Genomic DNA, 44,859 nt, shown 5'->3' with positions numbered 1-44,859 from the left:
ACGTTCCCACGCGTTACTCACCCGTCCGCCGCTGACACCCGAAGATGCCCGCTCGACTTGCATGTGTTAAGCCTGCCGCCAGCGTTCGCTCTGAGCCAGGATCAAACTCTCACGTTAAAGAGAATGATCTCAGCTGATCACGTATAAATCTCAGACGGAGCCTCACATCGAACGCAATCGCTTCACAGCGAAAGGTCCGGTGAGCTCAAAAGGAGATCCAACAGATCAGCGTCTCGTCTCTCACGATCCAGCAAAAGCCAGATCCGCAAGGACAACCGAGAACGCCGTCCGCGTCTCCCTTCCTCAATATCACAATGTCAAAGAGCCGAAGTCTCACACCCCGAGGCGGAGCCCTCACACCCTACGAGACCCACGAACCGTTCCACACCCGGCTTAAACCACCACCAGGCACGTCCCATTCGATTGTCCGGTAAGGCCGCCCGCCTCAGCGCTACCTCAGCAGCACCAGAGACAGACAAGTCAGCGTCCGGTTCGCTTCCGCGGCCGGCGCCGATGAACAGGGGTATACGCAGTCGGCTCAGGGTCGTCAACAGCGATTTACGCGAAAATGCCGAATCCCGCGCCGCAGCCTGTCGCAGCCCTCACGCGGGGAGGGCGAGGACCAGCCCGTCATGGGCCGGCACCACGTTCTCGGGCAGGCGCGCGGCGAGGGCGGCGTAGTCGAGATCGGTATGGAGGTTGGTGAGCACCGCCCTGCCCGGCTTCACCTGCGCGATCAGGTCCAACGCGTCGGAGACCGAGAAATGCGTCGGGTGCGGGGTGTCCCGCAGGGCATCGATGATGAGCAGGTCGAGCCCGTAGAGGCGCTCCAGGCTCCGGGGCGGGATCAGGCTCACGTCGGGCATGTAGGCGGCCTTGCCGAAGCGGAAGCCCAGCGCCGGCTCGTTGCCGTGCTCCACGGGGAGGGGTTCGGCCTCCACCGCGCCGCCCGGCCCCTCCACGGCCACCCTCCCCTCGTGGGCGAGGTCGCGGAGGTCGAGGATCGGAGGATAGTCGCTGTCCTCGGGCTGCACGAAGCAATAGCCGAACCGGGCGCCGAGCAGGCTGCTGGTGCGTGCATCGGCATAGACCGGAATGCGCGCGCGCATGCGGATCACCAGCGGGCGCAGGTCGTCGATCCCGTGGGTGTGGTCGGCGTGGGAATGGGTGAACAGCACGGCGTCGAGCCGGTCCGTCCCCGCGTCGAGGAGCTGCTCGCGCAGGTCGGGGGAGGTGTCCACGAGAACGCTGGTGCGGCCCCCCTCCCCTTCACGCTCCACGAGGATCGAGCAGCGGCGGCGGCGGTTGCGCGCCTCGTTCGGATCGCAGGCGCCCCAGCCGCTGCCGACGCGCGGCACGCCGCCGGACGAGCCGCAGCCAAGGATACGCAGGGTCAGCGTCGCCATCCGGATCTCCCTGGCCGGTCGTATCGCGGGAGGGCGGCGCCTGTCACGCCCGTCAGGCCTGCGCCCGGTCGAACAGACGGAAGAAATTGGCCGTGGTGAGCCGCGCCAGCTCCTCCTCCGGCAGGTCGAGGGTCGCGGCGAGCGAGCGCGCGGTGTGGGCGGTGTAGGCCGGCTCGTTGGTGCGCCCGCGATAGGGCTCCGGCGCCAGGAAGGGCGCGTCGGTCTCCACGAGGATCCGGTCGCGGGGGACCTTGCGGGCGATGTCGCGTAATTCGTGCGAGCGGCGGAAGGTCACGATTCCCGAGAAGGAGACGTACAGGCCGATCTCCACCCCCACCTCGGCGAGCCGGGCGCCGGAGGAGAAGCAGTGCAACACCGCCCGGAACGGTGCCTTGGCCATCTCCTGCGTCAGAACCTGCTCCATATGCGCGTCCGCGTCGCGGGCATGGATGACGAGGGGGAGGTCGCTCAGCCGCGACGCCTCGATATGGGCGCGCAGCACCCGCTCCTGCACCTCCGCCGGGGCGCCGTCGGGATAGTGGTAGTCGAGCCCCGCCTCGCCGATGCCGACGCAGCGCGGATGGTCGGCGAGCGCCGCGATGGTCTCCGGCGGCGTGTCGGGCTCCTCCCCTGCCCCATCGGGATGGGTGCCCACCGTGAACCATACCTCGAGGTGCGCTTCCGCGATGGCCCGGTAGGTCGCGACCTTCGCGACGCGGGTCGAGATGGTGAGCATCCCCCCGACGCCCGCATCCCGGGCGCGGGCGATCACACCGGCCAGGTCGCTGGCGAAATCGGGGAAGTCGAGATGGCAGTGGCTGTCGATGAGCATGGGCGTCGTCGCGAAGGGCGTTTCTTGTTTCCCCTCCCCCCTCTGCGGGGGAGGGTGGCACCCGCGTGAGCGGGTGACGGGAGAGGGGAACCCGGTTTCAGGACAGGGCGAGCGTGGGGTGAGGGGCGGTGCCTGATCCTGCACCGTCGCTCCCCTCTCCCGACCCCCTTCGGGGGCCACCCTCCCCCACAGAGGGGGGAGGGACATCACGCCGCGGCCCTCTCCCCGCAGGCGGGGAGAGGGGAATGAGTGTCACGCCGCCGGCGTTTCCGGCCGCTCGAAGCGGGGGAAGACCGGGCTCGGGGCGGGCAGGGGCGTGCCGGCCTTGAGGCGGCCGCCCTCCCCAAGCTGCGCGAAGGTCCGGGCGTCGGCCGGCACCGCCAGCAGGTCGAGGAGCTTGCCCGCCGAGTCCGGCACGAAGGGCTGCACGAGGATCGCGACGGAGCGGATCGTCTCCAGCGTGGTGTAGAGCACCGCGTTCATCCGCGCCGGGTCGCTCTTGCGCAGCTTCCACGGCTCCTGGCCCGCGAAGTAGCGGTTCGCCTCGGCTACCACTGCCCAGATCTCCGCGAGGATCGCGTGGAGCGCCAGGTCCTTCATCAGGCCGCGCGCCCTGTCGGCGAGCGCATCGGCCTGGGCCAGCATCGCGCGGTCGACCTCGGCCAGTTCGCCCGGCTCCGGCACGGCGGCGTCGCAGTTCTTGCCCACCATCGAGAGGGAGCGCTGGGCAAGGTTGCCGAGGTCGTTGGCGAGGTCGGCGTTGATGCGGTTGATGATCGCCGCGTGGTCGTAATTGCCGTCGCCGCCGAAGGGCGCCTCGCGCAGGCAGAAATAGCGCACGGCATCGACGCCGAAGGTCTCGGCGAGGTCGAACGGATCGACCACGTTGCCGAGCGACTTCGACATCTTCTCCCCCTTGCTCAGGAAGAAGCCGTGGCCGAACACGCGCTTGGGCAGGGGCAGCCCCGCCGCCATCAGGAAGGCGGGCCAGTAGACCGCGTGGAAGCGCACGATGTCCTTGCCGATGACGTGCAGGTCCATCGGCCAGAAACGGCTGTTCGGATTCGTCTCGTCGGGGAAGCCGGTGACGGTGAGGTAGTTCGTCAGGGCATCGACCCAGACATACATGACGTGGCCGGGATGCTCCGGCACCGGCACGCCCCAATCGAAGTTGGTGCGGCTGACCGAGAGGTCCTTCAGCCCGGCGCGGACGAAGCTCGCCACCTCGTTGCGCCGTGTGTCCGGCCCGATGAAGCTCGGCTGCTCCTCGTAGAGCGCCAGCAGCCTGTCCTGGTAGGCGGAGAGGCGGAAGAGGAAATTCTCCTCCTCCATCCAGACGACGGGCGTGTCGGTGGCGATCGAGCGGCGGGAGCCGTCCTCCATCAGCCGCGTCTCGGCCTCGTCGTAATAGGCCTCGTCGCGCACCGAGTACCAGCCGGCGTACTTGTCGAGGTAGATGTCGCCGTTGGCCTCCATCCGGCGCCAGATCGCCTGGGCGGCCTCGTAATGGGCGGGCTCGGTGGTGCGGATGAACCGGTCGTAGGAACAGCCCATCCGGTCGGCCATCTCGCGGAACTTCGCGGAGGTGCCGTCGACGTAGTCGCGCGGGGTGATCCCCGCCTTGATCGCCGCCTGCTGGATCTTGAGACCGTGCTCGTCGGTGCCGGTGGAGAACAGCACGTCGTAGCCGTCCAGCCGGTGGAAGCGGGCGATGGCGTCGGTGGCGATCACCTCGTAGGCGTGGCCGATATGCGGCGCGCCGTTCGGGTAGGAGATCGCCGTCGAGAGGCTGAAGGTCTTGCGGGGGGAAGGGCCGTCCGTCACGCTCGCGTCCGCTGATCGAGGGACCCGGGACGCCCCGCTCCGTCACCCCGCCCGGCTCAGGTCGGCGAAGAGCGACAGGACGACGGGCCGGCGGTCGAGGTTGTAGGAGGCGGCCTCCCGGGCGCTGCGGGCGAACTTCTCACACACCTCCACGAGCGCCGCAAGGCGCTGCACCGGCTCCCCCTGCCGCCGGTCGAGTTCGGCGGAGACGAAGCGCAGCACCGCGTCGCCGGCGGCGGCGAAGCGCTCCTCGCCGTCGCGGCCGGCGAGCGTCTCGGCGAGCTTGAGCACCCGGCCCCAATCGGGGTCGGCGGCGCGCGACAGCAGCGTCTCGACCTCCGCCACGAGGCCGGCGGTGACGGGATCGACGAGGCCGAGCGCCCGGCCGACCGAGCCCTCCGCGAGGCCGATGGCCCGCGCCAGGGTGGAGTCCTCCGGCTGGGCGAAGGGTGGGGGCAGGGCGCGGATCGCCCGTTCCACCTCCCCGTCCGCCAGGGGGCGCAGGATCATCGCCCGGCAGCGGGAGCGGATCGTCGGCAGGAGCCGGCCGGGCTGGTGGGCGAGGATCAGGAACAGGGCGCGCGGGGGCGGCTCCTCCAGCACCTTGAGCAGGGCGTTGGCGGCGTTGGCGTTCAGGTCCTCGGCGCTGTCCACCACGCAGATCCGCCACCCGGAATCGGTGGCGGTGGAGGCGAAGAGGTCCAGCGCCTTGCGCACCATGTCGACGGAGATCTTCGTCGGCAGGGTCTTGGCCCCGTGCGCCTTGTGCCGGCGCAGGGCCACGAGGTTCGGATGCGACAGGCCCGCCACCTGCCCGTGGATCGGGTGGTTGTCGGGGATCGCCAGGCCGGCCGGCCCGGTGCCCTGCGGATAGGCCAGGAGCCGCCGGGCCACCCGGTAGGCCAGGGTCGCCTTGCCGATGCCCTGGGGGCCGCCGATCAGCCACGCATGGTGCAGCCGCCCGGCGGCGATGCCCTCCGCGAAGGCGGCCTCGGCCGCGCCATGGCCGATCAGCGTCGCGGTCTCGCGGGGGCGGGGGATGCCCGCCCGATCGCCGATCTCCTCGTCCGCCGCCTCAGCCATGGGCACCCTCCCCGGCCAGGGCCGGCAGGCGCGCGGCGACGGTGGCGGCGATGGCGGCCTCGACGGCATCCGGGTCGGCGGTGGCGTCGATCACCGCGCAGCGCCCCGGTTCGTGAGCGGCGATGGCGAGGAAGGCGGCGCGCAGGCGCGCATGGAAGCTCAGGGCTTCCGCCTCGAACCGATCCGGCCCCTCCCCCCGCGCGGCGGCGCGGGCGAGGCCGATCTCCGGCGGCAGGTCGAGGATCAGGGTCAGGTCGGGCCGTGTGGGGCCGACGACGACCCGCTCCAGGGCGGTGAGCACGGACGGGTCGAGCCCGCCCGCCGCGCCCTGGTAGGCGCGGGTGGAATCGCTGAAGCGGTCGCAGATCACGGTCTCGCCACGGGCCAAAGCCGGGCGGATCAGCCGGTCGAGATGGTCGAGCCGGGCGGCGCTGAACAGCACGGCCTCCGCGAAGGGGCCGTAGGGCTTGGCCGCCCCGGCGAGCAGGGCCGCGCGGATCTCCTCGGCATAGGCCGAGCCGCCGGGCTCGCGCGTCACCACCACCGGCCGGCCGGTGCGGGCGCGCAGGGTCGCGGCGAGGCGGGCGACCTGGGTCGACTTGCCCGCCCCCTCCCCGCCCTCGAACGTGATGAAGAGGCCTCCCTTCGGGGGCTTCGGGTCCTGCATCGTCACGGGCGCGCGGTCACGAGGGGTTGGCGGCGGCCCGGTCCTCGGGCTTGGCGCCCGAGGCCTTGTCGAAGGCCTTGCGCATCAGCCCGGTGCCGAATTCCAGCGCCGCGTCCATGGCCCGCTGGCTGAGGGTGCCCTGCCCCACCGAGGCGCCGGCATAGAGCGGCAGGTCGAGGGCGACCGTATCGCCGCGCTGGACCCGCAGCACGCCGACCTGCTGGCCCTCGGTGACGGGGGCGACGAGGGGACCCTGGTAGATCACCTTGGCACTCACCTTGTCGCTGGCGCCGCGCGGCAGGAGCACCCGCACCGGCTTCTTCGCCACGAGGGGGACCGAGCCGGCATCGCCGCCATAGACCGAGGCCTCCGCCACGGTCTCGCCGGGGGCGAAGACCTGGCGGGGCTCGAACGCCCGGAAACCCCATTCCATCAGCTTGCGCGATTCCGAGGCCCGGTCCCGCGCGGTCTTGAGGCCGGAGACCACGAGGACGAGGCGCTGGCCGTTCTGCACCGCCGAGCCGGTCAGCGCGTAGCCCGATTCCTCCAGGAAGCCGGTCTTGAGCCCGTCCGCGCCGATGTCGAGGGTGAGGAGCGGGTTGCGGTTCTGCTGGCGGATCTTGTTCCAGGTGAACTCACGCTCGGAGAAGATCTTGTAGAGGTCCGGGTAGGTGTCGATCAGGTGGATGGCGAGCTTGGCCATGTCCCGGGCGGTCACCTTCTGGTCCGGCGCCGAGTAGCCGGTGGCGTTGCGGAAGGTGGAGTTCGTCAGGCCGATCTCCTTGGCCCGCTGGTTCATCAGCCCGGCGAAGGACTCCTCGGCGCCGGCCATGTTCTCGGCGATGGTGATCGCCGCGTCGTTGCCCGACTGGACGATCAGCCCGCGCAGCAGGTCCGACATCTTGATGCGGCTGTTCACCTGCGCGAACATCGAGGAGCCCCCGCCCCCCGCGCCGCCGCGCTTCCAGGCGTCCTCCGTCACCGTGAACTCGGTGTCCATGGAGAGGCGGCCGGATTTCAGCGCCTCGAACACGATGTCCGTGGTCATCAGCTTGGCCATGCTGGCCGGGGAGAAGCGCTCGTCGGCGGCCTTCTCGAACAGGACCGAGCCGGAATCGGCGTCGATGAGGATCGCGTGCGGCGCCGCCGTCTGAAAGGTCTGCGCCGATGCCGGCGCGGCGAGCGCCATCGCCATGGCGACGCCGGCACCCAGGAGAGACAGAACGGTCCTGCGCATCGCGGATCTCCGGCGGGTCGGCGTCACGCGTCGGAAACCGGCGGCGCGAAACAACTCAGGCGGCAACGAGCGTGACCATATCGCGTTTCCCCATCGGGATCGAACGCGAATTGCCGCAATGCGGCGCCCAGAGCCATGATTGAACAGGTCGGTTCAGCTCAGCCTCCCCCTCTCGACCCTCATCCTGAGGTGCGGCGAAGCCGCCTCGAAGGAGGGCTCCAGGGATCGCGGAGCCTTGTGGAGCCCTCCTTCGAGGCCCGCTGAGGCGGGCACCTCAGGATGAGGCCGAGGGTTGGCGCCGCCTCAGCGTGATCGGCGGCCGCCTTAATAGATGCCCGCGTAACGCGCGCCGTGTCCGGCGGCCTTGGCGGGGGGCTCGGACGCCTTCGCGACCTGCTTCACCACCGGCTTCGCGGCGCCCTTCACGGTCTCCTTGGCGGCCGGCGCCGCCTTGGCGCTGAGCTGGGCCATGGCGAGGCGGGCCGAGGCCGGCATCGCGGCGGGCGCGCCGCGTCCGGTCGGACGGTGGGGCTCGGGTGCCGCCGCGGCGAGGCGGGTCGGGGCCGGGGCGAGCTTGCCCGCGATCTTGGCCGAGGCATGGGCCGAGGGGTGGGCCGGGGGATGCAGGGCGGCCGGGTTGCCGCCGAAGACGGAGATGGCCGCCACCTTGACCGGGGCGAGCTTGACCGCCGCCGTCTGGACCGGCGCCGGCTTGAACTCCCGCGTGCGGCTGGCGGTGGGCTGAAGGGCGGCCGGCACGGAGACGGCGGCGCTCGCCAGCACGATCGGCGCACGGACGGGGCGGCGCGGAGCCTCCTCGGCCGCTTCCTCCCGCTCGGGGGCCGGCTTGTAGGCCAGCGGCGTCGCCCCCCGGCTGAACTTCTCCGTCTCCTCCACCGGGCCGAGATCGGCCACCATCACCGCCGAGCGCCCGCCGGCCGGCTGGCCATCCGTGCGCAGGGTGGCGAGGAGCTTGCGGTCGTCGGAGCCGGCAAGCGAGGCCTTGCCGACATATTCCACACGCACGTGGGCCGTGCCCTTGCGGTGGAAGCCCAGGGCCTCGGCCGTCTCCTCCGAGACGTCCATGACGCGCCCGGCATGGTAGGGGCCGCGATCATTCACCCGCACGATCATCGAGGAGTGGTTCTCAAGGTTCGTCACCCGGACGTAGCTCGGCAGCGGCAGGGTCGGGTGGGCGGCGGCGATGGAATGGCGGTCGAACACCTCGCCGTTGGCCGTCATCCGGCCGTGGAAGGCGGAGCCGTACCAGGAGGCGAGGCCCTCGCGGACGTAGCCGGTCGGGTTCTCGCGGGGGGCGTAGGTCTGGCCGGCGACCACGTAGGGCTTGCCGGTGTAGCGGCGCCCGCCGCCCTTGGGGATCGTGTCGCCCTCGTTATAGAGGCGCGGGCTCGCCTTCACCCCGTATTTCGGATCGACGCCGTTGCCGCTCGCGGCGAACTTGGTGGCGTTGTTCGAGGCGCAATTGGCTGTGGCGAGCGCCACGCCCGAGACGGCCAGGAACCGCAGGGCCAAACGCCCGGGTCGAAGGTGCGTCATGCGCGGGGACACCAACTCTACGCGTGGAAACCGGACGTCTCCCGGCATGCCGGGTCCACGAACAATTGTCGGCGTGACGTAAAGGAAGGCTGAACGGGTCGCTCAGACAGGCGACGATCCACCGCTCCGCTTGAGACGCCGCGCGAGAGTCACGGCGTAAAGGCTTCCGGCCATACGGTTTCTTAGCCGCAGCCGAAAGCGCTCCTCGCGCAGAGCGCGAGGATTGCGACTTATCTCCTTGCGATGAAGCGAGAATCAGCGCGGAGAATGATCCGTGAGCTGGGCGATGGAGCGTGAGCCGCGCTGCTTGAACAGCAGGTCGAGGGCTTCGAGCATCAGGCCGTGCATCTTCGTACGCTCGGCATGGGCGAGGTCGCGCAGCTGGTCGTAGACCGCCGGCTCCAGATAAACGGACATCTGGCGTGCGCGCTGCTTCAGCGTCCGGGTCTCGGGCGCCGGCTCCGGCCGGGCGGCGGGGGTGAGGGCGACGATCTCGGCGCTGCGCTGGACGGTGCGCGCCTGAGCGGGGCGCTCCGGCGGCGTCGCCGCCGCGACGATGGCCGCGAGGCTGAGCTTAGGCGGCTTGGACATGCTTGTCCGTCCGGGCGTTCTGGCTGCGGCGCTCGATCCAGGACCAGAGCTTGCGCACCTCGGCGGCGGCCTGGCCCTTCGGGTTCAGCTCGGTGACGCCGAGGCCGAGGCCGATCGCGTCCTGGTGGTCGGTGCGGGCGACGATGTTCACGTCCGGCAGGATGCCGAGAACGGCGAGGCCGTCGGCGGCGTCGCGCACCCGGTAGGAGCGGGGCGGGGTCTGGTTCAGGACGAAGGCGAACTTCTTCTCCAGCCGGTAGATCGCGGCGAGCGTCGGCTTGAAGGCGCGCAGGTCGGCGGGGGTCGGCCGGCAGGGGATGATGCACAGGTCGGCGGCGCGGATCGCCGACAGGGTGCCGGGGGAATCGACGCCGGGCGTATCGATGAAGACGAAGTCGTAGGCCGAGTCGCGCAGGCGCTCCATCACCGGCTCCAATTGAGCGGCGTCGATCTGCGCGACCTCCGGCCCCTCGACGGTGCGGTGGTCGAGCCAATCCGAGACGGTGGCCTGACGGTCCATTTCGAGGATGCAGACGGAATGGCCCGCCTCGCGGGCGGCGACGGCCAGGGAGATGCAGAGCGTGCTCTTGCCGCTCCCGCCCTTCTGGGTGACGAAGGTCAGCGCTTTCATCCGGGACGTCCTCCTGCCGAATGCGGGAACGACGCCAGGATGACACGGGAGCCGTGCAACCTGAGGTCGCCGATGGGCATCCTGTGCGATCCTGCGATCCAAGGATGTCAGGATCCCGAGTTGGCCTCGGCATGGTTAACGCTTCGTTAAGGCACCCTTTGCCCCGATCACCCCACGGTGTTGCGGAAAATTCGGTGGAAATCATACTTCAGGTTTAGAAATGGATGAGAATCCTTCAGGCGGTCTTTTCAGTGTCCGGTGAATGACGTAGCTTGTTTCCAGAGGGGCCGGAGGCACTGGGGCACTCTAACCTCAGGTTAAACAGCGGCCAGGACGATCACGATGGACTCACCGATCCCGCAATCCGTGCTCAAGGCGTCCGGCGTCGTGGGCACCTGGGTGCATGACCACTGGGCGGGCTGCCTGTCCCTGTCGGGCGCCTTCCCCGGCCTGCTCGGGCTCGATCCGGTGGCGGCGGCACAGGGCGTGCCGCTGGAAACCTTCCTCGACCGCACCCATCCGGACGACCGGACGCGGATCGAGAACTACCTCTACGCCGTCGGGGCGATGGGCGGGCCGGTGGAGGCCGAGTTCCGCACCCGCGACTCGCGGTCGGGCATCCGCACCCTGGTGATGCGCGGCCGGATCGAGCGCGACGCGAGCGGGTCCGTCGCGCAGGGCTGCGGCATCGCCATCGACCGCACGGAGGAGCAATCCGCCGGCCTGCTCCACATCGAGCAGGTGATGAACCGCATGGCGGAGCACGTCATCGCCCTGCGCGGCCTCGCCCAGACCCTGCAGCGCCCGGTGCTGATCGAGCGCGTCGAGCGCCTGATGATCGAGGTCGGGTTCGAGCTCGCCCGCCACCTGCCCGAGCCGGAGGACGAATCCCGTCACTGAGCCGGCCCGCAGGCGATTGAACTGCCGGGCGCCGTCACGCTACCGTCCCCGCCAACGACGGAGGGGACGATGGGCGACACGATCTACGACCGGGATCTCGACCGGGTCGCGGCCAATTACCAGCCGCTGACCCCCCTCCTCTATCTCGACCGGGCGGCGCGGGTCTTCCCCGATCATGTCGCGGTGGTCCATGGCGGGCTGCGCCGGACCTATGCCGAACTCTACGACCGCGCCCGCCGCCTCGCCTCGGCGCTGACCGCCAGGGGCATCGGCCGGGGCGACACGGTCGCCGTGCTCCTCGCCAACACGCCCGAGATGGTCGAATGCCACTATGGCGTGCCCATGACGGGGGCGGTGCTCAACACCCTCAACACCCGCCTCGACGCCGCCGCGATCCGCTTCTGCCTGGAGCATGGCGAGGCCAAGATCCTGATCACCGACCGGGAATTCTCCCGCATCGCCGGCCCGGCCCTGGCGGAGATGAAGGCGCGTCCCCTCGTCATCGACGTGGACGATCCCGAATACGACGGTCCCGGCGAGGCCCTGGGCGAACTCGGCTACGAGGCGCTCCTCGCCGGCGGGGACCCGGAGGCGGAATGGTCCCTCCCCTCGGACGAGTGGGACGCGATCTCGCTGAACTACACGTCCGGCACCACGGGCGACCCGAAGGGCGTGGTCTACCACCATCGCGGCGCGGCCCTGCTGGCGCTCGGCAACGTGGTGACGGGCGGGCTCGGGCAGCACCCGGTCTATCTCTGGACCCTGCCGATGTTCCACTGCAACGGCTGGTGCTTCCCCTGGACCCTCTCGGTAGTGGCCGGCACCCATGTCTGCCTGCGGCAGGTGCGGGCCGAGGCCATGTACCGTCTGATGGCCGAGCACGGCGTCACGCATCTCTGCGGCGCGCCGGTGGTGATGCAGCTCCTCATCAACGCCTCGGACGCGGAGCGGCGCCCCCTCCCGAACCGGGTGTCGTTCTTCACCGCCGCCGCCCCGCCGCCCGAGGCGGTGCTCGCCGGCATGTCCGAGGCGGGGTTCGACGTCACCCATCTCTACGGGCTGACGGAGAGCTACGGGCCGGCGGTGGTCAATGCGTGGCACGCGGATTGGGACGCCCTCTCCGCCGACCAGCGGGCGGCCAAGAAGGCACGGCAGGGCGTGCGCTATCCGGTGCTCGAAGCCCTCGACGTCCGCGACCCCGAAACGCTGGACTCCGTGCCCGCCGACGGCAAGACGATGGGCGAGGTGATGATGCGCGGCAACGTCGTGATGCGCGGCTACCTCAAGAACCCGAAGGCGACGGAGGCGGCCTTCAAGGGCGGCTGGTTCCGCACCGGCGACCTCGGGGTGAAGCACCCGGACGGCTACGTGCAGCTGAAGGACCGCTCGAAGGACATCATCATCTCCGGCGGCGAGAACATCTCCTCGATCGAGGTCGAGGACGCCCTGTTCAAGCACCCGGCGGTGGCGGGCGCCGCCGTCGTGGCCCGGCCTGACCCGAAATGGGGCGAGACCCCCTGCGCCTTCGTGGAACTGAAGCCGGGGGCCTCGGCCTCCGCCGACGACCTCATCCAATGGTGCCGGGGGCGGCTCGCCTCGTACAAGCTGCCGCGCCACGTGATCTTCGGCGAATTGCCCAAGACCTCCACTGGCAAGGTGCAGAAATTCATCCTGCGCACCCGCGCCCGCGAGGGGACGGAGGGCGCCTGACGCCTCAATCCCGGCGGGCGCGAATAGCCTTCACCCGCACCGGGACCCGGCGGGGCGCCAGGGACGCCTGAAGCGCGGCAAGGCCCATCGCGGCGAGTCCGGCGGCCAATCCGGAGACGAGGACGGCCTGGGCGAGTGTGGGATCCACGTGAGGTTCCTCCTGAACGTCTCGCCCAAGGTGGCGACGCTTGGCCGACTTCGCCAGCGTTCCCGGCATCGATCCTGGCATGCGCCCTGGGGATGCGGTGACGCAGGCGTGGAGGCGCCGCACGAATTGTCATGCTGATCGGGTAGCGAGTCCCGATGCGCGTTCGCCGGCCTGGGATATGGGAGGCGGGCCGGCGCGTTCCCGTGCGCTCGCGACGGTCGATGGGCGGACGGGACAGGGAAGCCGGGGGATCGGATGGATCGGTACGGGTGGGGTTTCGGCGCGATGACGGCGGCGCGGGTCGCGGGCCTCCTCCTCGCGGGATGCCTTGTCGCTCCCGTCGTCCACGCTCAGGGAACGGTGGCGCGTCCCGCCAACGAGCCCGCCGCCCCGGCGGCCAGCGACCCCATCACCCGGTCGAGCTACTTCTTCGTCGGCGGCCGCTACCAGAAGGTCGGTGAGAAGAACCTGATGGTCGGCCAGATGTTCGTGGAGGTGCGCACCCCCGCGAAGGTCACGCAGCCCTATCCGGTGGTGATGGTCCACGGCCTCGCCCAGACCGGACTGAACTTCATGACCACGCCGGACGGCCGTTCCGGCTGGGCGCAGCGCTTCGTGGAATGGGGCTACCAGGTCTACGTGGTGGATCAGGTCGGGCGCGGGCGTTCCGGCACCAACCCGGAGGTCTACGGCCCCTACGACCGCTTCGGCACCCGCGAGCTGGAGCGCACCTTCACCGCGCCGGAGGTCTACGATCTCTATCCCCAGGCCAAGCTGCACACGCAATGGCCGGGCGGGGCGGGCGTCCAGGGCAATGCGAGCTTCGACCAGTATTTCGCGAGCCAGGTGCCCTACCTCACCAACAGCCAGCAGACGGAGGATCTGGTCGACACCGCGCTCGCCGCCCTCCTCGACCGGACGGGTCCGGTGGTCCTCGTCACCCACGGCCAGGGATCGCTGTTCGGCTGGGCGCTGTCGGATTCCCACCCCGATCTCGTGAAGGCGCATATCGCCGTCGAGCCCGGCGGGCCGCCCTTCTTCGACGTGAAGGTCCGGGGCGGCAAGGATTTCTGGGAGAAGACGGGCGAGGGCCGCGCTCGCGCCTACGGCATCACCCGCATGCCCCTGACCTTCGAGCCCCCGGTGAAGACGCCGGAGGACCTCGCCGTGATGCAGCAGGCCAAGGCCGCCGCCGACGGGCAGATCCGCTGCTGGCTCCAGGGTGACCCCGTCCGCTCCCTGCCCAACATCGCGAAGGTGCCCACGGTGATCGTGACGGCGGAAGCCTCCTTCCATGCGGCCTACGACGATTGCACCGCCGCGTTTCTCACGCAGGCTGGCGCCAAGCCCGAGGTGATTCACCTCGCCGACCAGAAGGTGCGGGGCAACGGCCACATGGTCATGGTCGAGAAGAACAGCGACCTCGTCGCCGACACCGTGATGGGCTGGCTCTCCGGGCGCATCCGCCCCTGAGGGACGCCCGACACGCGGGCGTGATCGATTCGCCACAGGGTTGCATAAGCGTTCGCGACGCCCTTGCGAGCGTGGCCGCTGCCACGTACCCATGGCGAAAAGCGCAGTTGGCGCAATAGTTTATCATCATTCTAAACAGCGCGGCAGCCGCGCCGGGTCTTCCCGGCGAACGGGGTCGGCTGACCGTTCGAGGAGTCGAGGCAGTGAGAGTCGGTCGTTCATTCAAGGGAGCCGGCACGGGCATCACCCGGACCCTGATCCTCGCCGGCGTTTCCCTTGCCGCCTTGACCGCCGCGCGCGCACAAGAGGCCGCCCCGCGGGGCGGCGCGAGCGTGCAGCTCGACGAGATCAGCGTCGAGAGCCGGGGCGCGGGCGGGGTGACGGGGCCGGTGGCCGGGGGCGCCTCCATCGGCTCGCCCGCCGGCGTCGAGGATCCGCGCGGGCCGGTTGCCGGCTACGTAGCGACGCGCTCGGCCACCGCCACCAAGACCAACACGCGCCTCGTCGAGACGCCGCAATCCATCACCGTGGTCGGCCGGAAGCAGATCGACGCGCAGAACGCACAGACCCTGACCCAGGCGACGCAATACGTGGCCGGCGCGTTTTCCGGCAGCTTCGGCTTCGATACGCGCAATACCTTCATCTACCTGCGCGGATTCAATGTCAGCGATTACGGCATCTACCGGGACGGGCTGCAGACGCTGAATTACGGCTTCGGCTACTTCAACGTGAACACGTTCGGCCTGGAGCGGATCGAGATCCTACGCGGCCCGGCGGCGGTGCTGTTCGGTGCGGGCTCCCCCGGCGGCATCGTCAACCAGGTGAGCAAGCGGCCGACCACCGAGCCCTTCGGCTATGTCGAGGTCGGCGGCGGTTCCTTCGGCCAGAAATACGCGGCCTACGATTTCGGCGGGCCGGCCGACAAGGAGGGCCACTGGTTCTACCGCGTCACCGGCTACGGCCGGAACGGCGGCACGCAGGTCGATGGCGCACCTGACGACAGCTATTCCATCGCCCCGAGCGTCACCTACCGCCCCGACGGGGCGACGAGCCTGACGGTGCTGACCTCGTTCCAGCATGACACCAGTGCCGTCACCGCGAACTTCCTGCCGTATATCGGCACGGTGCGCCCGCAGGCGCTCGGCCTGCGCATCTCCCGCTCGCTCAACGTCGGCGACGCGCGGCTCAACACCTACCAGCGCGATCAAGCCTTCCTCGGCTACGAGTTCGAGCACGTCTTCAACGAGACCTGGGCCTTCCGCCAGAACCTGCGCTATTCGTTCGGCGAGAGCTTCCAGAATTCCGACATCGGCCAGCTCGGCTACGCCGTCGGCGATGCGACGCAGACCCAGCTCGCCCGCTACCAGTTCCGCGACCATGCCCGCGTGAACATCTTCCAGGTCGACAACCAGGCCGAGGCGCGGTTCTCGGACGGCTTCTTCCGCCACGACGTGCTGATGGGGCTCGACTACAAGGATTACCGCCTGTCCGACAATCAGGCGTCGCTGTTCCCGGCCTCGAACCTCAACATCCTCGCCCCGACCTATGCCGGCGCGGATGGCAACCCGACCCCGTACCTGATCAACTCCAACACGTTCACGCAACTCGGCCTCTACGTGCAGGACCAGATCAAGATCACCGATCGGCTGACCCTGCTGCTCGGCGGGCGGCAGGACTTCGCCGACAACCGGGTGGTCGACAAGCTGTTCAACGGCGCCGGCACCACCGGCCGCAGCGACACCGGCACGACCTACCGCACGGCGCTGATCTACAATTTCGACAACGGTCTCGCGCCTTATATCAGCTACTCGACCTCGTTCCAGCCGCTGATCGGCACCGGCCGCCTCAGCACCACCTTCAAGCCGGAGACGGGCACGCAGATCGAGGGCGGCGTGAAGTTCGAGCCGCCGGGCCAGGGCTATTTCCTGACGCTGGCCGGCTTCGACATCCACCGCAAGAACACCCTGACGCCGGACCCGGTGAACACCCTGTTCCAGGTGCAGCTCGGCGAGGTCCGCTCCACGGGCTTCGAGGCGCAGCTGGTGGCGAACGTGTTCGAGGGCCTCGACGTCGCCGCCTCCTACACGATCTACGGTCTGACCAACGAGCGCGGCGGCGCCGACATCCTCGGCAAGGTGCCGGTGAACGTGCCGGAGAACTTCGCCAACGCCTTCTTCGACTACACGATCCCCGTGGGCGCCCTGCGCGGCTTCGGCTTCGGCGGCGGCGTGCGCTACTTCGGACGCTCCTTCGCGGACACGGCCAACCTCTACCGGGTGCCGGATTACGTGCTGTTCGACGCGCAGGTCCATTACAACTGGGACCACTGGCGGCTCGCCGTCACCGCCACGAACATCGGCGACCGCCGCTACGTCTCCTCGTGCCAGGCCTTCAACTCGTGCTTCTACGGCGACGCCCGCCGGGTGCTGGCGAGCCTGAGCTACAAGTGGTGATCAGGCCTGGTCCGAGAGCCGCGTCGGCAGGTCGGTGATCCGCAAGCCCCGGCGCAGGGCGCGGGAGAGCGCATCGACGGCCATCGTCATGAGGGCGGTGGCCGCGATCAGCACCACGGCCACGTCGAGGCGCAGCTCCGAGATGGCGGCATCGACGTAGAAGCCGAGGGTCGTCACGCCGAGGATGCCGAAGATGGCGCTCTCCCGCAGGATCAACTCCCAGCGGTAGAGCAGGAAGGCGAGAAACTGGCCGTAGAGCCGGGGCAGGGTCTCGTAGGCGTAGAGGTTCAGGCCGCGCGGCGCGTCGGGCCGGTAGGGGATGGCGTCGGCGTGCCGGCCCATCAGGTAGCCGATGATCCCGGCATTGTGCAGCGACAGGGCGATGATCGCCGGCAGCATCGAGGGGCCGAGCAGCTGCAGGCAGAGATAGGCCAGCATGTATTCCGGCGTGGAGCGCACCACGACGAGGAGCCCCCGCCCGAAGGGCCGCCCCAGGGGCCCGGTGAAGCGCCGGGCGGTGAGGGGGAACAGGAGCAGGGCGCCGAGCGCCGTCGCCACCAGGGCGATCTGCGCCAGCACCAGGGTCTGCGCGGCGCCGGGCAGGATCTGGTCGGTGAGGATCGGCCGGAACCACGCCCAGAGCGCCGTCCAAAGGGACATCCAAGACCCCTCCCCGCCCCGGAGCGGCGCGGGCACGATGTCGTGGGTGAGGAAGCGGACGAGGCTCGGGCCGATCGCGGCATGGCCGATGGCGGGCGGCAGGGCCAGGAGGGCGCCGACGAGCAGGACTGGCAGAGTCCCGCGCCGCACCCAGAGTCGCCGCGTCCCGATCAGCGCGTAGAACACGAGGAGCAGCGCCCCGGCCTCGGCATAGCGCCCCTGCCGGAAGGCGGATTCGAGGGTGAAGCCCATGGTCGGCAGGCCAATGAAGCCGAGCACGAGGCTGGAGCGCATCCCGCATTCGAGGCGGTAGAGGGTGTAGTCCGCGAAGCGCCCGGCGAGGTCGGGAAGGCGGGCATAGGCGAAGGCCGAGACCGCCCCCGTCCCCGGCGGCAGGACGCGCAGGCCCGAGAGGTCCGCCTCCTCGATGATCTCCGAATAGACCTTGGCGCAGATCCCGGCATAGGGCAGCGCGATGGCCAGCACCCCGGTCGTCGCCGAGAGGCCGAAGACCTGCATCAGCAGCAGCGCCCAGAACAATTCGTGCACCGAGCGCAACGCGGCGCAGGTCACGCGCACGATCCGCGAATGAGCGAAGGGGATGGCGAGCAGGAACCCCGCCCCGGCCCCGCACCCGACGCCGAGCACCGCGAAGGCCACCGTGTAGACGACGCTCCAGCCCTCGACGGACCAGAAGTCCGGCCGGATCAGCCCCGCGAGGAGCCGCGAGAGCTCCGCGAACGGGTGCAGGGTGGTGACGTGCAGGTCCGCCACGGCGAGGCAGAGCAGGGCGGCGAGGGCGAAGCCGCCGCTGACCGCGCGATAGCCCGGCACGCGCGGGGCGAGGCGCATCAGGCGGCCTCGTAGAACGGCCTGAGCCGGGCGGGATCGACCTCGGAGGCGGGGGCGTCGAGGACGATGCGCCCGGCCTCCAGCACCACGATCCGGTCGGCCTGCGCCAGCGCCAGGGCGATGTCGTGCAGGGCGAGGATCAGTGTCCCGTGGGTCGCGGCCAGGGTCGCGAGCACGGCGGCGCCCTGGCGCGGATCGAGCGCCGAGACCGGCTCGTCGCCGATCAGCACCGGGCGGCCGTTGTAGAGGGCGCGGGCCACCGAGACCCGCTGCTGCTGCCCGCCCGACAATTCCCCCGCCTTCGCCCGGAGCTTGTCCGCCATGTCGACGCGGGCGAGCACCGCCTCGACTTCGGCGAGGTCGGCCCTGGCCGGGCGGACCAGGGTGCGCAGGTTGTACAGGGTCGAGCGGCGGTCGAGGCGGCCCATGTAGACGTTGTGGAACACCGACAGGGTCCGCACCAGGGCGGCCGCCTGCGGCACCAGGGCGACCTGCTCGGGGATCCGCTCGCGGATCAGCCCGAGCAGGGTCGACTTGCCCGCGCCGGAGCGGCCCATCAGGGCGACGCGCTCGCCCGCGCGGATCGTGAGGTCGATGCCCGACAGCACCTCGCGCCCGCCATAGGCGGCCCGCGCGCCCTTGAGGACGAGGAGGGGTTCGGACACCGGCCTGTCCCGGATCAGTCGAGCAGGCCCGTCGCCTTGCCGACCTCGATCAGCGGTTCGTAGGCGGCGTTGGTGACGGGGATGAACTTCGAGCGTCCGAACGGTTCGAGGATCGCCGGATCGGTGACGCCCACCAGCGCCGCCCGGAGCTTCTCGGTGAAGCCGGCGCCGTAGGTCGCGTCCACGTCGCCGCGCACCGTCCATTGGTAATCGGGGAAGGGCGGGCTCTCCCAGATCACCGAGACGGCCTTGGGATCGACCTTGCCGGCCTTGCTGTCGAGGTCCCACACCGAGAAGTCGACGGCGCCGACCTCGAACGCGCCGGATTGCACGAGCTGGATCGTGCGCGAATGGTCGCCGGAGAAGCCGACGCGGGAGAAGATCTGCTCGGGGCTCTTGCCGGGGAAGGCCTCGCGGATCCGGTATTCCGGCATCAGCCGGCCGGAGGTCGAGGCGCGGGCGCCGAAGGTGAAGGTCTTGCCGGCGATGGATTTCGGGAAGTCCGCCGCGCGGGTCAGGCCGGTCGCGGCGTTGGCGATGAGGTAGAAGCGGAAAGCCGCGTCCTCGGCGCCCTGCGCGATGGCCTGCGAGCCCGGCACCGCCTTGCGGGCCTGGACGCCGGTGAAGCCGCCGAACCACGCGAGCTGCACCTGACCGTTGGTGAAGGCGGTGACGGCCGCCGGATAGCTCTTCACCGGCACGTAGCGCACCGGCACGCCGAGCTTACCTTCCAGATACTGCGCGACCTTGCCGAACCGCTCCACGAGGCGGCTCTCGTCCTGATCGGGGATGCCGGTGAAGACCAGCGGCGGCTTACCTTGAGCCCGCGCCGGCCCCGCCAGCGCGAGCCCCGCCGCCAGCAGCCCGCAGGCGAGCCGCGCGATTCCACCGATTCCGATCATCGAGTCCCGATCCCGTCCCGGCGCGCGCGGTGGCGCCCCCGCCGCTGCCACGTAGAGCACGGAGCGGCGGAGGGGAATGCGCCCGGCGCGCCGGAGCCGCGATCAGTGATGGTGGTGACGGCGGTGATGATGGTGCCGGTGGTGGCGCATCCCGTGGCCGCGCATCATGGTCCGCGACCCCATCCGGGCCTGGCTGTGCATGTTGCCGAAACGGCCGTTGCCCTGAGCGGCGGCGTCCCGGTCGAGGCCGTCGCCGGGGGCGGCGAAAGCCGGAGCGGCGGTGCCGGCGGCCAGCCCGAGGACGAGCATCGCACCGAGAATGGTCTTCTTCATGGGAATGAACTCTCCGCGGCCACGCGCCGCCCCGGGCGAACCCCCTGCCTAAGAGGAAGTTCCTGGCGCACGGGAACGTGATCGGCCGGCAATTCTTTCCGGCGGATCAGGATTCCGCGTCGAGCGTGTAGAGGGCGCCGTGCTCCGTTTCGGTGCCGGGGACCGGGCGGGGCCGGAACGGCGTCGCGTGGGGGCCGCCCAGCAGGCGCACGATCTCCTCCGAGGCGGCGACGGCGAGGTCGGCGGCCTTGGCGCGGACCTCGATGCGGGCCAGCATGTTCATCGCCGGCCCGAGCACCGTGTACTCGGCCCGCACCCCGTCATCGAACACGCCGACCAGAAGGTCGCCCGCGTGGAGGGCGGTGGCGGTGCGGATGACGAACCGATCCTCCGCCCGGCGCCGCGTATTCACCTCCGCGAGGCGGACCTGGATGTCGAGGGCGCAGGCGGCGGCGGCCTGGGCCTGCTCCTCCGGCGTGCCGGTGATGAACTGCGCCAGCACCGCGTCGCCGATATACTTGTCGACCATGCCCCCCTGGGCGCTCACCGCCGCTTGTGCCTGCGCCCGCACCGCCATCAGGGCCGCCACCATCTCCTCCGGCGGATGCCGCTGGCTGAGGGCCGAGAAGCCCCGGATGTCGAGGATCAGCAGGCAGGCATGGCGGCGATGGAGGCCCATCGCGTCGGAGGCGAGGTCGCGGGCGATGGCGTTCGGCACGAAGCGGGCGAGCCGCCCGCGCTCGCGCTCCACCTCCAGCGTCCGGTCCACGGCCCGGCGCAGGCGGGAGACCCCGTCGATGACGATCAGGCCCGTCGCGACGAAGGTCGCGAGGCCGATCACCTGCATCGGCGCGTCGCCGTTGACCCCTGGGAACAGGGCGGGATAGGCGAGCCCGACGAGGAAGGCCGCCACCCAGCTCGCCGTGACGACGGCGCAGAACAGCAGGGTGTGGGACACCTGCATGCCCAGGCCGGTCTGCAGCAGGAGCAGGTAGGCCGGCAGGCGGCTCACCGCGTCGGCGCCCTCCCCCGTGCCGCCCCCGGCCATCATGTGCTCCACGATGACGTAGACCGCGAGCAGGGCGTTGAGGCCGGTTCCCGCCCAGGAGGAGGCCGTCGCCGATCTGCCCCGGCCGCGCTCGCCGATCCCGAACCACACCGTGCCGAGCCCGTAGAGGCCCAGGATGATCCAGTGGCTCATGGCGTGCAGGGAGCCGTCATACGCCTGCGCGGCCATGAGCAGCACGAGGAGGATCACGATCCTGAGCGCGGTGAGGCGCGGCAGGCCACCCTCCTGCATCACCCGCAGGGCGGGGTCGCGGTCGGTCTCCCCAGCCGCCATCGCGGGCAGCCTCATCCGGCGCGGCCGAGGCGGCGGGCGCCGCCGAAGCGGTTGAGGAAGCGCGGCTCCTTCTCGGGAGCGATGCGCACGGCCAGATGCAGCGTCCCGTCGGCTTCCGCCCGCCGGTCCAGGATCTCGGCGTTCTCGTAGAGCCAGTGCAGGGCGGCCCCGTCCTCCGGCGGCAGCGACACCGCGAAGCTCGTGCGCGATTTGGCGATCCGCGCCTCGATCCGGCTGGTGAGGGCGGACAGCCCCTCCCCCGTCAGCGCCGAGACGAGGACCGGCGCATCGCTGTCGCGGTCGTTGCGCACCCGTTCCTGGCCGGACAGGTTGGTGAGCCGTGTCCGCTCGCCCTCGTCCAGCAGGTCGGACTTGTTCCAGACCTCGATGAGCCGCCCGTCCGCCGTGTCGATGCCGAGCTCGTGCAGCACCTGCCCCACATCCTCGGCCTGGGCCGCCGTATCCTCGTGGCTGACGTCGCGCACATGCAGCAGCACGTCGGCCTCGATGGCGTCCTCCAGCGTCGCCCGGAAGGCGGCGATGAGCGGAGTCGGCAGGTCGGAGATGAAGCCCACCGTGTCGGAGAGGATCACCGTCTCGCCGTGGGGCAGCTTGGTCGCCCGCGCGGTGGGGTCGAGGGTCGCGAACAGCATGTCCTTCGCCGTGACCTCGGCGCGGGTCAAGGCGTTGAACAGGCTCGACTTTCCGGCATTGGTGTAGCCCACCAGCGCCACGATCGGGTACGGCACCCGCGCCCGGCTCTGCCGGTGCAGGCCGCGGGTGCGCACGACGGCGTCGAGGTCGCGCTCGATGCGGGTCATGCGCTCCTGGATCATCCGCCGGTCGGCCTCGATCTGGGTCTCGCCGGGGCCGCCGAGGAAGCCGAAGCCGCCGCGCTGGCGCTCCAGGTGGGTCCAGGACCGGACGAGGCGCGATTTCTGGTAGGCGAGATGCGCGTGCTCGACCTGCAGCGTGCCCTCGCGGGTGGAGGCGCGGCGGCCGAAGATCTCCAGGATCAGGCCGGTGCGGTCGATGACCTTGGCGCCCCAGGCCTTCTCGAGGTTGCGCTGCTGCACGGGCGAGAGGGCGCAATCCATCACCACGAGGCCGATCTCCTCGGCCTTGACCAGCCCGGCGATCTCATCGACCCGGCCCTTGCCGAGATAGGTCGAGGGCCGGATGCGCGGCAGGGTGATCGGCAGGCTCTGGACGACGTCGAGCTCGATGGCGGCGGCGAGGCCGGTCGCCTCGTCGAGCCGCGCCTCGACCGAGCGTGACGGCGCGGCGGTGCGGCCGGGCAGGGTCGTGGCACGCGCGAGATAGGGGCCGATCACCAGGGTCCGGGTCGAGGCGGCGATCTCGCCCTCGGGCGCCGCGTGGGCCCGGAGGCGGGCCTCACCCGAGGTCAAAGTCTCGCTCATGCAGGATTGGCGCTCGCCGGTTCGCTTGTGTTCGCTCCCGCTCATATGGGCTTGGGCGGAGCGGATGCCAACGGGCTGGCCTTCGTCCCATCATCCGGGGATCACGTCACGATGCGTCCCACCCTCTTCCTCATCCTGAGGTGCCCGCCTCGGCGGGCCTCGAAGGAGGGCTCCAGGGATCGTCGCGCCTTCTGGAGCCCTCCTTCGAGGCGGCTTCGCCGCACCTCAGGATGAGGCGGAGGATGGGAGCGAGGGGCCGGCGCCCTCACGCCTTCTCGGGCGTCTCGTCGGGCTCGAAGAGCTGCACCGGGTGGCCCGGCATGATGGTCGAGATCGCGTGCTTGTAGACGAGCTGGGAATGACCGTCCCGGCGCAGCAGCACGCAGAAATTGTCGAACCACGTCACGACGCCTTGCAGCTTAACGCCGTTGACGAGGAAGATCGTCAGCGGGATCTTGTTCTTGCGGACGTGGTTGAGGAAGGTGTCCTGAAGGTTCTGTGCGCGCTCGCCGGCCATTTTCTTCGCCTGTTTGTTGTCCCTGCGGGTGTGCCCGGCACGGGATGGTTCGCCGCCAGCGGAATCGTCCGATCTCCCGCGGGCGGCTTCGTATAAAGCATTTGCATTCCAAAGCGTGAACCGAAGCAAGGGCCGTTCCGCCCGGAGCGTGACGGAACGGCGGCGGCTTTATCGTCCGCGGCCGTTACGGCCCGATCCCCAGCGACTTCAGCTTCCGGTGAAGGGCCGAGCGCTCCATCCCGATGAATTCCGCGGTGCGCGAGATGTTGCCCGAGAACCGGGCGATCTGCGCCACCAGATACTCGCGCTCGAAGATCTCGCGGGCCTCGCGCAGCGCCAGGCTCATCAGCTTCTCGCCCCCCGCGCCGGCCGGGGTGGTGGGCACCAGGGCGCCGATCTCGGAGGGGAGCATCTCGGAGGTGACCTCCTGCTCCGGGTCGGCCTGGGTGAGGATCATCAGCCGTTCGACGTTGTTCTTCAGCTGGCGGACGTTGCCCGGCCAGTTGTGCGATTGCAGCACCGCCATCGCGTCCTCGGCGATGACGCGCTTGGGCAGGCCGGTCTGGCCCGAGATGTTGTCCATGAAGAAGCGGATCAACTCCGGCACGTCCTCGCGCCGCTCGGACAGGGCCGGCACGCGGATCGGCACCACCGAGAGGCGGTGGAACAGATCCTCGCGGAAGCGGCCCGCCGCGATCTCCTCCTGCAGGTCGCGGGAGGAGGAGGAGATGATGCGGACATCCACATGGACCCGCGTCGTCCCACCGACCCGCTGGAAGTTCTGGTCCACGAGGACGCGCAGGATCCGGCCTTGCGTCTCGCGGGGCATGTCCGCCACCTCGTCGAGGTAGAGCGTGCCGCCATGGGCTTCCTCCAGGGCGCCGACCCGGCGGCCGTTCTCGCCCTCGACGCCGAACAGCTCGGCCTCCATCGTCTCGGGGAGGATGGTGGCGGCGTTGAGCAGCACGAACGGTCCGTTGGCCCGCGCCGAGGCCCGGTGCAGGGTCCGCGCGGCGAGTTCCTTGCCCGCGCCCAGCGCCCCGGTGATCATCACCCGCGCGTTGGTGGGGGCGACGCGCTCCAGGGTCTGGCGCAGCTGGTTGATGGCCAGCGACCCGCCGACGATCTGGTCGGCCGAGCCGGAACGGGCCTTGAGGTCGCGCACCTCGCGCCGCAGGCGGGAGGCCTCCAGCGCCCGCTCGGCCACGAGGATCAGCCGGTCGGCCTTGAACGGCTTCTCGATGAAGTCGTAGGCGCCCGCCTTGATGGCCGAGACGGCGGTCTCGATGTTGCCGTGGCCGGAGATCATCACCACCGGCAGGTCGGGATGGGCGGCCTTGATCAGGTCCAGCACCTGCAGCCCGTCGAGGCGCGAGCCCTGTAGCCAGATGTCGAGGAAGACGAGGTGCGGGCGCCGCGATTCGATGGCGCTCAGCGCCTCGTCCGAACCGCCCGCCGTGCGGCAGCGATGGCCCTCGTCGTCCAGGATGCCGGCGACGAGGTCGCGGATGTCGGCCTCGTCGTCGACGATCAGAATATCGGCGCTCATGCCTGCATCTCCGCGATCCGGGGGGCCGTCGATGCGGCGCCCTTCTCCTCTGCCGTGGTCGGTGGCCGCTCGGGACCGGCTTCACGCGGTACCCGCATCCGCACCTGCCCGCCGCGACCGGCGGGGTTGTCGTTGAGGGCGATGCCGCCGCCGTGCTCCTCGAGCACCTTGCTGACGATGGCAAGCCCGAGCCCCGTGCCGCCCTCGCGGGTGGTCATGTAGGGCTCCAACAGCCGCTGGCGCCCCTCGGCGGGGAAACCTTTCCCGTTATCCGTCACCGTGATCACCGCGAACCCGTCCTCGACGGCGAGCCCCAGGGCGATCTTGCCCTTGCCGAGCACGTCGGGGGGCACCTCGGCCACCGCCTCGACGGCGTTCTTGAGGATGTTGGTGATCACCTGGCTGAGGAGCCGGATGTCGAAGGCCGCCACGATCTTTTCCGACGCGCCCGCGCCGCCCTCGGCGGAGAAGGCGAAGTCGATGTCCGGGTGCGCCACACGCATCATGAAGAGGTTCTGCTTGGCGATCTCGGTGAGATCGTTGGGGGCGATGGCGGGCTTGGGCATCCGCGCGAAGGCCGAGAACTCGTCGACCATGCGCTTGATCTCGTCCACCTGGCGCACGATCGTCGCCGTGCACTGGTCGAACACCTCCCGGTCGGTGAGGATGACCTTGCCGTACTTGCGCCGGATGCGCTCCGCCGAGAGCTGGATCGGGGTGAGCGGGTTCTTGATCTCGTGGGCGATGCGCCGGGCGACGTCGCCCCAGGCGGAGGTGCGCTGCGCCTGGACGAGGTCGGTGATGTCGTCGAGCGTCACCACCGCGCCCCGCGCCCCGCCCGGCGCCTGCTCGCCGGTGACGCGCACCGTGACGGTGCGCTCCTCCTTGCGCTCGCCCCGGGTGCGGGTGAGCTGGATCTGCTGCTGCACCGCCCGCTGGCGGGCCTCGCCCTCGGCCAGCACCGGGGCGAGTTCCGGCACCGCGACGCCCAGCGGCTGGCCCACCAGCCGGTCGCTGCCGAGGTCGAGCATCCGCTCGGCGGCGGGGTTGGCGATGGTGACGAAGCCCCCCGCGTCGAGGCCGATCACGCCGGGGGAGACGCCCGACAGCACCGCCTCGGTGAAGCGCCGGCGGGCGTCGATCAGGTCGTTGGCGGCCATCAGCCCGGCATGCTGGCGGCGCAGCTCCTGGGTCATCTTGTTGAAGCTCTCGCCGAGGCTGGCCAGATCGCCGCTGGTCTTCTTCGTGGGCACCTGGGCGTAGAAATTGCCCGAGGCCACTTGGTCGGCGGCGTTGATGAGCCGCCGGATCGGGGCCACGAAGCGGTTGGCGAAGTTCAGCCCGAACCACACCGCCGAGAGCAGCGCGATCAGCGCGATCAGCACGAAGACCACGGCGAAGGTGATCTGGATGGAGCGGCGCAGGGAATCGTAGGTCAGGTACTCCGCCGCCGCCGCCCGCGACACGCCGGGGAACTCGATGGCGAGCGGGTTCACCTCCCGTTGCACCATCAGCACCGCGTCGTCGTAGGCCGGCATCCGCAGGAGGGCGGCGAAGACCCGGCCCTCCGTCGGCAGCAGGCAGATCGGGTCGCCCGACTTGCCCGCGTCCTCGAAGGCGGCGGCCGAGGGCAGGCGCACCTGCTTGAGCACGTCGATGTTGGCGCGGGCCACCACGTCGGTCGGCCCGCGCATGATCTGCGCCACGGGCAGGCCGAGATTCGTCGCCCGCGTGGTCAGGAAGGTCTCGAACCACGCCCGGTTCACGTCGAAGTTCGGCCGGGCGCGGGTGAGGTCGTCGTTGAGGATGCGGATCTCCCGCGCCAGGGACTGGCACTGGTTCTCCTGGTAGGCGTCGGCCACCTCCACGGATTTCAGCACCACGTCGCGCACCCGGTCGGTGAAGCCGAGCGACAGGCCCCGGTCGATGGTCACCGAGGCGACCACCGCGAGCAGGATCGTCGGCAGGATCGCGATCAGCGAGAACAGGCCGACGATGCGCGAATGCAGCCGCGCGACGGCGGCGTTCGCCCGGCGGGCATGCAGGAAGACCCGCGCCTCCCAGGCGATGACCACCACGAGCCCGAGCACCAGGGTGACGTTGATGGCGAGCAGGGTGATCCCGTAGGTCGGGGTCGGGGTCACCCGGATCACGCCCGCCAGGATCAGGAAGGTGGTCAGCGCGCAGACCAGCGCCGTGACGACCACCGCCGCGCCGATCCAGCCCGGACCCCTCGGCCCCGGACGCAGGGATTCGGCGAGCGGCGCGTCCGTCTGCGCCAGGAGGCCGGCCGGGTCTGGAGCGGGGCCGGACCCGCCCGCATCGGGGCCGGAGGCGGCGCTCCCGGAGCGGGAGAGGAAAGGCATGACTGGTGCAGGGCCACAACAGTGTGGCGGAATTAATACGAATCCGGCACCGTGCGATAGGTCTTGCGCCGTCTCTCAGGCCGTGGCCCGCGCCTGCGTCCGACTGACGCCGCCCCCCGCCGATCCTTGACCGACGGTGAGCCGGCGCATAGGCCGGTCGACGGAGGCGAACGGGGTCTGGTGGCCCTCCTGGTCTTCAAAACCAGCGGTACGCCAACAGCGTACGGTGGGTTCGATTCCCATCCGCTTCCGCCACTCCACCTGTCGCTGCAACCCGCACAATGCGGTCGAAGCTCGCCCTCATCCTGAGCGTGTCGAAGGACGATGCGTCAGGGACAGCCCGAGGCGAGACCGTGCGGAAGGCCGAAGAAGATCTGCCGGTCGTCCCTGCGCCCGGGTCCAGGTCGGCCCCTGGGCACGAGCGGCTCGATCACCGCCCCATGCTCATCCGAGCCAGGACAGGCTCGGCATCGCTGCTTCAGTTCAGGGAAGACGCGTGCGGGACGGCCTTGTCCGCCATGATATCCAACAGCAAAGCTTCGTGTTGAACCAAGGCGACGCCAACCTGTAGCGCGCCAACGTAGTCGCGTTGCTCCAAGCGTTCGTCAAGAACAACGAAGAATATGCCGAAAGTCTTTGTGCATTCCATCATCGCATTCGCGATTTGGACGATATCATCGCAATATGGATCGTGATCGCCCTGCTGCAGGGCATTTTCCAGAAGCGCATGGAGTGCCATGCACGGGGAATGCGACTCGGCAACGGGATATTTCAGATGCAACGCGCCCATGACGGCCTCTGATACTAAAAATCTATCGAAGGTAATCGTCGCTGAAACGATCATCAGCTTCGTTGAGCGGCCGGGTTGCGCCCGGCCGCTCACGCGAAGTGTCCAGCTGATTAGCGAAGCAGCTGAAGGATGCCCTGCTGCGCCTGATTGGCGAGCGACAGCGCCGAAATGCCCAGCGAGTTGCGGGTCGAGAGGGCTTGAGAGTTGGCAGCCTCCTCGTTCATGTCGGCATTCGTCAAGTTCGCCGAACCGGTGTCGAGAATATTGACGATGTTCTTGGTGAAGTCCTGGCGGTTCTGCACGACCGACAGATTGGAGCCGTAGGCCGAAGCCTGTGACTTGAGCTGCGACACGGCGCTGTTCACGTTGGCGAGCACCGCGTTGATCGAGGTCGCGTCCTGGAAGTCGGTGCTGCCGATCGCATTCAGTCCGAGTCCGGCCGAGGTGACCGCAGTTCCCTGGATGTTCAACGACGACGTATTCTTCTCGTTGAACACGACCTTCAGGTTGTCGCCGTTCAGAAGGTTGACACCGTTGTAGCTGGCGTCCTTGGCCTGCTGATCGATCTGGCTCAGCAGGGCATTGTACTGCGTGACCAGCGAGTTGCGGGCGGTCAGGCCATCGCCGCCAATGACGGCCGAGGAAGCCGTTCCGAAGCTGGTGGCGGCAGCGCCGGTGAGAGCGATGGCCTTCGTGCCGTTCTCGTTGCTGGTGGTGATGTTGAGCTTGCCGTTGCTGTCGACGTTGGCCGAGGCGCCATTGGCGTTCAGGATCGCATTCAGCCCGGCGAGGGTGCTGACCTGACCGGTGCCGGTGCCGAAGGTCACGTTGGAGACCTGGGCATTGGCGCCGGAGCCGACGGTGACGGTCAGAGCACCGCTCAGCGCCGTCGGGTTGGTCGGAGCAGTCGTCGCTGCGGTCAGGCCGATCTTGGCGAGCGCGCCCGACGAGCCGCTGAGGGCGATACTGGTTGCGGTATCGCCCGCGGTCAGGGTGACCTTGTTGCTGGCCAACGTGGCCGAGCCTCCCGAACCGATCGCGGCACCCAACTTGGTCAGGAGGTTATCGATCGTGTCGTCGGCCTTGATGTGCGTGGCATCCGACTGGCCGGTCGAGGCCGTCGTCACGGAAATCGTCGTGCCGTTGATCGTGATGCTGTCACCGACAGCGAAGCCACCGCCGGCCGCCACGTTGAGCGCAGAACCCGTCGCGAGACCGGTGACGGTCGTGCCCTGCGTCGTCGCAGCGACGGGGGTGCCGCCCAGGATGTTCGCGTTCGTCGCGGTGCCGGCCACGGTCGAGACCGCGGTCGCCTTCGACGTGAAGGCGCTCGACGAGGCGAGAGCCTGCTGACTCAGTGAGGTCAGCTGGTCGGTGAGCTTCTGGACGCTCGTGATGCCCTGATTGGCGGCCTGGATCACCTGGATTCCGTTCGAGATGCCGTCGAGCAAGGTCGAGAGCGACGACGAACGGGAATCGAGAGCCTGGCTGGTGAAGTAGTTGACCGGGTTGTCGAGGGCCGAATTGACCTTCTTGCCGGTCGAGAGGCGGTTCTGGGTGGTCGAGAGCAGGTTCGCCGTATCCTGCAGGGAAAGCAGGTTCTGGCGGCTCGCGGCGGAAAGAGTGATGGCGGAAGACATGAGCGCGATCCCTTTTTGGGTGAGGCGTCTTTCGTGAAGACGCTCCAAGGGTCGGCTTCCCAGGTTTAAAGCGCTGTAATTATTTGCTTTTACCTGTCTAGATTATGTCTACTGGCGTCCGTTTTGTGTCTACTTTCGTACTAACTCCCTGTTTGTCAGCATCTCGCAAATATATCGCCGATGTAGCTTGAAGTATCGAGGGCGTGCCCCAACCTAGGGTGGCCCCAACGAGCGCGGCATGCTGGATTGCATCGATCCCAGGTTTGACGAGATTGACGACGAGCGCGACCGCGTCGAAGCGTGGACGCAGGCTGTCTCGACGGTCGCCCGGCCGACGATGCATCCTGATGTCCCGGTGCCCCGCTTCGCCCGGTTTCACTCGTGGCGGATCGGCGGGCTCATTCTCAATGAGGTCGTCGCGCCTGCTCAAGTGTTCGAGCGGACGCCGTACCAGATCGCCAGCCAGGGTGTTGATCACTTGGTGCTCAGTCTCCACACGTCCGGGAGATCGTCTCTCTTGGACATGGAGGGGGAGCGCCCCGTTCCCCTTGGATCGATCCGAATTTCGGATATGTCCCAGCAGTATCAGTTGCGGTCTTTCGGAATGCGTGGGCTGAACGTGTTCATTCCACGTCGCTATGTCGACCGTCGACTTGGTGATGTGTCCGGTTTTCATCAGCTCGTCATCGGTTCGAGCGAAAAACCGCTGGTCAAACTCTTGGCCGATCAGGTGCGTAATACTCACGCGTGCATCGAGCAAATCGATGAATTGCAAGAGAAGCATTTGGCTGATGGAATAATATCGGCTGTCAATGCCGTCTTGGGATCGTTGGATCGCGTCAGCAGGGAAACGCCGAAGATCCTCTCGATCGAAATCAGGCGTTTCATCGAGGCGAACTTGGCGCGCAACGACCTCGATGTTGAGGTGTTGCGAACGGAATTCGGCGTGTCGCGAACCCCGATCTATGAAATTTTCGAAGAGGAAGGGGGGGTGATGACGTATGTCCGCAATCGTCGCCTCGCTTGGGCGATGCGGATGCTATCGGGATTGGAAGGAGGGCCACGGAAGAGGGTTTCCGAAGTGGCGTATAGTTGCGGATATGATACGCTCAAGGCCTTCTCGAAGGCATTCAAGTCGAAATACGGCATCGTTCCACGTGATGTCGGTGCCACGCATGGACATCGTGTGCGTGGGGAAACCGGAACGACGCTGCAAACCTGGATCCAAGCGCTTTAGATGGACTTCAGGCTATGAGCCGAGCCGTGCCCTTGCGTCGTTCGCCGGGTGTGCTTCTAGAGCGGTTTCGGTTTGATCCGGATCACCTGCTTCACCGTCTTTGCGAGCGACAGCGAAGCAATCCAGGGCAGCGGGACCTGAACGGATGTGGCGGATCCCTGGATTGCTTCGCTTCGCTCGCAAAGACAGGAGGCGCAGCATGATCCGGGTTTTCCCGAAAACGCGCTAAAGCTGCACCCGAACGAGTCGGTTCAGCCAGCCTTCTCCAGATCATGCCCTCATCCTGAGGTGCCGTCGCGAAGCGGCGGCCTCGAAGGAGGGCTCCAGGGATCGCGCGGCAGGCTGGAGCCCTCCTTCGAGGCCCGCTGACGCGGGCACCTCAGGATGAGGTGAGTGGATGGGGCCGCCTCACTATGATCGGTAGCCGCCCTAGGCGGCCGTTGTCGTCTTGGAGGAAGCGATACGGAACCTGTCTTGGCGCTCGGATGAGCATGGGGCGGTGATCGAACCGTTCAGGCGCACGGGCCAACCTGACCCGCGCGCAAGGACGACCGGCAGATCGTCTCCGGCCTCCTGCGCGGCGTCTGGTGCGGAGCGAGTCCAGCCCCTAATCCAGGCTTCGGGCCGCAGCGGTCGGACCAGCGCCACGGAGCGACGCATGAACACCAACGATCCCGAGCCCCTCGACGACTTCACCCGCCTGCACGCGAAAATGTCGGCGATGGAGATCGTGCTCGGTGTCCTGATCGGCCGCCTGTCCGAGGAGAACCCCGAGGTCCGGGAGGATGTGAAGCGTGACGTCGCCCTGATCCTCGCCGAGCTTCCGCTGGATAGCCCCAGCGAGGAGATCATGGCTGCCGAGGTGAAGCGAGCGGCCGACGTGCTGACCAGCGTCTCGATCGGATGAAGGGCCCTCGTCGGACGGGATCGTTCACAAAGGCGTGACCGATGAATCGGCCGATCCATTCGCTGCCCTTCGCCCCGGACCGCCTGAAGCCTGGGCAAGGACGCGGGTAGACATCTCAGCGCCAGCCCTCGGCCCCGGCCCCGGGCAGCATCCCCGCCTCGACCCAGTGGCAGGTGGTGGTGTCCTTCACGGCCGCGCAATCGTAGGTGCGCCCGGCGAGCGTCACCTTGTCGACCACGGCGCCGATCCTGTTGCGCGGCAGCGCGGCGCAGCCGAGATGATCGGCCTTGGGATCGCCGAGCGTCGCGGCGGCGGCGGCGGGGCCGGCCTGCATCAGCATCCGGTAATTGGCGACGGAGGGGCAGGCGATGACCGGCGCGGCGGGTGTCCGCGCCGCCTTCTCGGCCTGGGCCTTCTCTCCGGGCTTCAGGCGAAGGCCCTGCTGGGCCGAAGCCGGCCAGGGGGCCAGCAGCGCGGCGAGGAGGAGGATCGGGAGCGGGTGCGAACGGCTCATGCACGCGATCCTAGCATAGCCTGCCCCCGCGAGGCTTGACGCTCCCGGCGCCGTCTGCGACCGCAGTGCAACACCCCGGCGCGCCGCATCGCCCCGAATCGGCCTTCGTCCAGGGGCTGGCGAGAGGAGAGATCATGGCCACGACGATCGAGAGCGACCAGCGGCTCCACCTCGTGTTCGGCGGCGAGCTCGAGAATCTCGACGGAGTCCGCTTCCGCGACGTGAAGGGCCTCGACATCGTCGGGATCTATCCGGACTACGCCTCCGCCCAGGCGGCGTGGCGCGCCAAGGCGCAGGCCACGGTGGACAGCGCCCAGACCCGCTACTTCGTGGTGCACCTGCATCGCCTGCTCGAGCCGCAGCCGGTCTGACCCGTCCGTGCGGCGGGGGCATGAACGCATTGTGACGGAGGCATTGTGACACTTGGTCCCCGCTGATATGAGCCTCACCCGTCATGGATCTGCCCCGGTACCCGTGGGGCGGACGCCGCGGCCGTGCAGGGTGCGCGGGCCGCGTACGGGCGGGACAGCATGAAATCCTCGATCAAGATCATCGCCGGCAACGCGAGCCGGCCCTTGGCCGAGGCCATCGCCGCCTATCTCGAACTGCCGCTGGCCAAGTGCATGGTCCGGCGCTTCGCCGACATGGAGATCTTCGTCGAGCTGCAGGAGAATGTCCGCGGCGAGGACGTGTTCATCGTCCAGTCGACCTCCTTCCCGGCGAACGACCACCTGATGGAGCTGCTGATCATGATCGACGCCGCGCGCCGGTCGTCGGCGCGGCGCATCACGGCGGTGATTCCCTATTTCGGCTACGCCCGGCAGGACCGGCGCACCTCCGGCCGCACCCCGATCTCGGCCAAGCTCGTGGCCAACCTCATCACCGAGGCGGGCGCCGACCGGGTGCTCACCCTCGATCTCCACGCCGGCCAGATCCAGGGCTTCTTCGACATCCCCACCGACAACCTGTTCGCCGCCCCCGTCATGGTGCGCGACATCAAGGAGCGGATGCCCCCCGAGGACCGGATGGTGGTCTCGCCCGACGTGGGCGGCGTGGTCCGCGCCCGCGTGGTCGCCAAGCGCATCGACGCGCCGCTGGCCATCGTGGACAAGCGCCGCGAGCGGCCCGGCGAATCCGAGGTGATGAACATCATCGGCGACGTGCGCGGCCGGTCCTGCATCCTCGTGGACGACATCGTCGATTCCGGCGGCACCCTGGTGAACGCCGCCGAGGCCCTGCTCAACGCCGGCGCCAAGGACGTGTCGGCCTACATCACCCACGGGGTGCTCTCGGGCGGCGCGGTCTCGCGCATCGCCGCCTCGCGGATGAAGGAGCTGGTCATCACCGATTCGATCCAGCCGACCCAGGCCGTGAAGCTCGCCCGCAACATCCGGGTGATGTCGATCGCGCCGCTGCTCGGCGAGGCGATCGGCCGGACGGCCACCGAGTCGAGCGTTTCCAGCCTGTTCGACTGAGTCGCCTGGGATTTGTGTCGCAGTCGCGGCTGCGACAATCCGGTCTAGATTGTCCCTCCTGCGGCACGACCGTGGGAGGCGGGCATCACCAAGACCATCGTCGGAATTCACGGCCTCGCCAACAAGCCGCCCCGCGAGGAGAAGGCGGGCTGGTGGACCGACGCGATCCGCGAGGGCCTGCGCCGCAACCTCGGCCGCGACGACCCGGTCTCCCTCGATTTCGTCTACTGGGCGGACCTGCGCTACCCCGACCCCCTGCGCGAGGGAGACAACCGCGAGCCCTACGCGCCGGATCTCGGCCTCGGGCCGTTCCCCTCCCCCGCCGGGGAGCCAGCGCGCCGCGAGGCGACCGTGACCGACCGGATCTACCGGGGTCTCGCTAGCCTGCAGGAGGCGGTCGGCCTCACGCCCGTGGACGACGTGATCCTCGAATACCGCCTCGACGACCTCTGGGGCTACCATGACGACGACGCCTTCCGGGACGCCGCCCGCGCCCGGCTGCGCGAGGCGCTCGGCCGCCACGGGCAAGGCCCGCTGCTGCTGGCGGCCCATTCCATGGGCGGGCTGATCGCCTACGACGTGCTGCGGCTGGCCGAGCGCGACGGTTCGGTGGCCGGTCCCGTGACCCTCGTCACCCTCGGCTCGCCCTTCGGGTTGGCGGAGGTGCGCCTCAAGCTCGAGGCGGAGCACGGCGACCTCAGCGTCCCCCGCGCGGTGGCGGCCTGGATGAACCTGATGGACCGCCACGACATCGCCACCGTGGGCGAGGATCTGGCCGCAGCCTTCGCGCCGAACGAATCGGGGGTGCGCATCCGCGACGTGCCGGTGATCAACGCCTACCGCGCTCCGGACGGGCACGAGAACACCCACAAGTCCTACGGCTACCTGCGCACCCCGGAATTCTCCCGGATCGTGGCGGGGTTCGCGGAGTAACGGGATCCAAAGGGCGGGGTCCTTCGGTGGGCTCCAGGGCGAGGCCCCTGGAGCCGCCGCAGGGCTTGGCCCTGCACCCACGAAGGGGCTTGCCCTTTCGAAACCCCGGTCAGGCGGCCTTCACCTGTGCCAGGAAATCCCGCACCGCCCGTTCGAGGTCTTCCGATCCCCGCGACAGGTCGCGGGCGGCGGTGAGGACGTGCTGCGAGGCTTGGCCGGTCTCGTCGGCGCCCGCGCGCACGTCGGCGATCTCGACCGAGACCGCCTGCGCGCCGCCCGCTGCGCTCGCGACGCTGCGGACGATCTCCTGGATCGCCGCGCTCTGCTCCTCCATCGCGGCGGCGACGCCGACCGCGATCGCCCGCATCTCCTCGACGGTCTGGCCGATCTCGCCGATGGCGCCGACCGCCTCGCCGGTCGCCCCCTGGATGCGGCCGATCTGGCCGGAGATCTCCTCGGTGGCCTTCGCGGTCTGGCCGGCGAGCGCCTTCACCTCCGCCGCGACCACCGCGAAGCCGCGGCCCGCCTCGCCCGCGCGGGCGGCCTCGATGGTCGCGTTCAGCGCCAGCAGGTTGGTCTGCGCGGCGATGGAGGCGATGAGGGCGACGACGTCGCCGATCCGCTCGGTGCCCTGCGCCAGGGAGCGCACCGTGGCCTCGCCGGCCCGGGCGCTCTCCGTCGCGCGCACGGCGATCTCGGAGGTGCGCTGCACCTGCCCGGCGATCTCCTGCACGGAGGCCGACATCTCCTCCGTCGCGGCGGCGGCGGCCTGGACGTTGCCCGTGGTCTCCCGCGCCTGGTCCGCGACGACGGCCGAGCGCTCGGTGGTGCGCGCGGCGTTGGCGGTCATGATGCCGGCGGTGGCCTCCAGCTGCGTCGCCGCCCCCGCGAGGTCGCGGCTGAGGGCGCCGACCTGCCCCTCGAACCGGCGGGTCAGCCCGTCGAGGGTCGCGGCCCGGCGGGCGCTGCCGTCGGAGGCGGCGGCGAGATGCGTATCCGCCGCCTGCTTAGCGATGAGCGCCTCCTTGAACACCTGCACCGCCCCGGCCATGGCGCCGATCTCGTCCCTCCGCTCCCGCGCCGGGATGGCGGCCTGCGTGTCGCCCGCCGCGAGGCGGCGCATGGCGGCGTCGAGCGCGCGCAGGGGCCGCGTCACCGAGCGGCCGATCAGGGTGGCGACGAGGCCGATCAGGGCGATGGCCACGAGGATGCCGAGGCCGTCCGCGAACGCCGCCTCGCGCAGGATCGCGGCGGTGTCGTCGGCGTAGATGCCGGTGCCGATCACCCAGCCCCAGGGGGCGAAGCCGCGCACGTAGGAGATCTTCGGCACGGGGGCGTCGGCGCCGGGCTTCGGCCACATGTAGTCGGAGAAGCCCTCGCCCTTCTGCTTCACGATGGCGACGAAATCCGAGAACAGGCGCTTGCCGGTCGGGTCCTTCATCTCGCCGAGGTCGCGGCCCTCCAGGTCCGGCTTCATCGGATGGGCGATCATGCGCGGCTGCATGTCGTTGATCCAGAAGTACTCTTTGCCGTCGTAGCGGAGCGCCTTCACCGCCTTGATCGCGGCGCCCTGCGCCTGCTCGCGGGTGAGCCGCCCGGCCCGCTCCTCGCCCTCGAAATAGGCGACCACGCCCCAGGCCGCGTCGGTGAGGTCATGGGTCTTGACCATCCGCCCGCGCTCGACCTGCCCCTTCAGGCTCCACAGGCCGGTGCCGGACACCGCCAGGATGCCGAGCAACGCGGCGACGGTCATGAGGTGGAGTTTGGATCCGATGCCGAGCTTCACTTGATACGCCCATAGTCCAGAGAGGCAATCACGAAACTGTGTTGTATTGGCGTAAGGATAGAGTGAACGGATTAGAATCCTTACTTGGGACGCCGGCTCGACGGCTCGACAGCCCTCCAGGCGATTGCGCCCCTTCGAGGGGGCGCCTATAATGGCGGCATCCCCCTTTTTTTAGCGTGAGACGGGTCGTCTCCGGGATGTCCCCCGGAGCCCACGAACCGATGCCCGGTTCGGCCCGTTCCGCCATGTCGGAGCCGCGTGTAGAGATGTCCCAGGGTCCGCTGATGCCCAAGGCGACCGCCGTCTGGCTGGTCGAGAACACGTCGCTCGCGTTCGAGCAGATCGCCGATTTCTGCAAGCTCCACCCCCTCGAGGTGAAGGGCATCGCGGATGGCGAGGTCGCGGCGGGGATCAAGGGTCTCGACCCGATCACCACCGGCCAGCTCACCCGCGACGAGATCGAGAAGGCGCAGAAGGCGCCGCATTACAAGCTCAAGCCCGCCGTCTCGAAGGTGAAGCTGCCCGAGGTCAAGCGCACCACCAAGGGGCCGCGCTACACGCCCCTCTCCCGCCGCCAGGACCGGCCGAACGCCATCCTCTGGCTGCTGCGCAACCACCCCGAATTGAAGGACGCGCAGATCATCCGCCTCGTCGGCACGACGAAGTCGACGATCCAGCAGATCCGCGAGCGCACCCACTGGAACTCGGGCTCGCTGCAGCCCCTCGATCCGGTGACGCTCGGCCTCACTACCCAGATCAACCTCGACTTCGAGGTGCAGAAGGCGGCGGCCGACCGTCCGGCGGCGCTGGCGGCCGAGGGCGGCGCCTCGCTCCTGCCGACCGAGGTCTCGACGCAGCGCGAGCCGGAGCCCGACGAGGACGACCGCCGCGGCGGCCGGGACGAGCGGCTCGACGCGGATTCGGTCTTCGCCAAGCTCAAGGGCCGGCACCAGGACGAGGACGACGACGATGACTAGGCCGCCCGCGCCCTCTCCCCGTTGGGGGGAGGGCCGCACGGCTCCTATTCCGGCAGGGGCTGGCCCGTGGTCTCGGGCATGAACCACGGCACGATCAGCCCCAGGACGTAGACGCTCGACATCGTGAGCGCCGCCCCCGCGACGCCGCCGAAGGAGGTGACGATCTGCCCGGCGATGATCGGGAAGATCCAGGCGACGAGCCGCGCCCCGTTGAATACGACGCTCGCCGCCGTCGCCCGCACCGCCGGGGTGAACAGCTCCACGAGGTAGATCGCCATCCACGAGAAGGCGAAGCCCAGCGTGAAAAAGCCGTTCAGGAAGGCCAGCGCCAGGAACGGCATCAGCCCGCCGTGCCACAGGTAGCAGGCGAGCGACGTGGCGATGCAGCCGACATAGGTCAGGATCAGGAAGGGCCGCCGCCCCATCGCGTCCGCGACGAAGCCCGAGACGACGTAGGCGCTGATGGCGCCGACATTGTAGACGATGCCCATGCGCGGGCCCCAGACGTTGGCCGGTTCGCCGGCCGCCTTGGCGAGCCCCTCCGTATAGGCCGGCAGCCAGGACGAGACCGCCCACCAGCCCACCGTCGTCGCGAAGGATAGCGCGGTGGCGAGCAGCACCCGGCGGCGGCTCTCCTTCTCGCGAAAGATCTCGGCCAGGGTGAAGGGTCGCTGCGCCGGCTTCGCCCCGTGCGCGGCGCCATCGGACGTGGCCGCCCAGCGCTGCTCCTTCAGGGCCTGCAACCACTGCTCGGATTCGTCGAGCGCCCGGCGCAGGTACAGGCAGACGAACGCCGGCAGCGCCCCCAGGGCGAACATGATCCGCCAGGATTGGTCGCCGAGCGGGTTCGTCGCCGCCAGCACCGCCCAGACGATGGCCGCCAGCACCGCGCCGCCGCCGAAGCCCGATTGCAGGAAGCCGCAGCCCTTGGGCCGCGCCCGGTTGGGCCAGGTCTCGGCCACCAGCGCGATGCCGGTGGACCATTCCGAGCCGATGGCGAGCCCCGTGATGAAGCGGAGCGCGGCGAGCTGGACGAAGCTCTCGGCGAAGGCGGTGAGCCCCGTGAACACCGCGTAGCCGAGGATGGAGATCATCATCATCCGCTTGCGGCCGATATAGTCGGCCGCGATGCCGCCGAGCAGGCCGCCCAGCCCCCAGCCGAGCAGGGTGATGCCGATGGCGAGCCCGACATAATAGGCCGGCGCCTGCGCCTGTTCGGGCGTCAGGATCGTGCCGAGCGCCGGGCGCAGGGCATAGACCAGGGCCACCGCCTCGTAGCCGTCGAAGATCCAGCCGAGATAGCTGCCCCAGAGGATGCGCCAGGGGCGCGGGGTCAGGCCCGCATGCCAGGGGGCCTTCGCGTCGTCGCGCGCCAGGGCGTCGCCCGCACTCATCGTCGTCTCCCGGTGATGTTGTCAGGCGACCGTGCGGGCCGGCTTGTCCTTGCCGAGGCGGGCGCGCAGCCAATTGATGACCCCGCCCGCCAGCAGCACCTCGACCTGTCGCGGCGACAGGCCGTGGGTGAGCCGGATCGTGTCCTTGCCGCGCACCCTGGCGGTGATCTCCCGGCCCGCCGCCAGGGCCTCGGCCACGCCCACGATCTCCACGCTGTCGCCGATCTCCAGCCCGTCGTAATCGGCCGGGTCGGCGAAGGTAAGCGGCAGGACGCCGAAATTGACGAGGTTCTGCCAATGGATGCGGGCGAAGCTCTTGGCCAGCACCACCTCCAGCCCGAGGTAGCGCGGGGCGAGCGCCGCGTTCTCGCGGCTCGACCCCTGGCCGTAATTCAGGCCGCCGACGATGGCGTGGCCGGCCCGCTCCGCCCCGCCCTGCTTCGCGCGCTTCGGGTAGGTGTCGTCGATGGGCTCGAAGGTGAACTCGGAGGTCTTGGGGATGTTCGACCAGTAGGGCATCACCCGCGCGCCCGCCGGCATGATGTCGTCGGTGGAGATGTCGTCGCCGGTCTTGAGCATCACCGGCACGCGGATATCGGCGCCGAGCTTGCCCAGTTCCGGCAGGGTGGTGATGTTCTCGGATTTCTCCAGCCGGACGGTGCGGGCCTCGGCCTCCGGCAGCGGGCCGACGAGCATCGTCGTGTTGCCGGGCACCATCGCGGGCGGGACGATGCGGGGATAGGGCATGTCCAGGGTGCGCGGATCGGTGATGACGCCGGTCAGCGCCGAGGCGGCGGCGGTCTCGGGGCTGCACAGGAACACGCTGTCCTCCCGCGTGCCGGAGCGGCCGGGGAAGTTGCGCGGCACGGTGCGGAGCGAATTGCGCCCCGAGGCGGGGGCCTGCCCCATCCCGATGCAGCCGTTGCAACCCGCCTGATGCACCCGCGCCCCGGCATGGATCAGGTCCGAGAGTTGCCCGTCGCGGATCAGGGTCTCCAGCACCACCCGCGTCGAGGGGTTGATGTCGAACGAGACCCGGTCGTGGGTCTGCTTGCCCTTCACGATGGCCGCCGCGACGGCGAAATCGCGAAAACCCGGATTGGCCGAGGAGCCGATATAGCTCTGGTAGATCTCGGTGCCCGCCACCTCCGAGACCGGCACGACGTTGCCGGGGCTCGAGGGCTTGGCGATCATCGGCACGAGGGTGGAGAGGTCGATTTCTTCGGATTTGTCGTAGGTGCAGCCTTCGTCCGCTGAAAGCTCCGCAAAATCCCCTCCCCGGCCGACGCCTTCGAGGAAGGTCCTGACCGCCTCGTCCGCCGGGAACACGCTCGTCGTGGCGCCCATCTCGGCGCCCATGTTGGCGATGACGTGCCGGTCCATCGCCGTCAGGCCCGCGAGCCCCGGCCCATGATACTCGATGATCGTGCCGAACCCGCCCTCCACCCCGTGGCGGCCGAGGAGCGTGAGGATCACGTCCTTGGCGCTCACCCAGTCGGGCAGCGTGCCGGTGAGCCTCACGCCCCAGACCTTCGGCATCCGCAGCCGCAGGGGTTCGCCGGCCATGGCGAGGGCCACCTCGACGCCGCCCGCGCCGAAGGCGAGCATCCCCAGCGACCCGGCCGCCGGGGTGTGGCTGTCCGAGCCGACCATGGTCTGGCCCGGCTTGCCGAAGCTCTGCATGTGGACCGGGTGGCTGATGCCGTTGCCCGGCCGCGAGTACCAGACGCCGAACTTCCGGCAGGCCGAGCGCAGGAACAGGTGCTCGTCGGCGTTCAGGTGGTCGTTCTGGACGAGGTTGTGGTCGATGTACTGGGCGGCGAGCGGGATCGCGACGCGCTCCACGCCCATCGCCTCCAGTTCCAGCATCACGAGGCCGCCGAGCACGTCCTGCAGCAGCGCCTGGTCGATCCGGAGGGCGATCTCGCCGCCGGGGGTGAGGTCGCCCTCGACGAGATGCGATTGGACGAGCTTCTGCGTCAGGTTCAACGCCACCGGGCTGCCTCCCTCTCGGCCACGCGCCTTGGTCTCGGCGCGCCGACCGGCGCCCGGCGCGCGGCGCCGTGTTTGGCCAGCGCAATTAGCCGGCCGAGAGCGGGGCGGAAGTCCGGCGGGGTGACAGACGTCAAGTCCTGTCGAGCGTGGCCGTAACCCCTGGCGCGGGCGCGGGCGCTCTGCCACCCTCGCCGCGGGATTCGGGAGGCCGATGTGAGCGCCATCGGATACGGGCGGATTGTTGGGATTCTGGCGCTGGCCCTGCTGGCGCCGGGCGGCCCCGCCTCGGCCCAGACCCGGCCCCCGCCGCCTGCCGCGAAACCCGCCGACCCGGCTCTGGACGCGGCCCGCATCGCCTTCGAGGCCCTGCCCGAGCCCGAGCGGAAGGCGCTGCAGGACGCCCTGATCTGGACCGGCGACTTCAACGGCGTGGTCTCCGGCGGGTTCGGAAAGCGCACCTTCGAGGCGCTACAGGCCTTCGCCGCCCGCGCCCGCCTCGCCGATCCCCTGAGCGGCGAGGGCCGGACGAGCCTGCGCGCGGCGGGCGAGGCAGCGCGCAAGGCCGCGCGCTTCCGCGTCCAGGCCGATTCCCTAAGCGGCGTCGTCATCGGCGTGCCCGAGGCCCTGCTCGCCAAGCGGACCGCCCTCCCCTCCGGCACCCGCTGGCAGAGCACGGATGGGACGGTGACGCTGGAGACCCGCGCCTATCCGCCGGAGGCCGAAACGCTGGAGGGCCTGTTCGCGCGGGCGAACGCGCCCCTGAACGGCCGCAAGGTGACCTACCGCCTGCAGAAGCCGGACTTCTTCGTCGTCACCGCCGAGACGGCGACCGGCCTGTCCTACACCCGCTACGCCGCCGGGCCACAGGGGATCAGGGGCTTCCTGATCGGCTATGACCGCGCCCGCGCGGGGGAGGTCGGCCGCCTCGTGATCGCCATGGCGAACGCCTTCGAGCCGTTCCCGGCGGCGGCGGCGCCCGTCGCCGTGAGCCCTGCCAAGCCCCTCGCCGCTGCCCCCACCCCGCCACCCGCCGCCGCGCCCACGCGGATCGTCGCGACCGGCCTCGGGGTCGCGCCGGGCCGGGTGCTGGCCGTGGTGCCGGAGGGGTGCCCGGGCGTGATCGCCCGCGCTCCGTCCGGCCTTGCCCTTGTCGAGGTCGCGGGCGCGAAGCCGGCGGCGCTCGCCCTGGCGGAGGGCCTTGCCGACGGGCCGGTCGTCGCCCTCGCGGCGGGGGCGGAGGGCGTGTCGGCGGTGCCGGGCACGGTGACGGAGGGGCGGGTCACGGCGCCGTTGCAGCCGGGCTCGGCGGGGGCGCCTGTCTTCGACGGACGGGGGCGTCTGGCGGGGCTGGTCGCGGCCTATCCGGGCGCGCCGCGCCTCGTGGCCGGGGTGGCGCCGCCGATGAGCCTGCCGGTCGTGCCGGCGGCGGCGGTCGCGTCGTTCCTGGCGGGGAAGGGCATCGCCCTGTCCGGGGCCAGGGAGGCGGGCCCCGCCGGAGCGGCGCCCGCCATCGTTGGCCTCACCTGCCGGTGAGGCCGAAGCGTCAGAGCCGGCCGGTGACCAGCAGGACGATCAGGACGATCAGCAGGATGCCGCCGAGGCCGAAGCCCGGGCCGCGATAGGCGCCGCCGCCGAGGAAGCCGCCGCCGCCGAAGGCCAGAATGATCAGGACGATGAGGAGAATGGTGACGAGGGACATGGAAGCGGATCTCCGGGCGGTCGCATGGGGCGAGCGTGACCGTTCAAACGCCGCGACAATTCGTTCTGTTCAGGCGGATCCGCAGTTTTTTGTGAGTCGGCTCGCGGATGTGGCTCGCGGACTCACACGTGCCAGTCCGGCAGGGGCGGCGCGGGGGCGTCCAGCCAGTCCGGCGCGGGCAGGCCGCGCTCGGCGAGGAAGGCCGGGTTGAACAGCTTCGAGGCGTAGCGTGCCGCCCCGTCGCACAGGATCGTCACGATGGTGTGGCCCGGCCCCAGCGCCTTGGCGAGGCGGATCGCCCCGGCGACGTTGATTCCCGAAGAGCCGCCGAGCGACAGCTCCTCCTCTCGCATCAGCCCGAAGACGAGGCCGAGCGCCTCCGTGTCGGGCACGCGGAACGACAGGTCGGGGGTGAAGCCCTCGAGGTTGCCGGTGATCCGGCCCTGGCCGATCCCCTCGGTGATGGACGAGCCCTCGGCCTTGAACGTGCCGGTGGTGTAGCCGGCATGGAGCGCCGAGCCCTCCGGGTCCGATAGGGCGATCCTCACCCCCGGATTGCGGGCGCGCAGGGCCTCCGCGACCCCGGCCAGCGTCCCGCCCGTGCCGGCGGCGCAGACGAAGCCGTCGACCTTGCCTCCGGTCTGCTCCCAGATCTCCGGCCCGGTGCCGTCGATATGGGCCCTGCGGTTCGCCACGTTGTCGAACTGGTCGGCGAAGAAGGCGCCCGCCTCGTCCCGCGTGGCCAGGGCCTCGGCGAGGCGGCGGGCGACGTGGACGTAGTTGTTCGGGTTGGCGAAGGGCACGGCCGGCACCTCGACGAGGCGGGCGCCCGCGAGCCGCAGGGTCTGCTTCTTCTCCTCCGACTGGGTGACGGGGATGACGATCAGCGTCCGATAGCCCCGCACTCCGGCCACGAGGGCGAGGCCGATGCCGGTATTGCCGGCGGTGCCTTCCACGATGGTCCCGCCCGGCCGGATCAGCCCCCGCGCCTCGGCGTCCCGCACGATGGAGAGCGCCGCCCGGTCCTTCACCGACAGGCCCGGATTGAGGAATTCGGCCTTGCCGAGGATCTCGCACCCGGTCTCCTCCGAGGCCCGGCGCAGGCGGATCAGCGGCGTGTTCCCGATGGCCGAGAGGATGTCGGGGTGGGCGTGGGACACGGGCGGGGACTCCGGTTGGGGTGCGGGACCGCTTGGCCTTCCTGCGCCGACTGCGATCCGTCGATGATGCGCATGCCCCGATGCTCGCCCGTCATTGCGAGCGGAGCGAAGCAATCCAGGGAAACGGGACATTCCATCGCGTGGAGCCACCCTGGATTGCTTCGCTGGCGCTCGCAATGACGGGGGAGCGTGTGAACGAATGCGCCTCCCCGCCATGATGGCGGGGGTGTGCGAGCTTCACCCGAACACATACCCGCCGTTGATCCGCAACCCCACCGGATGCCCGGCGGCGTAGCGGGCGCCGTCGAAATCCTCGACGGCGAGGATCTGGCCGCCGGCCTCCTCGACCTCGATCCGCTGGCGGCCCTGGCTGCGGTAGGAGGAGCGCACCGTGCCCGAGAGATGCGCCGCCTCCAGCTCCACGAGCTGGAGCTGCCACGGGCGCACGTGGAGCTTCACCGGGCCGATGATTCCGGCGGGCGCGCTCACGGGGGTCTCCCGGCCGCGCACGCTCACCCGGCCGCCCTCGGCGATGGCCTCGACCTCGACGGAATCGCCGAGGAACTTCAGCACGGTCGCCGAGACCGGGTTCTCCTGAACCTCGTCCGGCGTGCCGACCTGCTCCAGGCGGCCCCGGTCGAGCACCGCCACCCGGTCGGAGAGTTCCAGCGCCTCGTCCTGGTCGTGGGTCACGAAGATCGTGGTCTGGCCGGTGCGGTCGTGGATCTCCCGCAGCCAGCGGCGCAGGTCTTTGCGGACTTGCGCGTCGAGCGCCCCGAAGGGCTCGTCGAGCAGGAGGACGCGGGGCTCCACGGCGAGCGCGCGCGCCAAGGCCACGCGCTGGCGCTGGCCGCCGGAGAGCTGCGACGGGTAGCGGTCGCCGAAGCCCGAGAGGCGGATCAGGTCGAGGAGGTCCCCCACCCGGCGCTTGATCTCGGCCTGCGCCGGGCGGTCGGCCCGCTGCCGCGCGTTGAGGCCGTAGGCGATGTTGTCGGCCACGCTCATGTGCTTGAACAGGGCGTAGTGCTGGAACACGAAGCCCACCGCCCGCTGCTGCACCGGCAGGCCGGTGGCGTCGTCGCCCCCGAACAGGATGCGCCCGCGATCCGGCGCGTCGAGCCCGGCGATGATCCGCAGCAGCGTCGTCTTGCCCGAGCCCGAGGGGCCGAGCAGGCCGAGCAACTCCCCCGCCCTCACGTCGAGGGAGAGGTCGTGCAGGACGGCGGCCGTGTC

General features: G+C 69.8%; 39 protein-coding genes, 1 tRNA gene and 1 rRNA gene (1 of these 41 cut by a window edge). 12 read left to right on the top strand and 29 right to left on the bottom strand.

The annotated features are described in order from the left end of the window. From ACS5Q7_RS03420 to ACS5Q7_RS03375, 10 genes are all read right to left on the bottom strand, one after another. Positions 1 to 117 (bottom strand): 16S ribosomal RNA (locus ACS5Q7_RS03420); the annotation flags it as partial. Positions 118 to 602: 485 nt separating this feature from the next. Beyond that, entirely contained in the window at positions 603 to 1,406 is an 804-nt protein-coding gene (locus ACS5Q7_RS03415) for an MBL fold metallo-hydrolase (RefSeq protein WP_478337994.1), read from the bottom strand. A 52-nt stretch (positions 1,407 to 1,458) separates the two neighbouring features. Further along, a complete protein-coding gene (locus tag ACS5Q7_RS03410) occupies positions 1,459 to 2,238 on the bottom strand; it encodes a TatD family hydrolase (protein ID WP_478337993.1) in 780 nt (259 codons plus the stop codon). Between the two features lie 252 nt (positions 2,239 to 2,490). Then, positions 2,491 to 4,062, bottom strand: a complete 1,572-nt coding sequence (gene metG, locus ACS5Q7_RS03405) for a methionine--tRNA ligase (RefSeq protein ID WP_478337992.1) — start codon at positions 4,060 to 4,062, stop codon at positions 2,491 to 2,493. A gap of 42 nt (positions 4,063 to 4,104) precedes the next feature. Beyond that, positions 4,105 to 5,145: a DNA polymerase III subunit delta' gene (locus ACS5Q7_RS03400; RefSeq protein WP_478337991.1), complete on the bottom strand. Its 1,041-nt coding sequence runs from the start codon at positions 5,143 to 5,145 to the stop codon at positions 4,105 to 4,107. After that, complete coding sequence (gene tmk, locus ACS5Q7_RS03395; protein ID WP_478338024.1) at positions 5,138 to 5,812, bottom strand: dTMP kinase; 675 nt, start codon at positions 5,810 to 5,812, stop codon at positions 5,138 to 5,140. Before tmk ends, ACS5Q7_RS03400 begins: the two co-directional genes overlap by 8 nt. Positions 5,813 to 5,828: 16 nt before the next feature. Beyond that, a complete protein-coding gene (locus ACS5Q7_RS03390) occupies positions 5,829 to 7,049 on the bottom strand; it encodes a D-alanyl-D-alanine carboxypeptidase family protein (RefSeq protein ID WP_478337990.1) in 1,221 nt (406 codons plus the stop codon). 324 nt (positions 7,050 to 7,373) lie between these two features. Continuing rightward, a complete protein-coding gene (locus ACS5Q7_RS03385) occupies positions 7,374 to 8,606 on the bottom strand; it encodes a septal ring lytic transglycosylase RlpA family protein (protein ID WP_478337989.1) in 1,233 nt (410 codons plus the stop codon). Between the two features lie 255 nt (positions 8,607 to 8,861). After that, complete coding sequence (locus tag ACS5Q7_RS03380; protein ID WP_478337988.1) at positions 8,862 to 9,197, bottom strand: ribbon-helix-helix domain-containing protein; 336 nt, start codon at positions 9,195 to 9,197, stop codon at positions 8,862 to 8,864. Beyond that, positions 9,181 to 9,828, bottom strand: a complete 648-nt coding sequence (locus ACS5Q7_RS03375; protein ID WP_478337987.1) for a division plane positioning ATPase MipZ — start codon at positions 9,826 to 9,828, stop codon at positions 9,181 to 9,183. Before ACS5Q7_RS03375 ends, ACS5Q7_RS03380 begins: the two co-directional genes overlap by 17 nt. A gap of 342 nt (positions 9,829 to 10,170) precedes the next feature. On the opposite strand from ACS5Q7_RS03375, the gene ACS5Q7_RS03370 reads away from it, so the two are divergent. Both ACS5Q7_RS03370 and ACS5Q7_RS03365 read left to right on the top strand, forming a co-directional pair. Further along, positions 10,171 to 10,728: a PAS domain-containing protein gene (locus ACS5Q7_RS03370; RefSeq protein WP_478337986.1), complete on the top strand. Its 558-nt coding sequence runs from the start codon at positions 10,171 to 10,173 to the stop codon at positions 10,726 to 10,728. Positions 10,729 to 10,797: 69 nt separating this feature from the next. Beyond that, on the top strand, positions 10,798 to 12,438 hold the full coding sequence (locus ACS5Q7_RS03365) for an acyl-CoA synthetase (RefSeq protein WP_478337985.1): 1,641 nt from the start codon (positions 10,798 to 10,800) through the stop codon (positions 12,436 to 12,438). 4 nt (positions 12,439 to 12,442) lie between these two features. Here ACS5Q7_RS03365 and ACS5Q7_RS03360 read toward each other — a convergent pair whose 3' ends face one another. After that, the gene (locus ACS5Q7_RS03360; RefSeq protein WP_478337984.1) at positions 12,443 to 12,586 is read right to left on the bottom strand and encodes a hypothetical protein; all 144 of its coding nucleotides are present in this window, start codon (positions 12,584 to 12,586) and stop codon (positions 12,443 to 12,445) included. A 255-nt stretch (positions 12,587 to 12,841) separates the two neighbouring features. Between ACS5Q7_RS03360 and ACS5Q7_RS03355 the strand changes: the two genes are divergently transcribed. Further along, the gene (locus tag ACS5Q7_RS03355) at positions 12,842 to 14,059 is read left to right on the top strand and encodes an alpha/beta hydrolase (RefSeq protein WP_478337983.1); all 1,218 of its coding nucleotides are present in this window, start codon (positions 12,842 to 12,844) and stop codon (positions 14,057 to 14,059) included. A 203-nt stretch (positions 14,060 to 14,262) separates the two neighbouring features. After that, positions 14,263 to 16,512, top strand: a complete 2,250-nt coding sequence (locus ACS5Q7_RS03350; protein ID WP_478337982.1) for a TonB-dependent siderophore receptor — start codon at positions 14,263 to 14,265, stop codon at positions 16,510 to 16,512. Here the strand turns inward: ACS5Q7_RS03350 and ACS5Q7_RS03345 are convergent, their stop codons facing one another. From ACS5Q7_RS03345 to ACS5Q7_RS03305, 9 genes are all read right to left on the bottom strand, one after another. After that, entirely contained in the window at positions 16,513 to 18,024 is a 1,512-nt protein-coding gene (locus ACS5Q7_RS03345) for a PhnE/PtxC family ABC transporter permease (RefSeq protein ID WP_478337981.1), read from the bottom strand. Next, entirely contained in the window at positions 18,024 to 18,689 is a 666-nt protein-coding gene (locus ACS5Q7_RS03340) for an ATP-binding cassette domain-containing protein (protein WP_478337980.1), read from the bottom strand. The genes ACS5Q7_RS03345 and ACS5Q7_RS03340 overlap by 1 nt, the downstream gene beginning before the upstream one ends. Positions 18,690 to 18,703: 14 nt before the next feature. Next, entirely contained in the window at positions 18,704 to 19,591 is an 888-nt protein-coding gene (locus tag ACS5Q7_RS03335; RefSeq protein ID WP_478337979.1) for a putative selenate ABC transporter substrate-binding protein, read from the bottom strand. Positions 19,592 to 19,693: 102 nt separating this feature from the next. Continuing rightward, a complete protein-coding gene (locus ACS5Q7_RS03330) occupies positions 19,694 to 19,924 on the bottom strand; it encodes a hypothetical protein (protein WP_478337978.1) in 231 nt (76 codons plus the stop codon). Between the two features lie 106 nt (positions 19,925 to 20,030). Continuing rightward, on the bottom strand, positions 20,031 to 21,281 hold the full coding sequence (locus tag ACS5Q7_RS03325) for an adenylate/guanylate cyclase domain-containing protein (protein WP_478337977.1): 1,251 nt from the start codon (positions 21,279 to 21,281) through the stop codon (positions 20,031 to 20,033). Next, positions 21,278 to 22,687, bottom strand: a complete 1,410-nt coding sequence (gene hflX / locus ACS5Q7_RS03320; RefSeq protein ID WP_478337976.1) for a GTPase HflX — start codon at positions 22,685 to 22,687, stop codon at positions 21,278 to 21,280. Before hflX ends, ACS5Q7_RS03325 begins: the two co-directional genes overlap by 4 nt. Positions 22,688 to 22,952: 265 nt before the next feature. Next, positions 22,953 to 23,204, bottom strand: coding sequence for an RNA chaperone Hfq (hfq, locus tag ACS5Q7_RS03315; protein WP_238249876.1), 252 nt, complete (start codon positions 23,202 to 23,204; stop codon positions 22,953 to 22,955). A gap of 184 nt (positions 23,205 to 23,388) precedes the next feature. Next, positions 23,389 to 24,753, bottom strand: coding sequence for a nitrogen assimilation response regulator NtrX (gene ntrX / locus ACS5Q7_RS03310; RefSeq protein ID WP_478337975.1), 1,365 nt, complete (start codon positions 24,751 to 24,753; stop codon positions 23,389 to 23,391). Next, positions 24,750 to 27,119 (bottom strand): sensor histidine kinase NtrY-like, encoded by a 2,370-nt coding sequence (locus ACS5Q7_RS03305; RefSeq protein WP_478337974.1) that lies wholly within the window; start codon positions 27,117 to 27,119, stop codon positions 24,750 to 24,752. Before ACS5Q7_RS03305 ends, ntrX begins: the two co-directional genes overlap by 4 nt. 162 nt (positions 27,120 to 27,281) lie before the next feature. Between ACS5Q7_RS03305 and ACS5Q7_RS03300 the strand changes: the two genes are divergently transcribed. After that, positions 27,282 to 27,374: transfer RNA gene (locus ACS5Q7_RS03300), tRNA-Sec, on the top strand. A 223-nt stretch (positions 27,375 to 27,597) separates the two neighbouring features. Here the strand turns inward: ACS5Q7_RS03300 and ACS5Q7_RS03295 are convergent. After that, a complete protein-coding gene (locus ACS5Q7_RS03295; RefSeq protein WP_478337973.1) occupies positions 27,598 to 28,002 on the bottom strand; it encodes a hypothetical protein in 405 nt (134 codons plus the stop codon). A 17-nt stretch (positions 28,003 to 28,019) separates the two neighbouring features. Then, positions 28,020 to 29,549, bottom strand: a complete 1,530-nt coding sequence (locus ACS5Q7_RS03290; RefSeq protein WP_478337972.1) for a flagellin N-terminal helical domain-containing protein — start codon at positions 29,547 to 29,549, stop codon at positions 28,020 to 28,022. A 238-nt stretch (positions 29,550 to 29,787) separates the two neighbouring features. Between ACS5Q7_RS03290 and ACS5Q7_RS03285 the strand changes: the two genes are divergently transcribed. Together ACS5Q7_RS03285 and ACS5Q7_RS03280 are read left to right on the top strand one after the other, a co-directional pair. Beyond that, a complete protein-coding gene (locus ACS5Q7_RS03285; protein WP_478337971.1) occupies positions 29,788 to 30,786 on the top strand; it encodes a helix-turn-helix domain-containing protein in 999 nt (332 codons plus the stop codon). Between the two features lie 658 nt (positions 30,787 to 31,444). Then, positions 31,445 to 31,693: a hypothetical protein gene (locus ACS5Q7_RS03280; protein WP_478337970.1), complete on the top strand. Its 249-nt coding sequence runs from the start codon at positions 31,445 to 31,447 to the stop codon at positions 31,691 to 31,693. A gap of 115 nt (positions 31,694 to 31,808) precedes the next feature. Here the strand turns inward: ACS5Q7_RS03280 and ACS5Q7_RS03275 are convergent, their stop codons facing one another. Next, positions 31,809 to 32,207 carry a hypothetical protein gene (locus ACS5Q7_RS03275; protein WP_478337969.1) on the bottom strand — a complete coding sequence of 133 codons (399 nt, stop codon included), beginning with the start codon at positions 32,205 to 32,207 and terminating at the stop codon, positions 31,809 to 31,811. 134 nt (positions 32,208 to 32,341) lie between these two features. Between ACS5Q7_RS03275 and ACS5Q7_RS03270 the strand changes: the two genes are divergently transcribed. The 3 genes from ACS5Q7_RS03270 (at position 32,342) to ACS5Q7_RS03260 (ending at position 34,615) form a co-directional block, all read left to right on the top strand. Continuing rightward, entirely contained in the window at positions 32,342 to 32,578 is a 237-nt protein-coding gene (locus tag ACS5Q7_RS03270; RefSeq protein ID WP_478337968.1) for a DUF4170 domain-containing protein, read from the top strand. Between the two features lie 159 nt (positions 32,579 to 32,737). Next, positions 32,738 to 33,682, top strand: a complete 945-nt coding sequence (locus tag ACS5Q7_RS03265) for a ribose-phosphate pyrophosphokinase (protein WP_478337967.1) — start codon at positions 32,738 to 32,740, stop codon at positions 33,680 to 33,682. Between the two features lie 351 nt (positions 33,683 to 34,033). Next, complete coding sequence (locus ACS5Q7_RS03260) at positions 34,034 to 34,615, top strand: lipase family protein (protein ID WP_478337966.1); 582 nt, start codon at positions 34,034 to 34,036, stop codon at positions 34,613 to 34,615. A 109-nt stretch (positions 34,616 to 34,724) separates the two neighbouring features. Here ACS5Q7_RS03260 and ACS5Q7_RS03255 read toward each other — a convergent pair whose 3' ends face one another. Continuing rightward, on the bottom strand, positions 34,725 to 36,368 hold the full coding sequence (locus ACS5Q7_RS03255; protein WP_478337965.1) for a methyl-accepting chemotaxis protein: 1,644 nt from the start codon (positions 36,366 to 36,368) through the stop codon (positions 34,725 to 34,727). Between the two features lie 299 nt (positions 36,369 to 36,667). Here ACS5Q7_RS03255 and ACS5Q7_RS03250 point away from each other — a divergent pair, with 299 nt between their 5' ends. Beyond that, on the top strand, positions 36,668 to 37,378 hold the full coding sequence (locus ACS5Q7_RS03250; protein WP_478337964.1) for a DUF1013 domain-containing protein: 711 nt from the start codon (positions 36,668 to 36,670) through the stop codon (positions 37,376 to 37,378). A gap of 44 nt (positions 37,379 to 37,422) precedes the next feature. Here ACS5Q7_RS03250 and ACS5Q7_RS03245 read toward each other — a convergent pair whose 3' ends face one another. Next, the gene (locus ACS5Q7_RS03245) at positions 37,423 to 38,772 is read right to left on the bottom strand and encodes an MFS transporter (protein ID WP_478337963.1); all 1,350 of its coding nucleotides are present in this window, start codon (positions 38,770 to 38,772) and stop codon (positions 37,423 to 37,425) included. Positions 38,773 to 38,793: 21 nt separating this feature from the next. Beyond that, the gene (locus ACS5Q7_RS03240) at positions 38,794 to 40,767 is read right to left on the bottom strand and encodes an aconitate hydratase (RefSeq protein ID WP_478337962.1); all 1,974 of its coding nucleotides are present in this window, start codon (positions 40,765 to 40,767) and stop codon (positions 38,794 to 38,796) included. 213 nt (positions 40,768 to 40,980) lie between these two features. On the opposite strand from ACS5Q7_RS03240, the gene ACS5Q7_RS03235 reads away from it, so the two are divergent. Further along, complete coding sequence (locus tag ACS5Q7_RS03235; RefSeq protein WP_478337961.1) at positions 40,981 to 42,300, top strand: serine protease; 1,320 nt, start codon at positions 40,981 to 40,983, stop codon at positions 42,298 to 42,300. 10 nt (positions 42,301 to 42,310) lie between these two features. On the opposite strand, the gene ACS5Q7_RS03230 is transcribed toward ACS5Q7_RS03235, so the two are convergent. The 3 genes from ACS5Q7_RS03230 to ACS5Q7_RS03220 all read right to left on the bottom strand — a co-directional run. Then, a complete protein-coding gene (locus tag ACS5Q7_RS03230; RefSeq protein WP_243927093.1) occupies positions 42,311 to 42,466 on the bottom strand; it encodes a DUF3309 domain-containing protein in 156 nt (51 codons plus the stop codon). 122 nt (positions 42,467 to 42,588) lie between these two features. Beyond that, the gene (locus ACS5Q7_RS03225; RefSeq protein ID WP_478337960.1) at positions 42,589 to 43,626 is read right to left on the bottom strand and encodes a cysteine synthase A; all 1,038 of its coding nucleotides are present in this window, start codon (positions 43,624 to 43,626) and stop codon (positions 42,589 to 42,591) included. A 237-nt stretch (positions 43,627 to 43,863) separates the two neighbouring features. Then, a protein-coding gene (locus ACS5Q7_RS03220) for a sulfate/molybdate ABC transporter ATP-binding protein (RefSeq protein ID WP_478338023.1) crosses the window boundary here: on the bottom strand, positions 43,864 to 44,859 show its 3' portion. 30 nt of this gene lie beyond the right edge of the window; the window shows 996 of its 1,026 coding nt (coding positions 31-1,026); its start codon lies beyond the right edge, outside the window; it ends in the stop codon at positions 43,864 to 43,866.

It is taken from the genome of Methylobacterium sp. Gmos3 (genome assembly GCF_056430985.1).
The sequence above is the reverse complement of the archived record's forward strand: the minus strand, read 5'-3'. Positions and strand labels throughout refer to the sequence as shown.

Excerpts from the sequence above, each read along its gene's own strand:
- ACS5Q7_RS03415 (WP_478337994.1), bottom strand. The coding sequence starts at position 1,406 with ATGGCGACGCTGACCCTGCGTATCCTTGGCTGCGGCTCGTCCGGCGGC.
- ACS5Q7_RS03410 (WP_478337993.1), bottom strand. The coding sequence starts at position 2,238 with ATGCTCATCGACAGCCACTGCCATCTCGACTTCCCCGATTTCGCCAGC.
- ACS5Q7_RS03400 (WP_478337991.1), bottom strand. The coding sequence starts at position 5,145 with ATGGCTGAGGCGGCGGACGAGGAGATCGGCGATCGGGCGGGCATCCCC.
- tmk (WP_478338024.1), bottom strand. The coding sequence starts at position 5,812 with ATGCAGGACCCGAAGCCCCCGAAGGGAGGCCTCTTCATCACGTTCGAG.
- ACS5Q7_RS03390 (WP_478337990.1), bottom strand. The coding sequence starts at position 7,049 with ATGCGCAGGACCGTTCTGTCTCTCCTGGGTGCCGGCGTCGCCATGGCG.
- ACS5Q7_RS03385 (WP_478337989.1), bottom strand. The coding sequence starts at position 8,606 with ATGACGCACCTTCGACCCGGGCGTTTGGCCCTGCGGTTCCTGGCCGTC.
- ACS5Q7_RS03380 (WP_478337988.1), bottom strand. The coding sequence starts at position 9,197 with ATGTCCAAGCCGCCTAAGCTCAGCCTCGCGGCCATCGTCGCGGCGGCG.
- ACS5Q7_RS03375 (WP_478337987.1), bottom strand. The coding sequence starts at position 9,828 with ATGAAAGCGCTGACCTTCGTCACCCAGAAGGGCGGGAGCGGCAAGAGC.
- ACS5Q7_RS03370 (WP_478337986.1), top strand. The coding sequence starts at position 10,171 with ATGGACTCACCGATCCCGCAATCCGTGCTCAAGGCGTCCGGCGTCGTG.
- ACS5Q7_RS03365 (WP_478337985.1), top strand. The coding sequence starts at position 10,798 with ATGGGCGACACGATCTACGACCGGGATCTCGACCGGGTCGCGGCCAAT.
- ACS5Q7_RS03355 (WP_478337983.1), top strand. The coding sequence starts at position 12,842 with ATGGATCGGTACGGGTGGGGTTTCGGCGCGATGACGGCGGCGCGGGTC.
- ACS5Q7_RS03345 (WP_478337981.1), bottom strand. The coding sequence starts at position 18,024 with ATGCGCCTCGCCCCGCGCGTGCCGGGCTATCGCGCGGTCAGCGGCGGC.
- ACS5Q7_RS03335 (WP_478337979.1), bottom strand. The coding sequence starts at position 19,591 with ATGATCGGAATCGGTGGAATCGCGCGGCTCGCCTGCGGGCTGCTGGCG.
- ACS5Q7_RS03330 (WP_478337978.1), bottom strand. The coding sequence starts at position 19,924 with ATGAAGAAGACCATTCTCGGTGCGATGCTCGTCCTCGGGCTGGCCGCC.
- ACS5Q7_RS03325 (WP_478337977.1), bottom strand. The coding sequence starts at position 21,281 with ATGAGGCTGCCCGCGATGGCGGCTGGGGAGACCGACCGCGACCCCGCC.
- hflX (WP_478337976.1), bottom strand. The coding sequence starts at position 22,687 with ATGAGCGAGACTTTGACCTCGGGTGAGGCCCGCCTCCGGGCCCACGCG.
- hfq (WP_238249876.1), bottom strand. The coding sequence starts at position 23,204 with ATGGCCGGCGAGCGCGCACAGAACCTTCAGGACACCTTCCTCAACCAC.
- ntrX (WP_478337975.1), bottom strand. The coding sequence starts at position 24,753 with ATGAGCGCCGATATTCTGATCGTCGACGACGAGGCCGACATCCGCGAC.
- ACS5Q7_RS03305 (WP_478337974.1), bottom strand. The coding sequence starts at position 27,119 with ATGCCTTTCCTCTCCCGCTCCGGGAGCGCCGCCTCCGGCCCCGATGCG.
- ACS5Q7_RS03290 (WP_478337972.1), bottom strand. The coding sequence starts at position 29,549 with ATGTCTTCCGCCATCACTCTTTCCGCCGCGAGCCGCCAGAACCTGCTT.
- ACS5Q7_RS03285 (WP_478337971.1), top strand. The coding sequence starts at position 29,788 with ATGCTGGATTGCATCGATCCCAGGTTTGACGAGATTGACGACGAGCGC.
- ACS5Q7_RS03280 (WP_478337970.1), top strand. The coding sequence starts at position 31,445 with ATGAACACCAACGATCCCGAGCCCCTCGACGACTTCACCCGCCTGCAC.
- ACS5Q7_RS03275 (WP_478337969.1), bottom strand. The coding sequence starts at position 32,207 with ATGAGCCGTTCGCACCCGCTCCCGATCCTCCTCCTCGCCGCGCTGCTG.
- ACS5Q7_RS03270 (WP_478337968.1), top strand. The coding sequence starts at position 32,342 with ATGGCCACGACGATCGAGAGCGACCAGCGGCTCCACCTCGTGTTCGGC.
- ACS5Q7_RS03265 (WP_478337967.1), top strand. The coding sequence starts at position 32,738 with ATGAAATCCTCGATCAAGATCATCGCCGGCAACGCGAGCCGGCCCTTG.
- ACS5Q7_RS03255 (WP_478337965.1), bottom strand. The coding sequence starts at position 36,368 with ATGACCGTCGCCGCGTTGCTCGGCATCCTGGCGGTGTCCGGCACCGGC.
- ACS5Q7_RS03250 (WP_478337964.1), top strand. The coding sequence starts at position 36,668 with ATGTCCCAGGGTCCGCTGATGCCCAAGGCGACCGCCGTCTGGCTGGTC.
- ACS5Q7_RS03245 (WP_478337963.1), bottom strand. The coding sequence starts at position 38,772 with ATGAGTGCGGGCGACGCCCTGGCGCGCGACGACGCGAAGGCCCCCTGG.
- ACS5Q7_RS03230 (WP_243927093.1), bottom strand. The coding sequence starts at position 42,466 with ATGTCCCTCGTCACCATTCTCCTCATCGTCCTGATCATTCTGGCCTTC.